Source organism: Bradyrhizobium sp. BRP20, from assembly GCF_020194215.1.
Lineage (GTDB): Bacteria > Pseudomonadota > Alphaproteobacteria > Rhizobiales > Xanthobacteraceae > Bradyrhizobium > Bradyrhizobium yuanmingense.
Map to the genome: position 1 here is coordinate 282,874 of NZ_JADYVY010000006.1, position 57,671 is coordinate 340,544.

Below are 57,671 nucleotides of genomic sequence, written 5' to 3' on the forward strand. Positions count from 1 at the left end.
CAGCCACGGTGGTTTGCGCTGCTGGCCCGTAGTTGACCCGAACGGTGATGCTCGCTGAGGGCCGTTTCTGGACCCTGAGCGGACTTTGCCGCTTCATTCAAAACTGAGCGTTCGCCGACCTCAAACGTAGGCATATTTGGCCTACGCTCATGCGAATAGCAAGTCTTGGGCCGCGATTCATTCGCCGCTTGATCGTTCCTGCGGCTGCGTCTGAGCGTGCTCGTCCTCGACGGCGCGGAGCAGGGCGGCAAGGCTAGAATATTCCACGCCATCGCGGGTGTAGCGGTTGAGGCGCTCGACATAGCGGGCCGATCCGTCGGGCCTGCCGCGCCAGCTGAACAGCAGCACGGCGCTATTGTGTTGGCGCAGAACGTGGCCGGCGCCATTACCGAAATACTTGCACATGGCGTGGCGCTTCATGGCCGCGCCTCCAGCTTCGCCCAACGCGTCCATTCCCGGATGAGCGTCCGAGAGGGGAACGTTGCTATTGTAGGCGAAGAGAGATCCGGCCAAGGTGAACAGCTTCACACTTCACGGTTTTCTGACGCTATTCGCCTAGCGCATTTCGAGTTCGCTGATTGCCTGCGCTGTCTTTGATCCCGCTTTGAGCGATTTTAATGATTGTCTTCGCCACCAATTCCGTGAGCGGATCGTCACGATCCTTAACGCAGAGTGTGCGTAAGGTTTGCTCGTAAGCCTTTGTAATGCAGGCAATCTGCTTCGGTGCCAAATCGTCGGTTTGCAAATGCAGGTAGATGGCCATGTCTCGCCCTCCAGCACGCCTGAGGTCGCACGATATCATGGAACCGGCGCTTAGCGGGAGCTGGCCGTTATTCGTTCTATACGCAAAGTGGTATGCCCTACGAGAAGCCTAATCCACTTTTTAGAAATCAGTGGGAGCTTCCATCATGCAGGATCGATCCCCCCAGCGCCGTCGCATTCTCAAGGCCGGGCAAATTGTGTTCGGCTCACCGGCCGTTGATTGCATCGTTCGCGATATCTCCGCGACGGGTGCCCGCATCCAAGCGCGGGGCCCGCTTTGGTTTCCTGACAGCTTCGTGCTCGCGATAACCTCGGATGGCACTTCGAGGCGTTGCCATATTGTTTGGCGAAAGGACGGCCAGATCGGCGTAGCTTTCGACGAGTAAGGCGCCCTTCTGCTAGAGGCCCCTTGCTTCCGAATGTGGCCGATTGGCCCATCGCCGCCGCATCACACAGCCGAGGATATGTCGGCTGTCAGGGGTAGACCGCACCTAACGTAAACCGGGCCAAAACGTCGCGACTGACCCGGAGCGGACATGGCGTGATGACCGACAGAATCGTCTCAGCGCCATGACCACATAAAAAAGACCGATAAGGTAGGAGAAATTCTGCGCATTCAACGCTTCGGGGTGCGCCCGCGAATATGGTCAAAGCCTTGCTTGATTCCGGCGAAGCGCGCTTCGACCACCGGCTCAAATTCGAGGTCGGTGAAGATATAGGGCCAGTCGTTTTCGATGCCTTCGCGGACGAGTTCGCCGACATAGAGGGGGTCGATACCTTGAGCGACGCGTTCCCGGATCTGGTCGATCCGTTCGGCAATCGGGCCCGAAGTCGGCGGGGCACGGATTGCCCCGACGAAGCGCTTGGGGAGGTTGCGGCCTGAGTTCATGATTTGAGTGCGGACGTACCCAGGACACAGCACCGATACGCCAATTCCGCGGGGCGCGAGCTCTTGCCGCAGCCCCTCGGACAGCGCGACAACGCCATACTTTGAAACGTTGTATGCAGTGCTCGCTCCTGAAATGAGGCCTGCGAGCGACGCTGTGGAGACGATATGTCCGCCCTCGCCATGCTGCTCGATCAACGGCCCGAAGATCTCGATCCCCCAAATGGTAGCCATCAAGTTGACGCCCAAGGTCCAATTCCACGACGCATCGGTCCAGGTGCCGTAGGGCCCACCGCCGGCGACGCCTGCGTTATTGACGAGAATATGGACCTTGCCGTAGCGGGCGGTCGTGGCTTCTGCCGCAGCCGCGAGTTCGGCTTTGAGTGAGACGTCTGCCTTCACGCCGTCGACATCGACGTTAGTGAGCCGCAGTTGCTCGAGCGCTGCGGACAGCGCCGCCTCTTCGATATCGCAAAGCATCACTTTCGCCCCAGCCTGGGCGAAAGCGGTCGCGATCCCCAATCCAATGCCCGACGCTGCACCGGTCACGAATGCTGTCTTTCCCGCCAGTTCCTTCACGCGCATTCTCCTCCCGGCGAGCGGACACGCTCCCCTTACAACGCTAAGTTTTAGCTGAAGCTCACCGCACTTTCAACGAATCGGAAGCATGCGGGATGTTCGTTTTTGGAACGTGGCTGATCCCAGCCCAGACCGCAGCGACGTGCGCTCCCAAGAGACGAACCGACTAAGGGCGTGCGGGCTCCCCGAGGGCAGCCGTTGACCCATACCGGAAGTCGAGACCCGCTCGGATGTGTGAATCTGGTCGTCAACTCCGGCCAACCGGTCCACGCCGGATTAGGGGATCATCCCGCTCCCGATACCTCGCGGATCGATATCTCGGTTCGAAACAACGTGATCGATCTCGCCGCGCGTAGTGCCGATGTCTATCAACTCCCTATCACTTAGGCCGGACAAGGCGGAGCGCAATTTCAGACAATCGCGCCGCTCCTGAAAGGCATCCCGGTATTTCCGAATGAGACGAGAGGTGTAACGTGTCGATGCGGACGTCCTTTCCAGCCAGGTCGTGCTGTAGGTCGTGCTCATTGCGATGTCTCCCTCGGACGGTGTTTTCCACCCGCGCAGGGTGCCAGGAGATCGGCAGGCGTGCTTGACGCGCAGCTTACATTTTCCTCACCGGCAGCTTATTCTTGCCGTTTCCACCGTGGCTAAAGCGCTGACTTGTGACCGCGACCTCTGATCTAGGGAATTTTATAGCTTGCGTTATTTCTTCGAGGACTACGCATTGGATCCCGACCGTCGCGAGCTATCTCGCGGCGCCAATGTTGTCCCCGTGGCACCGCAGGTCTTTGACCTGCTAGAGTACCTTATCCGCAACCGGGAGCGCGTCGTCAGTAAAGACGACCTCATTAGTGCCATTTGGAATCGGCGCAGCGTGTCGGATGCAGCGTTGACGACCCGCCTCAATGTCGCCCGGAGCGCGGTTGGTGACACAGGGGAGGAACAGCGCCTCATCAAGACGTTGCCGCGGAAGGGCTTCCGTTTCATCGGGCCAGTGCGAGAAGAAGGGGGTGATAGCCGGGCAGTCACTGACAACAGGGTAAAACCAGAGAAACTTACACTCGCGCTCCCCGATAAACCCTCTATTGCCGTACTGCCGTTTGAGAACATGAGCGGCGATCCCGAGCAGGACTACTTTGCAGACGGAATGGTGGAAGAGATCACTACTGCTCTTTCGCGGTTCAAATGGTTGTTCGTGATCGCGCGCAATTCGAGCTTCACATTCAAAGGCAAAGCTGTAGACCTCAAGGAGGTCGGACGCAGGCTTGGCGTGCGCTATGTCCTTCAAGGATCTGTGCGCAAGGCGGCGGGGAAAGTTCGCATCGCAGGGCAGTTGATTGACGCGATTACAGCGGCGCACATCTGGGCGGACAGGTTCGAGCGCGACCTGACGGATGTTTTCGCTCTGCAGGACGAAGTCACGGTCGCGGTTATCTCAGCCATTCAGCCAAAGTTGCTTCAAACGGAAATAGGATTGGCGGTGCGGAGGCGACCGGAGAATCTCACCGCCTATGACTTCTATCTCCGTGCTATGCAGCAGTATTACCTGACAACCCGCGAAGGTTTGGCCGAGGCGATCAGGCTGGCGCATAGAGCTTTAAAGCTAGACCCTTGGTTCGGCTTTGTCGCGGCACTCGCAGCTACCTGTCACTTGCGAAACATCCTGTGGGGCTATGCAGTCGATCCTCAGTTCGACAGGAAGGAAGCAATTCGGCTTCTTCGTTGGGCTTTGAATATTGACGATGATGATCCAGATACGCTGGCGCTGGCTGCGGCGACATCAGCCTTCATGGTCGGCGACTGCGAAAGTGAGATTGAATTGGTTGACCGGGCGGTTGCGCTCAACCCAAATTCCTTTGTGGTATGGAGTTGCAGAGGCCAAGTCTACAGAATAGCAGGACTGTACGAGGAAGCGATCCGCAGCTTTGAACGGGCCATTCGCATGAGCCCGGTAGATCCGCGGCTACACCTGCTGTTTGCTGGGATGGGGAGTGCCCTTGTTGAGCTTCGTCGATTTGATGCGGCCATCGCCGCAGGGAAGAAGGCCCTTCGTCAGAACCCCTCCGATCTGGTGGCTTACCGCTATCTAGCATCCGCTTTTGCTCATCTCGGACGTGAGGCCGAGGCCCGTCAGGCGGCGGCGAATGTGCTTGCGGTTGATCCTGCCTTTACAATCTCAGCATTCATCGCGCGGGGCGGGCAGTCAAACGCGAAGCTGTTGGTCGAAGGACTTCGCAAGGCCGGGTTGCCAGAGTAAGCTCATGATCGCCTGTGCAGACGAGGTGATCGAGCGCGAGACGCAATGTGCAATTGGCCCGGGCGGACTGAGCGCCTGAGTGCACGATGTCTGCTTCCCGAACAGCTCTAGCAAGCTGCCTAAGTCAGCCTATGACCCGAATGCGAAGTTCAGGCGGCGTCCTCAGTTGTCGGCTTATCGGGCTAGACCGAGCAACCGGCCGACCTTCCAAACGGAGCTCATGACCCAACTCAGACATCGGCTCGGTGCGGCGAAGCTGATGCTGGACTAAGGGGTCGGCTCCGACGTTTGCATACTCATTGCCACTTCGGAAGCTAGTTCGGCGATAAGCCGCGATAAGTTTGCTTCAGCTTTTGGACGAGCTTCGCGCAGCCGCTTGCGAATCCGGTCCGCATCTGGGTCATGCGCGGCTACATCTGCCTGTCCAACGCCCGCGCCCGTCAGCCGATGTTCCGCCACCCATCGTTGAAGAGCCTTGTCCGCCGACCATCGGCGCCCGGCTTGCAACTCCTCAAGTGCACGTCGAACTAAGTCTTCCGGTGCGTTCGGCGATTTCATCGGCTTGCAAAGTTCATTCTTTGTCGTCTCATCGTCGTAGGCGGCTTCAATATGAGCGATGACCGCTGCGCTCAAGCAGAAAGCGCCGGAGCGCAACATTTGAATCGTGATCCGGTCACCGTCGAACACACGTACAGAAGGTCGAGTATCAAATGCCCTTGCAGTGCAATCCACATAGAGGCTGCCTGAGCAGCCTTCGATCGTCCCATGTTCGAGGATTACTGTCTGATGTTCGATCCTCAGCACGCGCCCCTTGCGCACAACGTCTTTGATGGAGCGCAGGGCTTCTACCTCAAGGCCCGAGATAGTCGCACCACGATACATGGTCGGTGTCACCGTTGTATCGATGCGGAAGATCCCGCCGGTTCGTTCCAGCCGCTCAAAAAAATCGGCTATGCATGTCGCTTCTGCTGCCGCTTCAAGTTGATTTGCTTGGCCGCCTGCCGTCTGCTTAAAAAACGCTTCGCCCGGCTGAACCCTGTCTCGGTTAATGAGCCACGAATCACGTGGCACGATCCAACGTATGCTTTCCGGCGTCGCGCCCATCTGGAGCAACCATACACCGACATCCATTGCCGTCTTGCCGCCGCCCAGAATGACATAGCTTTTGAAGTCCGGCGCAAACTTCGGAAGCACATTCGGGGTAACGAGCCTTACGCCGTCACAAAGCTCGAAGGAGGGAACGTGGGTCGATGGGACCTGGGTGTTTAGGAAGGTAGCGTCAACGAGTTTTTTGCGAAGCGTTACCTGCTGAATATCGCCGGAGAGTCGGCAGACAAACCGATTATCGCCTTGATATTCACACAACGGAAAATATTGAACGCGGCCCGAAGGCAGAAACCGTTCGTTCATTAGCCGGTCGTAATAACTGATGATCTGAGCGCCGGAGGCGAGTTCATAATAGCCCCTGTTTAAACCTGCCACATCTAGTCGACTGCTGCCGAGTGCACGGGAACCAACCCCGTAATAAGCTGACGGTTGATGAAGACGGACAAAAGGATACGCGTCGTTCCAGTGGCCCCCGGGCATGTGATGGCGGTCCACGATCACCATGTCCGCTTCAGTTTCGGTCAAAAGTTGGTCGGCGAAAGCCATGCCCAACGCGCCGCTGCCGATGATGAGGTAGTCGGTTGAAAGCATTTGTGCACCTGATGTTCGGCAGAGCCCGTTTTGGCCGCTAGTGCAGGATGTCCAATGCCCCACCACCTTGTCAGGTTCTGTTCCGAAACACCATACGTGAGTCCGCCTGTGGCCCGAATGCGAAGGGCCGACGCGGTCTGCCGGTGTCCGCTCAGCGGAGTATACCAGACCAGGTTTGCTCAGTTCGAGATCTTCTCATTTTGACCCTGGCTGTGTGAAAAGCCGCGAGTCAGCTAGGATTCCTTCATTTTCTGATGGAGGACACAGATGGGACGCTTCGTTGAAGGCGCGGACAGATCCCAGCTGACGCTCTTGCCGGAATGTCTGGAGGATTGGGTAGGCGAGGACAACGCGGTCCATGTGATCGATGTGTTTGTCGAGGCGCTCGACCTGCATGGAATGGGGTTTGAGCGCGTGATTGCCAAGGAGACGGGCCGGCCATCCTATCATCCGGCGGTCCTTCTGAAGCTTTACATCTACGGTTATCTCAATCGGGTGCAGTCCAGTCGCCGCCTGGAACGTGAGGCGTGCCGAAATATCGAGGTGATGTGGCTGATGGGCCGCCGGGCTCCTGATCACAAGACGGTCGCCGACTTCCGGAAGGACAATGGTGCGGCGATCCGGAAGGTTTGTGCGAAGTTCATTGCACTTTGCCGGCAAATGGGCCTGTTGCAGACCCCAAGCGTCGCAATCGACGGCAGCAAGTTCAAGGCGGTGAACAACCGCGACCGCAACTTCACGCATGCCAAGATGGCGAGACGGATGGCGCAGATTGAGGAAAGCGTCGGTCGATATCTGCGTCAACTCGACAGCGCCGATCGGCAGGAGCCATCGGAAGCGATCAGCATCAAGACGACGAGGATCAAGGAAAAGATCGCTCGGCTAAAACAGGAGATGAGCCGCCTGGAAGTGCTTGATGCGCAGATGCGCAACACGGCGGATCAGCAGATATCGCTCACCGATCCGGATGCCCGTTCGATGGCCACCAGCGGACGCGGATCGGGTGTGGTCGGCTACAATGTCCAGGTCGCGGTGGACACCAAGCACCATCTGATTGTTGCGCACGAGGTCATAAACGTCGGCAATGACCGGGGGCAGCTTGCTCGGATGTCGAAGCAAGCCAAAGAAGTGCTCGAAGTGGACAAACTCGAGGCGGTCGCCGACCGTGGCTACTTCGACGGAGAGGAGATATTAGCCTGCGAAGAGGCTGGCGTTGCAGTCACCTTGCCCAAGCCCATGACGTCGAATGCCAAGGCGGAGGGCCGGTTCGGCAAACAGGACTTCGCCTACCTGCCTGATGAGGACGTCTACCGCTGCCCATCCGGTCAGCTGCTGCCCTATCACTTCACCAACATCGAGCATGGAATGACGCTGCGCCGTTACTGGTCGACGGCGGCATGCCAAGGCTGCGCGATCAAGAGCCAATGTACGCCGTCCAAGGAGCGCCGGATCACGCGCTGGGAGCATGAGCATGTGGTCGAGGAGGTCCAGAGACGGCTAGATTCCAATCCAGACGCCATGCGGACGCGACGTGAGACAGTCGAGCATCCCTTCGGCACGATCAAGGCCCGCATGGGCGCGACCCACTTCCTGATGAAGCGCTTAGGGAATGTCGCCGCTGAGATGGCGCTGCATGTTCTCGCCTATAACCTCACACGGGTGATGAACATCGTCGGCAAATCAAGCCTGATTGACGCCATCCGCGCCGCCTGAAGGCCGGAAGTGCGTCCAAAAGCGCAATGCCGCGTCGCGATATCAATTTTGGCCGGTCATGGGCGATCCGACGCGAGAACATCAACCGACGACCGCGGACCCTCTTATCCGTTTGCACACAACCAAGACCCATAGCGGACAATCAACCTTCCGGCACCCCGGCTAGGCGCAGACCCCTGTAAAATCGCTCGCGGCCGGCAAGGAAGGTCGGATTGTTACTGGGCGCGGTGTCGCGCAAGCGGCGGATGGTGAAGGTCGGATCAAGTGCTAGGGCTGCCTGCGCGGTTGCCTTCGCTTCATCCAGTTCGCCAATCCGCGTCAACGCGTCGGCGAGCCAGAAGTGCGAAAGCGGATTGTTTCGATTGGCCTCGATGCTTCGCCTTAACCAAACCACGGCTTCCTCGCCGGCACCCAAGTGCAATTTGGCTCCGCCAATGACGATCAGCCAACGGAAGGCTCTTATGTCACGAGGAGATAGCCGGAGCGCTTCAAGGATGTGCGCCTCGGCTTCCTCCGCCCGGCCGACGTATATTTTCGCCAGACCGATCCACGCGTGAGCCTCGGCCAGATTGCGGTCCAGTGCCAACGCTCGCTCGCATGCAGCAATGCCATGCGAGGCGCGATTTGTGTTGATCTCAACGAGACCGAGCTGCAGGTGCGCCATTGCGTGTTGTGGTGCCAACGACAAGGCCCTGCCCAACAGCGTTTCTGCCGCTGCGAGACGAGGGGCCGCGTCGTCCGTCATGAAATTCGCTGATAAAATCACGTCGACCTCCGCTCTGCCGACCAGGGCTTCCAAGCAGGCCGGATCGAGCGCCAGGGCACGTTCAAAGAAGCGCTGTGCTTGCGTGAGGTGCTCAGGGGTATGCCCCCGGTTGAAGATGGCTCTGCCTCGGAAATACAGATCTATCGCGTCCGGGTTTGCGGTGCTCTCGGCTCGCCGCGCCTCGGCTGCAATCAGTTCGGCATTCAGCGCGTTGGCCAGCCGAGATACGATTTCGTCCTGCAGGTCCAAAAGGTCGACGAAAAGCTTGTCGAACCGCTCTGCCCAAAGTTGGTTACCCGTTTCGGCGCTGACCAGCTGTACGTTGACGCGAAGCCGGCGACCGGCCCGCTGAACCGACCCCAGCAAGATATAGCGGACGTTCAATTCGCGTCCGATCTGTTTGAGATCGATCGGCTTGCCTTTGTAGGCAAATGCGGTGTGTCGGCCTATCACGAACGAACCGCTGATGCGCGACAGGTCCGTGTTCAGGCTCTCCGTCACGCCGTCGGCGAAATAGTCCTGCTCGCTGTCACCCCCAATGTTTGCGAAGGGCAGCACCACAATGGAAAGACGAGGTGCAGGGGCGAGGCGGGACGTGTCGGTACTGCCATGTGTAGCGGCAACCGCACGCCACTGATCTTCATGGACCGTGCCGACGAAGCGAAAACCCTTGCGCGGCAGTGTCTTGATCAAGTGCTGCTTTTCCCCGCTGTCGCCGATGGCGGTCCGGGCGGCATTGAGGCGGGTCGTCAACGCGGCATCCGAGACAATGCGGCCGTTCCAGATTGCGCTGATGATCTCGTCCTTGCTGACCACGCGTTCCCTGTTGCGGATCAGGTAATGGAGCAGGTCGAACACCTGCGGCGAGACGGGGATCAAGTCGGCGCCTCGACGCAGCTCGCGCCGCTCAGTGTTCGTTGCGCGGTGCAGTTCGCGCCGGTCGGTGTCCAGTGCGTAATCCTGAAAGAGATAACGCAAGCTGCCATTCCTTCTGGGGGGCTCTGAAGCCCTTGAGCACGAAGAATAAGCTGCCGGTAAGGAAAATGTAAGCCATCAGTTGAGCGCGCAGGCGCATCTTGCGGCAAGCAGTTCGGGGCGGACCCGAAGTGACGCTGCGGGACCGCCAGGACCGATTTTGACAAAAGGCCGACGCGGCAGACTTGCCCTGTTATTGTCACGAAGGCCCGCTCATTCTTGCCGCCAATCAAGTGAACCCTGATCCGAACCTAAACTGAATGTAAATTTGAGGGAGCCAATGGCAAAGGAGTTCGCGTACGGCGACGCGGCCGCGGTTGGGTATGATCGCGCGTTTGCACATGTGTCACGCCACTTTTTGCCGTTCCTTCTGAGTGCCGCACGTGTTGCGTCTGGCATGAAGGTACTCGACATCGCAACGGGCACTGGACTGGCAGCGGCAGAATCCTTGCTCGTAGTTGGACCAACAGGGCACGTCGTTGCGGCCGACGTATCGGAAGCCATGGTTGGACAGGCGCGGCAGCGCCTGAGCGCGGCGGCAAATATCACCTTCGCGGTGGAGGACGGCCAATCTCTCTCGTTCGCCGATAGCAGCTTCGATGCTTTGATTTGCAGTCTCGGGCTAATGTTCTTCCCTCATCCCTCGCGCGGATTGTCGGAGTTCTTGCGTGTCCTTCGGCCGGGCGGACGCGCAGCAGTTTCCGTTGCAACCGTGCCGGAACGAACCTACAACGGCAGCGTCAACACAGCTATCGCCAAGCACTCGCCAGCGATCCGCGAGGCAACGGCGAGGATGTTTTCATTGGGTGACCCGGCGCGTCTGCGACAGTTGTTCGAGAAGGCCGGATTCCAAAACATCGAATTGACGAGGCAGGCGCACCGGTTCAGTATGCCATCTTTCGACGCCTACTTTGGTCCGTATGAACGCGGCGACGGTCCGACTGGACAAGCCTATCTGACACTCCCTCAATCGGTGCGCGATATTGTTCGCCAGGAAACGCAACGCAGCCTCGGAGATAGAGGCGGGCCCGTAGAAATCGAGGTTCAATATCAGTTCGCAAGCGGCCAACGCCGCTGATGAAAGTGGTCGGCCGCTGCTGCCGTGCACATTCCGCGTGATGTCCGCACTTGGCCCTTGGCGGTCAACTCCTACAAGACCTCTCATGTCCGGTTATGAGGTACAATCCGACATTGTGATCTTTGCCGCTGGGCCATTAACTCTTGTGAATCCCAAGCCGCTCAGTGACGACTATATTTCAGAACGGCGTGGGTATTTGAATTGGTTGGGGGAGTGCTGCTGACCCTCTATGGCGGGAAAGTGGTCGCCTCCGTGAACAGTTTTGTTCGTGGAGTCAGTCATGTTGCTTTCAGAACGATTCAGTGAACGAACCATTTCCAATATGGATGTCGCATTGGAGCGAGCGTGTAGATTGATGCCGCTGGCGTTCGAAGGTCATCCAGCCCGAAAGTTCGTGGCGGAAAAGATCGTCGAGTGCGCCAACAAGCACACGCAGACGCTCGGCGGTTTGACCGAGGCGGGCAGGCGGGCGGTCGCTGAACTCGCCGCCGAAATCGTCGAAACGAATTGAGCTACTGCAAGACCTTCGGCAGCACGAGCACAATCTCGATTTCCTGCTTGAGGACGCGGCTGGCTATGTCTGCGATGAGCAGAGAGAAATCGTCCTCTATCGTAGCGGCGGCAGGTTCGTCCTTGGCGTAGACGTACCGCAGAGGACCTTCAACCTCGGCAAAACGAACACCGGCAAAAACGCGGTCAAACTCGTTTGCTCCAAGGATCGCAGCTACGCGAGCCTGAATGGCGAAATCCTGAATGTCAGTTAAGTTCATGCGAGCCAGATAGATACTATCGGTCGGGAAACAAGAGCGCTTCCAGTCACTTGGCACGACCATCTGTCCAGATGGAAAGCTGGTTTGGACGTCTTGGCAGAGCCACACACCCCAGTGCACTTCAGGAGGAATGGACGGCCGGGCCGCGTCAGCCAACCAGAACTTCCGTTTTGGCGGAGAGGGTGTTCGCGGTAGGGAACGCTCCCGGCTTGGTGTTCCCGAGCCGTTCGGCGGGCGTTCTCGTTGACGTTGAAAATACAACCGGGAATCGAGATCTCGGTTGCATGTGAGAACACGGTCGGAACGCCGCCTCAGCCCCGCGGTTGGAAAGTCGTGAGTAAGGTAGGTAAACTGCCCGCCGTTGGCCCCAACTTAACGGCGGGCTTTTTGTGAGTTGCGTAAGTGGTGAAGCGTACCAGGACGGCACCGGCAAAAAGGCCGCGTGCCGCTATTCCGGGCTTTATTAGCCCCCAGCTTGCGACCCTGAAGATGAAAGCACCTTCGGGGGCTCAATGGATTCACGAAGTCAAATACGACGGTTACCGTATCCAGCTCCACATCGACGGAGATATCCGAAAGGTCTTCACCCGCAACGGTCTCGACTGGACACATAAGTTCTCCGTCATTGCCGGTGCCTTCGAGATCGAAGGGCAGGCCATCGTTGACGGTGAGGTGGTCGTCATCCACGAGGACCGCACCAACTTCTCCGAGCTACAGGCAGACCTCGCCAGAGGCGAACAGGACCGCTTGCTGTTCTTCGCGTTCGACCTCCTGTGGCTCGATGAACAGGACTTGCGGAAGCTTTCGCAGCTTGCCCGCAAGGAGCTGCTGAAGGATCTGATCGAAAGCAATCAGCTCGAGGAGCCCATCCTCTACAGCGAGCACCATGGGGGTGACGGGCAGGCACTGTTCGAAGCCGCAAGGAAACTTAATTACGAAGGTATCGTCTCCAAGCGAGTTGACGCCCCATATCGGTCGGAGCGTGTGGAAGCTTGGCAGAAGGTCAAAGTCGTTCAGAAGGGAAAATTCCCCGTCGTCGGGTTCATCAAGGATCCAACCGGCGTCGCCGCTCTCTATCTCGGTAAGAAGGAAGGCAAAGAGCTTGTCTATATGGGCAAGGTCGGCACGGGCTGGAGCCGGACGACATCGCGCAAGATCAGAGATGTCCTCGATACTGTGGTGAGCCCGAAGCAGAAGCTCACCAAGCACATCAAAAAGCCGAAAGCCACCTGGGTCGAGCCGAAGTTCTACGCGGACATCGAATACAGAGACATCACGTCGGAGGGATTGCTACGCGCGAGTTCCTTCAAGGGATTGTCTCGAAAATAACTTATGTTCCTGAGCCTTCCGGTTGTGGACGTACAATCGTTCACGCAGCAGAAGGAAGGCCCGATGGGATTAAAGCACAGGCGATTTAAGCAGACGGATTCCTTGGAAAGCAGACTGGCACAGATTGCGGAGGATATGCGTGAACGAGCCGAGAAGGCACCCGGAGAGGAGCGGACTGACTTGCTCAAGCGCGCTTATAACGCAGATCAAGCAATTGAGCTGGAGCGGCGGCTTCGTGCGCATTTTAGGAACGCGGCCCAACGGGCAATGTTGGCCAAGTAGATCCTCCCTAACCTAAACTAGGCCTCCGCTGTCTCGGAGGCCTTTCCTTTGGGAGGACCTGGACAGAAAGTTCACTTTTGCACCAACCGAGCTCTTCAGGGAATTTGGCACAATCCCTCCTAGCGGTGCTGTTGTCGCGTCCGCTGGCCGGAACACACCGACGCCAAGATCGTTCTTCGCGTATGGCTACTTACGTCTTGGTTCTGATCGGAGCTTTTGCGATTGTGGCAGTAGCGAGCTATGCCGCGCTGAACTGGCCGACTTCTTGATTGCGGTGAACCCTCCGACCAGAGTGCATCTAAGCCGCTTCAGCCTCAAGCCTCTCCTGGCTACGCTTTTGATTGATCAGATTCAACAGATGCGCCGAGGCTCTGGCATCGCAGAGGGCCCGATGATGATTCTCGAGCTCGATCCCATAAATCTCGCAGAGCTTGCCCAGTCCGTAGGACTTGTGTCCCGGATAGCGGCGCCTCATTCCCGCGCAGGTGCAGAGCTTCGGAAACCTGAAGCGTCGCCCGATCCGCTCGAATTCGTAGGAGATGAAACCGTAATCGAAGCTGACGTTGTGGGCGACGAAGATGCCGTCCCCCATGAACTCCATGAAGCGGTCCGCCACTTCAGCGAACAGAGGTGCGTCCCGAACCATTTCGTTCGTGATGCCCGTCAGTTGAACGATCTTCGCCGGAATGGAACGTTGCGGGTTTAGGAGAGAGTGCCACTCGTCCACGACACGGTGGTTGCGGACCTTCACAGCGCCGATCTCAGTGATGCGGTCGCCGTTCGACCATGAGCCGGTCGTCTCGATGTCGACCACCACGTAATCCTGCTCAGGGTCAAATCGATAATCGACCCGGCCAATCTCCGCCTCGATGCCGGCTGCGCCGAGCTGGCGGAGGCGGGTCAGTTGGTTGCGGCGGATCACATCGCCCTCTGCCTTGACCTCCATGAAGGATGCCTTGCCGTCGCGCACAAGCATCAGGTCCGGGAAGCCGTCTCGCATCCCGCGGAAATCGTCGCACATGTTGCCCACGATGCTGGCGAGGCCGGCAGGATCGGATCCTTCGAGCAGCGCGCGCAGCGCCTCCACTTGCACGTGATCCCAGCTGAAGATCCCGTTGGGGCGGCCCCATCTCGCTGCCACGGTGCGGAGGATCAGCGGAAGGCCGGACCCGCACGCGATAGCTGCTAGTTTCTCGTCGATTATCGCCGCGAAAAGCCGACTGAAGCTGCGGTCCTTCAGGCAGTGCGGTAGCCAATCAAACCCGCTGGGCATGCGGGTGCTCTCGAACAGCTCGTCCCAGAAGAGCAGGCCGAACAGGGTGTGCCACAGCACGTTCTCGGTGAAGAAAACCTCGGTGCCGTCGCGCCGCAGCACGCCCGCGACGCCTGCTTCGGGATTGCCGCGATAGGTGTCGTCCACGGTGATCGTGCGGCCGGACCGCAAAAGTGCGGTGTAAAGGCCCGTACGCCTGCCGCCGAACTTACGGGCGTAGAAGTCGGTGGCGAAGAGATGTTCGCCATCGCTGGCGGGATCATCGATCATCCGCTGCAGCAGCGCTTCAGCCCCCGCCTTGTCGCCCGTGTTGTAGAGCAGGCGAACCAAGCGCTCGTTGCAGTCCGGCGACGGACCGGCACGGTAGAGCTGCCGGGCGAGATCGTTCTCGCCCGCCTTCTCGAAGAAAAGCGCGGTCTGATGCGCGGCTCGACAGCGGAGATCGGCGGCGAACTGGGTCGGGCAGGGGGGACCGGCGAGCACGTCGATGGCGGCCCCTCTGTGGGCAGCCTCCGATCCATCCTCCAAGTTGGCCAGAACCTGGCTGTAATGGAACGAGGCCAGCGCCTCCTCGGCATCGGTGAAGCGCGCGCTGAACGAGGTCTCGCGGTTGGTGCGGAGGATTCCCAGGTCTCGCAGCGCGAAGTTCTTCAGATCGACCTCGGTCTTACCGAAGTAAAGGTAAAGGAGGAACTCGATCGGCCGCGTCCCGTCGAGCGCGATGAAGTTGCGGGCGCCGCAGTGCTGCGCGGCGACGGAAAAGGGTATGCGCTCCAGATAGTAGTCGATGAACTTCGGCTTCGACCAAGATTTCCGGACATCTCCTCGCCCGGCCGCCTGCGCGCCAGTAACGAGGATGTCCTTTGGCAGGCATGAGACGAAGGCCGCATAGTCGGCCTCGCCGAGCTCGCGAGCGTGACCGGCCGCAGTCAGGTCGGATGCCGCCCGCTCCACGTCATCGATCTCGGAATAGTTGAACAGCGAGCGATTGAATATGGCACCGCGCCTGTTAATCATGCGGACCAGCAGACATTGTGCATCTCTCGATAGGCCTTCGAACCGCGCTATGAAGGCGTGATGCTCCGGACCAAGCACGGGGGCGTACGTCCGCTGCACGAACCCCAGCATTTCGGCGAAGTGGTCGAGGTAATAGTAGACGGGCAGTTGGGGCAGTTTGGCCAAGCGGACCTTCGCGGCAGAATCGTTTGTTCTATTTCTGTTCTGACGCCGCCCTCAGAGTCAAGCGTCTCGACCGGCTAAGGATGACCAGAGCCGCCGACATCTGCCGTCGCCGGCCCCGCGTCTTCCTTCACGCCGCGCGCGACGATCTGCAGCGCGCCGTCTGGAAGCGGCCGTTGCAGTTCCAAGGCTTCATCCGCCGGAGCCGTCATCCAGATCTCGACCTCTTCGGGCGTCGTCAGGATCACTGGCATGGCCTTTGGGTGGACGGCGAAGACTTCGGCATTCGCCTCCGTTGTGAGGAACGCATAGAGGTCGTTGGTGGTCTCGCCTTCCTTGACCTTTCTGACCGAGGTCCAGTTTGTCCAGATGCCTGCGAAGCAGGCGAGGGGACGGCTCTCGTCGAGCGCAAACCAGATGTCGCCGCCCTCGGCCTTGTTGAACTCGCTGAATGAGTTGAAGGGCACCACGCAGCGGTTCTCCACGCCCAGCCAACGCGTCCAGTGCTTGCTCTTCACGTTGCGGATGTTCGTCGTGCCGCTGTCGGGCTCCATTCGGAGCAATTCCTTGAAATTGACGGTCTTGCGTTTGGCTTGCAGCTTCTCGGCACGCTTCTTGGTTGCGTCCATCAATGCTTTCGAAGATGACGGCATACCCCAGCGCGCGGTCGCGAGTTCGCGTCCGCTGGCGCCGGTGCGGATGATCGGCGCGTTGTAGTCAGGAAACACGCCCGGCATCGGCGCGAGGTTGCCGACGTACTGGTTGACCACGCGGAACAGCGCGCTGATGGCGGCCTGGTTCGTGGTGATCGAGTAGAGGTTGCACATCGTCAGGAAGCCTTTTTTCGTTCGCCGTGAGGGTGCTGCAGGTTGCGGATCGCCGGCCGGGCGCAGACCCACCAAGTCGGGCCGTCGCTTCTTGCCGAGAGTGCGCTGGCAGGGGCTGCAGTAGAGGTAGCTGCGCATCAGTGCGACCTGCCGATCGCGCGGCTGCACTACTAATGCGAGGTCGATCATCTCGGTGTGCTTGCAGTATTCGCAGCGTACCTCGAGCAACGGGAACCCGCCGGCGAGCGCCGCAGCAATCGTGGGGGAGGCGTGGTCGAGCTCACCAATGAAGAGGGCCGTGTTCCAGGCGGCGCAGTCGAGCGCGTAAGCTTTGGCACGGGCAGCATCGGCGGCCGCGTGGGCGGTCGCCGATTGCTCGAGCAGATGCGCGAAAGTGACCTCCGCCTTGTGAATCTCGCGGGCGTAGTGTTTGCGATCGCCTCCCGACATCGGCGGCGGCTTAATTATGCGGGCGGCAGACATGAGAAACACCATACGGTCGAGTCGATTGGACGGCCAGCCGCTGCAGCTTGGGGGGCCTATCACCGGAAACGCAACGGATAGGTCAATCTCGACATAAGATATTTTGATTTACCGAAATTGTCTTGTGGCGTCGGGCAAAACAGTGGTTCATAGGGTGCTGGTTCAATGCGGAAGCCAGCCCATGTCGAATGATCTTGATACGTCTGAGCTATCGAAGATTGCCAAGCTGAATGGCGATTTTCGAAGGAATTACGGCACACTGCTCGGAGCTTATTTATACCTGCGATCAATCAGCGCCGCCCGCGGCCGTTCCTAGCTTTGGGGTGGCCTTTTTTCGCTGGCGTGTTCTGCCGCGCTGACATGGCTGGCACGTCATGGTTGGCCGTCAATGTGGCCATGATCGCTTTGATCAAATCGCTCATACCCGCGCAGTAGACCCCGCGATGCCGAGCGAGGGCACCGGTTGAAAGCCAGACGTATCGGCCTGCCCGCAATTTGGGGGGCAACAAGACGTAATCTTCGATGGTCTTGTTGGTTACGTCTAGCCTCATCACTGCAAGCAGGCCCGAGGAGATGTGCCTGCGGTAGGCTTTCCACTGCGGTGCGTGATCTTGTCCTCGCGTGCGGAGCTGTCTTGCAACGAGAAATGAAACCAGGCGAGCGCCGTTGACATCGAGGGCTATGCCGTCCTGAGCAAGCTCGGGCTGAAGACCGGCATCGGCTCTGAGGACTTCGGCAAGTTCGTTCGCGTGCCTTGCTTGCTCGCTGGCCCAGTACTTCCGGGTATCCAGCCAGTCGCAATCTCGTGGTGAGACGTAGCCGATCTGCGAATAAGCGTTGCGTAGCGATCCAAAGTGCTTGACGTAAGACGAAACATGGTTGAGCCCGAGCGTCGTGTTGATGATGCGGGAGTTGAGTTTCCCTCGTCGGCGAAGCACGACGCGGAGGCGCATCAGCATTTCGTCTTCCGGAATCTCGACGCGTCGCTCAGCGAGCAGTTTCTGAGCACGTGTGAAAATGTCTGGATCGATGATGGGCTCAATCGCAGCGGCCCCGCGGACCCAGGCATGAGAAGGGTTTTTGACGAGCTTTTGCCCTAGGCGGCGCGAGGTTCGATTATAGATGGTATTTCCGATGTAGTTTTCATTGCTGAGAATTGTCGGGATCATCCGATCGGTCCAAGGTCGATCATTATGGCTGCCGATGTTCGCGTCGTTGAGATCGCGCCGTATCTCGCTGTACGATCTCCTAGCATGGACGAATTGATCGAAGATGCACCGGATGACGGCGGCCTCCTCGGCCGAGCCTCGTCGCAGCCGAACACGATCTGATTGCAAAGCCTTATACTGGCCCTTGTTGAGCTCTGCCTTTGGGTGTTCGTTTTCGTCAACCATTATTCGGCGTAGGCCGTAGCCGACGGGAGCGCCGACGCGGTAGCCGAGGCCTGCGACCCGGCAAAGTCCGGTGTGCACCTTGACCCCGAGTTCTCGGCTCCATTCAGCGGCCATACCTCGCTTCATGTACTTGGCCATACCTGAAAGGAAGCTGCCGTCATTCTTGAAGATCTCCGCACAGTACTCGACGCGGACACCGTTCATCTTGCACAGGAACTCGTAATAGGCACTTTCGTCGGTGTCCTGGAAGCGTCCCCACCGGCTGACGTCATAGACGAGGATCTGATCGAAGTCGGCCTGACCTGATTCGACATCTTCGATGAGTTCGATGAGACCAGGCCGCCCTTTGATGCGCAGGCCGCTCCGCCCTTCATCGACATAGGTCCTTACAATTGTGAGGCCGTTAGCTTGTGCATAAGCGGCTATCGCGGCGAGCTGGTTCTTGATGGAATAACGTTGGAGGTCTCTCGACATCCGAACATATTGCGCGGCGCGCTTCGCCCGCACGCGCCGTGCCAGGTCGGTTCCTTTGCGCAGGACCAGCGAGTTGGCCATGGGTTCTCCCGAGTTAGGGAGTGCCGCGTCAAATAAACTACACTACTCGGCATGAAGGATTTCAAGACGAATTTGCCCGACGTTAGTCGGCGAAGATGCTATCGAGCAGGGCTGCCAGCCGGACTCCCGCCTTCTGAAGCTGTTCTTTCACGATGGGTTCGTTCGCAGAGAGGTATTCGGTGCTGATGGTCACGCTGCCCTCGGGCTGATCGCAGGAGGAGCCATGCATCACGCAATAGCCCGTCTTCGCGGCTTTCGAGATTGCAAACGACTCGTTGGCCCAATCACTGGGATCTGACGAAATCCACCTGGTTTTCATCGCAGGAGTAATGGCATCAATCAGGTCAGAAGCCGCGTCATCGACATCGGGCCCGACCGCGTGTGTCACAAGACAACTATCCCAGGTGCCGTGCAGATTGCCCGAGCACTCGCCGTTCACCCTTATATCGTTTCCTCCGCGGTCGTCCTCAAACGACACGTGGAGAGGCTGATGGATGTCGCCGACCCAGTGTCCAAGCGACTTTAGCGCAATAAGCCTGTCGGCCCGCTTGGCGTGCTTCGAGTTCACAACCTTGGAGTCGTTGAGGATGGCCGTGAGCACACATTCTGGAGCGTTCGGGCAGTTGTCTCCTGTGACCCCGTGCGCGTCGCGGGGCAGATTGATAAAGTGCTCTGTTCGGCGAATGCGCGGATGGTCGGGGAATACGCAGGAGGCGGAAAAGGTGTCGAACACCTTGTCCGCCTGGATCAGTTTCCGTATCGCTGCGCGCGTATCGGGCTGGGCGAGCCGGTAGGCAATCTCGCAAACGATCTTGTGGGCTTCGTCACCCCATGCCGAGGCGTGGGTGCAAAACGCGAGAAGGAAAACAGCAGCTAATGAAAATCGGCGCATGCCGATACCTCATGCCTGAGACAATATGGTCGGAGGTTATCACTTGAGGTTGTCGAGGAGAAGCGCGTCGCCCGGACAAAACCAGATGCCTCCGCGCCAACGTAAATTGAACGCCAGTTCAATTTAGTACTTCGCCAAATTCCTGAGGCTATAGGAGTTTGACGGTCACCTTCGCTTTACCTCCGTTGTTCGGGTAAAACGTGTCGCTGAGCCATGGCAGGCCGATCACTGCGTCGTTGACGTAGAGAAAAAGCTCACCGCTGCGTGCAGCCTTGAACGTTGCCTTGTACGTCTGCGGTGTGGTGTTCGGAAGCGGGAGGGGATCAAGGAAATACTCGTCCACGCCGGTCTCGCCCACCCGCGCGATGATGCGGTACCAGGGCCTGAACAGGATCCGGCGAAGGAAAATGGCGCTGCGAAACTTCCACCGGTTGGCAAGCTCGACCGTGGAGGTCCGAAAGCCAGCGGGTGTGGTCGGCCGCTCCGCATCGTTCCAAGGCTCGGTGACCGCGATCCTGATCTCATACGAGCGACCGGAAAAGACCTTCAGGCCTGTTGGCGCACAAATCGCAGATGTTGCGAAGTCCGCGCCGTCCTGGTCGATGCCCTTGTTGACCGGGATAAGCGTAGCCTCCGCCGTGCCCTTGCAGAATGCTCCCATCGAATCCGCGACGTTGAACAGGAAATGGCTCGCGACAGTCGCACCGAGCCAGACCATCACCACGACCAAAAATAGCGGCAGGATGTGCCGCTTCCCGACACGGAGAATAAACTGATAGAGCGGGTGGGTCCTGAACGCGTAAATGGCGTCGTGCATCAGGCCAGAGAGCGGCACCGGCGCCGCCCGATCCCGCCAGAGCAGGCGCATCCGGTCCTTGATTTTGGCGCTAAGGCTGCTGCCAAGAACCATAAGCAGGATCACGGCGGCGATGCCGCCGGCGAACCATTCAGGGTTCGCGGCGTACCAGTCCGTCCACCAATGGAGTGATTTCGGCAGGAAGGATTCGATGAACCGCACCAATTCGGAGACCATCCGGATTGGCGACTCGAACTCATGCTCCTTGATGCGGTCGTGGAACAGCCAGAACGCCGCAAGATGCAGCGTGGCGGCCAGGGTCGCGAAATACGCCAGCCGACGCATCCAGACGAAATTCCAGAGCTTTTCCTGAGCCACAAAGCGCGCGGTCGCGCCCGCTGGCGTCTCGAATGTCATCGGCCCGAGCGGCGTGAGCTTGCCGTTGCGGGAAACCACGAGGTACTCCGGCGGCAAGCCGATCGGAGCATAGGCATTGCAACCGCTGTCGATGCGGTCGAACACACTTTCGTGGATCTTCGGCAACTTGACGCTGACGCCTACATCCGGGTCATTGCAGAGATCAGAGACTTTCCGTGGGCCATAGCGATAGTAGGAGCCGAGGCCGGACCGCGAGTCATAAAGGCGGCCATCCTTGTCTTGCGCTGAATTGATCAGCTTGATGGAGTCGGGGTCTGCGAAGGGAGCCTCCTTGAACACGAGACCACGCTTGATGGACTCGTCGACAAGCCAGGACAGCGGCACGAACGATACGGCATCGTCGGGATAACCTCCGCCCACGTTGGCGTGCATACCGACGAACCAGACCTGGACCAGGCGCTCGTCGTCAATGGTGATGGGGACCGCGGGCTTGGATTCGCCTTCCTCGGTCCAGAGCACGGGGTGGAAGGTCGTCCGCTCATCGTCGAGTGCAAGTGCGTGCCTTGCGCATTTGACGCGTGGGTTCAAGATCCGATTCGGAAGTTCAAGGGGCCAGATCCAGTTGCTGACGCCACGCGTCATCTCATCCATAGGCAGGCCGTAGGCAGCGACCGTGTCCCACACGCCGATGAATTCTATGGAAGGGACGTCCTTGCGGTCGATTTCGGCGTAGGGTTTGTTGCCTCGCACAAGGTCGAGCACCGGCACCAGGACGTAGTCGCGCAAGGCGCGGAAGACCACCTCGATCTGCAAGATCGAATGGTAGCCCTTGGCCCGGTACGCCCTGTAAGCCTTGACTGCGCCGTTGTGCAGCTCCGCTTCGGTATCCGCCACAACCAGGCCCTGCTGAAGAATGAGCGCGCCGAGGACGCGTACGGTGAACGCGCCACGGCTGAAGCCGAAGAGATAGATCTTCGAGTGGTTCTGGTGATCGTAGTTGCGGCAGATGAACTTGTAGGCCTCGAGGATGTTGCGCTTGAGGCCATATCCGAATGCGCCGCCCAGCACCGCGAGCGGTACGAAGGACGAGGTACCTACGCCGTCGTCGTATTTCGCGGCCTGGCTGTTGCCTTGCAGGTCAAGCGCCTGAAACATCCGCCAGACGTTCGTGCGCCAAACGCTTGAGGCGGCGTTACCGGTGCCGTCAGACAGGATAATAACCTTGGGGCTGGCCATGCGAGCGCCCTCCCTGAAAAGATATAGTGAATACAGTAAGAGTAACAGGTGCCGGGAAGATTTCAACCTTGGATAGCGATCGGCGGCGAGCCGACACGGGAGCCGTTCGGCCGAGTCACGGGCTGCATGATCCGCGCGCGCGATACTTCAAATACGACACCTGCGCCTTCAACGGTTGCGAGTGGCGCGCCGTGCGCGATGATCCCGGACCGCTGCCTGGTGAAGGCTGGGTGTTGAGCGCGAAGGGCATGCACGGCAAGCCTGGTGAACCTGGCCGCGATGGCGTGCACGTTCGTTCGCTTGATGTCGTCGGCTATGAGCTCGTGGCGAGGCTGTCTGATGGCACTACCCTGCGGGCGAACCTCTTGCCAGTGATGGAGCGGTTCGAAAGGGAACGGAAGTAAAACGTGGAGATGACAGTGGGTCGGCTCCCTGTTTCAGAGCAAAAGACGGTCGCGTTGTCAGGGTGCTGGAGGCAAGCGGGGTATCATCAGCGGGCGCTCCATGTGGCCGGTGCGCTGCGCTCAAAAGATGTTTATTTCGTAAGCTTGCCAACGGGTGGCGTAAGCGTCGTCGTCTTTATCGCGGTAGGTAGTGAGCTTGCTCCTCCGTCACCTGCGCTAATCGACCTCGGCTTGCGCCAGATGCTCTTGTACTCAGGTGTTAAGGTGGACTCGAAACGCCGAACCTCGGCATCAATGCTGTCTTTAATCTCTTTCCAATGCGTTTGATCGAGCTGCCCCTCGCCGATAATTCGCTTGGCGGTCAGGTGCGCCATCTGCTGATTGATCTTTTTGACCAATTCATCATTCATGAAGCCTTTGTTGACTTCGAACCCTGTCGCAAACCAGCGGGGGTCAATTTTGCAGTTGCTGTTGAGTGTGAAGAACTCGTGCACGTTGCGAGCATGAAGGTGGAACGACTCAACGTGGGCATTGTGAAGATGTTGAGGGTATTTGCCCGAATTCAGTTCTCCGTAAAGAGCGTCGAGCATCCAAAGCTCGTAACCAAGATGATGCGAGAATAGTTCGTCTACGATTGCCCTCTCCGGGCGCTTTTTGCCTTTTGCCATGTTTACTCCCATGGATTCGAGCCTGTTGAAGGCGGCAGTTGAACCGTCGATGGGACGGCTTTGCTAACCGCAATCACATCTCCCAGTATTTTTTGAGGGCGGCAGTAAAGGTCTGGAAATTGGCGGACGGCCAACAAACATTCTCATTATCTCTGACCAGCCAGTGCATACCGCTCCCGGTCGTCAGGTTGGATGGGTCGTTGCTGTTAACCCAATTAAAGCACGCAGCCCACATTTCACGATAATTGCCGAAGAACCTATCGTTCGGCACGTTCCAAAGCATACCTTCAATGAAATAGGATGGAGCGATTCCCTCAGCGAGCAGCTTCTTTTCTATCATCGAATTTCGCATGTTCTTGAATACCCGAACCATACGTTTGAAGTTGTTGTTAGTTGCCTGATGCTTGGCAGTAAGATTGTCCGAGTGCTGTTTCGGAAAATTTTCGATGCGCTTGCCGCCGCTGAAGAAGGCAACGCCGTTGTGATACGAGTCGTAAGTCGAATTGTACCGACGAAAACTTTCGCAGACGAGGATATCTGCATTTCGCCGACCGTTATTACCCGGCACAAATACAGCTTTCTGTCCCAATCGGGTGTCGTTGTATAGTCGCGTTATCCATGCTTCAGCATGCTGCTTGAATTGGGGATAACCATAGTCGGCATCCTTCGGATATATCGTCTTGAAGGCCTCCAGGTCCTTCGGGGTCAACCGTGAGCTGTCATAATAGAATGCGCCCGTGTGCTGCAATACGATGTCAACATCACTATCGCCGTACACGTTCGTGTCGTTACCGTAGGAGCCTTGAAGGAACACTTGTACGTTTTTAACAGGGTACGGTGCTGCGGGGTCCAATAGGTTGGCCCGGATGGATTGATATGTATCAGTGAACTGCTTGGATGATGGGTGGTTGGCCCAAGTCTCGAGCTGTCGTTCTTCGATCGCCACCTGAAACCCCTAAAGTAGTAATTGTCTAAGATCTGCTTCAGCGTCCCGCGCCGAATCTCTCCCGCGCTGCCAAAGTAAATTGAGCTTCTGCAAATCCACTTCCAGCATGTCAGTAGCCAGGTCTGGCTGCGTGTATCGTTCGTGAATCCGCACCGTTTCGACGTCACGGAAAAGCACTTTTCGGAATTGATCCATTGATTGAGTGCTGATCTCCATTGTTTTCTGAAGGAAAATCATTGGAGGTAATTTGCTTACCCACTTGCGTAGGCTCCATGCAGGAAGCTTGGGCGGCGGATATTCTCCCACTCCGATGCTGACTACACGCACGTTTTGTCTGGAATGACCAAGGGACTCCGTCGCATCCACAATCGCGTATAGTGTCGGATTGTTTGCAACAAACCCCCCGTCGCGAACCTCGATCCGCTCGCCGCGACCGGTTACGACCATCTTCTTCCTGAAAAAAGGATACGCGGAGCAGGACCCGACGACCGCCTCACCTATGGTGCAGCCGAAGCCCGGCTCAAACGTGGCTTTTCCTAAGAACGCTTGTTTCCCACCGGTTTTGAAGATGATTGGCCGTTCTTCGACCCACCTCGTTCCAACAATGCCCATCTCTGTTTTGAACGCATCGAACTTCAACTCGCCAAAAACGTCTGTCGCAAGTGCTTCCAAGGCCGCTGTTTTTTTGCTTGGTAGCCAGCGAGCCATGATGGACACGACGTGTTTACGGTAGAGTGCTTCCACTTCATCGACTGATCGACCAAGCCCAAGCAAGGCTGCAATGATGGCCCCGGTGGATGTCCCATAGATCAGGTCAAACCTTTCGTAAATCCGACATCCAAGCATGCCCTCGATTTCTTTGAGAGCGCCAAGTGTATAGAATCCTTTGGCCCCTCCGCCATCAAGGCAGAGCACTCGGAATAGCGACGCGGGCTCGGCAAGAACGTCGTTCAAGATTGGCTGCCAAAATCAAATAGCCCAAAATACTGCCTCGACCTCCGGTTACGCAAGTGGAGTAGCTCGCCATTTAGTCGTAGAGTGCCGGCTTGCTCCGGATAGAGGCTATATAGGTATGATACTGAAAACGTACGAACTCATTGCCGAAGGTTCAAACCGAGTTGCTGTCGCCGTGGCCGAGAGCCGGGACGATGTAGAAAGGTTGGCGCAACGCTGGTCTCCAAACCGAAAATGGACTTCCATTGAGGAGGTCCGTTGGCGAGCAGAATACCATTCCCAATTTTTCGGAGGTCGAAGGCCCACGGAAGAAGCCTATTGCGAGATGAACCATCCAGGTGATTCGAAACCAACCCTGATTGAACGTCGACCAGCCGCCCGCATAGGGGTGGCGAGAGGGCCGCCGGACGCGCAGCGATCCCATCCAACTAAGTTTCAGCCAGTTGAATGGGCTCACTGATTAATGTCAGCCCTTGTAGATCACACCAATGTCGAGCCACTTCCAACATTTGATCACAATTGCGAAAAGGCGCGGGGTTCGAGGGCGTTCTCGCGGGTGATCGGGGTTTTCCGGAGTTGACGGTTTGGGCGCAGGGGTGCAGGGTCTCATGGCGATAGTTTCTCCATCATCTGTGCAAGGGTGATTGACACTGTCGTAGTCGGAGGCCCTCCCGGTTCAAACGGGAGGGTTTTTCCGTTTCGGGCTCACGTCCGAAGCGACATCACCTTATCGACTTCGGGATATGTACGGCATCACGAAGTGGCGACCTCAAACACCGGTCGATTACGGGGTGATAGTTTGCAGCGCGAGAGCACGACGAACATTGACCCGTAGACCGTGGCCACGCAACGAGCAACGTAGGCGCTCGTTCAGTTACGAACAGCCACAGCCTCGTTTCTGTGCGTTTGCGCGAATAAACCCGTGGCTCTCTCTGCGCTCGAGTGTTGCGCCAGCGCAGAGACCGACAAGCTGGATGAGCGGAGCCCAAATGCCTCGTGACGCGAGCGCGGCAAGTCGCCTGTTGAGTTCGCGGCAGTCCTCACGGCGCGACCGTCAGGCGCGCCATGGTTTGCGTCGACGGCCCGTGCGTGCCGGCGCCCATCCGGCGATAGTCGCGGTTTTCGAACGGCGGCGGCGCGTGGAGGTACTTTTCCGGGTGCTCGGCGATCAGCTGCTCGACGCGCGGCAAGGTCACGTAGACCGGCCGGACCCCGCCATAAGTGGTGGCCTGGATGGTGCGGATGACCATGTTTGCCTGCTGCATGGCTAGGGACGGTGGTCTTGATGGGGCTCAATCGCAAGGGGCTTGGACCAGCCCGACATGCAATGAAAACCCTGTAGCACCAGCACCGTCAGCACTTTTCGACACCGGCTGTACACCGCCGCGCTTACGCATTGATATAGGCGCGCCGACGATCCGCCGCAACTCGGCTGCCACGCCATCCAACACCGCGCGTTTTTCCTTCATCCGCTTGGAGTGATTGTAGACCTTGCCCGTGACGGTCGGCACGACGACGTCAGCCTTCTTGTTGGCGGCATGGTCGAGGCACTTAGCAATCCACGCGTCGTCAAAGCCGAGATCGCCAGCCAGGGTCGCTGCCGTCCGGCGGAGGTCGTGTGGTGTGAACGGCTTGAGGCCGAGCAGCTCGCACAGGCCGGCGGTCTTGGTCTTGTCCTTGTTCGTCTCGTGCTTGGTGCCGCGCAGGGCGTCGGCCATTGCCTTGCGGTGGATCGGCTGGCCCTTGTAGATCGGGCTCTCGAACACGAACTGCTGATCATCTGAGGTCAGCGCTTCCTTGATGATCTCGACTGCCAGATCAGACAACGGCTGCTGAATTACCCGCCGCTTCTTGACCCGCTTGAGGGGGACGTCCATGCGCGGATTATCGCCGTCGAGGTCAAACAGCTCATCCCGCCGCGCGCCGAGCAGCTCACGCGACCGCAGCATGGTGACGAGCTCGAACTTGAGAGCTAAGCGCGTCCGGCGGTCATAGGGCAGGTCGTTGCGGTCCAGCCCATGCCAGAAAATCCTGATCTCGTCCTCCGAGAGGACGCGGGTGCGGGGATGCTCGGGGTCGAGTTTGGGCAGGTTGACGCATGGGCTGGCCGTCACGTAGTCGCGGCCCGCTTCGGCTGCCCAGTTGAAAAGGCCAGAGGCTGCCTTGCGCATATGGCGCGCATTGCTGACCGATGGCTTGCCGAACTTGCCGGCGACAATGTCGTTCGAGAGCGTGGCGATGTCGTGCTTGGTGACCTCCATGGCCAACTTCTTGCCAAGCCGGGGTCGGACGAAGCGGTCGAGGTGACTTGCCGTGTTCTCCCAGCTTTCCAACCGGGGCCGCATCTCGGCGTCCGGCTTTTTGACCGGCGTCTTCATCCACTTGATGCGCTCGTCGATGATCTCGGCGACGGTCTTGCCGCGCTTGGCCTTCGCGGTCTTCTGGTCGCGGAAGGTCTTGGTCAGTGCCTCGCCGCCCATACCCTTGAGCCCGTAGACCTTGCTGCGGGCGTCCTCGACCGTGAAGGTCTCGGGATTATATACGCCCAGCCAGCCCGTGCGCTGCTTGCCGGTCTGCCGATCCGTGAACTTGAAGGAGAAGGTCGCAACCCCAGCGGTGGTGATGCTGACGTATAGGCCGGGGCACTTGCGGTCGTAGAACTTGGTGCGCTTGGCGACGCGCTTCTCGCACAGGCGATCGGTCAGAATGACGCTGCTATTGCGGCCGCGCTTGCCGGCGGGGGAGGGGATAGTGCTAGTATCCATATGGTTTCGGCTCCTGAGGCTTGGGACCAAAGTGCTCGGCTTCGGGGCTTTCAGTTTGTCGTGCGGTCGCTGAAAGCCTTTAGGGCCGGGCCCTTATTTTGGTGAAGCCCGCTGAAACAGCCCGGATCAGGGTAACCGAAAGCGGCTTATTTTAAAGGGTTTTCGTAGTTTCGGCGTGTTTCACCGAGTGCCAAAATATAGACGTGTGGTCCTGGCCGTCGTTGCTACGGTCAAGCTCTGGCGAATGCGGCATTGGCGTCAACCGGCGCGGTGCCGGTGATTTTCGCGGGAGCGAGGGAGGCCAGAAGGAACTCGGCTCCGAGGAGAGCGCGGCATAAGCCGTCCGACCATCGCGCAGGGAAGGCCGTGTGTTGGGCTTCACCTGTATGCTGCTGTGCGGTTCTTCCTGCGTGTGCTCTAGCGCAGCGGACCGCGGGTGCCGCCGGCACCCGGCCTTCCCTGCGCCCTCTTGGCTATGAGGGCGGCGAGATCAAGCAAAGCTCGGGCGAAATGCGCTGCGGGGCCGAATACGCACGTCTGCGTCCACACATTCGGTGTCATCGCCCGGCTTGACCGGGCGATCCAGTACTCCGAGACGCCAGTGATTGAATCGAGAGGCCGCGGCGTACTGGATTCCCCGCCTTCGCGGGGAATGACAAGTGTTACTTGGAGAACGCAGCGTCGCCTCACACTCCGTCATTGCGAGCGCAGCGACTTGTCCGCGGAAGCCTTTGGCGAAGGCGGAAGCAATCCAGAATCTTTCCGCGGCGGGATTCTGGATTGCTTCGTCGCAAGGGCTCCTCGCAATGACGAGGAGGAGAGAGCGAGCGCTACACTCTCTCGTGCCCCGGACGCAGCGCAGCGTCCCCCCGGCGATGCGAAGCATCGTCCGGTTCGACGATGCGCTGCCGAGCCGGGGCCCATCCATCTGCGCCGTACCATGTCGCCCCTGGGTCCCGGCTCTGCGCCGCAACGCCCCGCGCGTTGCAACTTGTCCGGGACACGAGCGAACCGCATCGCTTCGCGTGGGGCTGCCGCCGACTCACTTCGGGAATGCCCCGCCTGTCGTCCAGAGTGGATGTTCTGTGCCTTCCGAAAGATCTCAGGTTGTGGATCGTCACTTTAGCGAGGTATCGCCGTAAGCAAACCCGTGTCTTCCCGGTAACGATTGTGCTGTCTGTGCAACACCCACATCGGATTTAACCCTTATCACCGGCGGTTCGCATCGCCGCCGCTTTTTGGCCACACCCGAACATGAATAAAATCGCTCTAATGTTTTAAGGGCAGTGGCGGTCTTCGAAGGCGACGAGAAAATCCCAAGGTCGATTCAAATCTTGGCTCTGATTTTTCGGGTCTGAAAGGGTTGGCCGGAGAAGCTGGTTGCGATGGGCGCGAAGATCAACAAGCAAAGGCTGCCGAGCCGTCACGTGACGGAAGGCCCTGCGCGCGCGCCGCACCGGTCCTATTTCTACGCCATGGGTCTGACCACCGAGCAGATCCACCAGCCCTTCGTCGGCGTCGCCTCGTGCTGGAACGAAGCTGCTCCCTGCAACATCGCGCTGATGCGTCAGGCGCAGGCGGTGAAGAAAGGCGTCGCGTCCGCCGGCGGCACGCCGCGCGAATTCTGCACCATCACCGTGACCGACGGCATCGCCATGGGCCATGACGGCATGCGCTCCTCGCTGCCGTCGCGCGAATGCATCGCCGATTCGGTCGAGCTGACCGTGCGCGGCCATGCCTATGACGCGCTCGTCGGGCTCGCCGGCTGCGACAAGTCGCTGCCGGGCATGATGATGGCGATGGTCCGCCTCAACGTGCCCTCGATCTTCATCTATGGCGGCTCGATCCTGCCCGGCAATTTCCGCGGGCAGCAGGTCACCGTGCAGGACATGTTCGAGGCGGTCGGCAAGCATTCGGTCGGCGCCATGTCGGACGAGGACCTCGACGAGATCGAGCGCGTCGCCTGTCCCTCGGCCGGCGCCTGCGGCGCGCAGTTCACCGCCAACACCATGGCGACCGTGTCTGAGGCGATCGGCCTCGCGCTGCCTTACTCGGCCGGTGCCCCCGCACCGTATGAAATCCGTGACGCCTTCTGCATGACCGCGGGCGAGAAGGTGATGGACCTGATCGCCCAGAACATCCGGCCGCGCGACATCGTTACCCGCAAGGCGCTGGAGAATGCGGCCGCCGTGGTCGCTGCATCCGGCGGCTCGACCAATGCTGCGCTGCACCTGCCTGCGATCGCGCACGAGGTCGGCATCAAGTTCGACCTGTTCGACGTCGCTGAAATCTTCAAAAAGACACCATATGTCGCGGATTTGAAGCCGGGTGGCCGTTATGTCGCCAAAGACATGTTTGAAGTAGGTGGCATACCGCTTCTGATGAAGACGCTGCTCGACAACGGCTTCCTGCACGGTGATTGCCTTACCGTCACGGGCCGCACGATCGCCGAAAACCTCAAGAGCGTGAAATGGAATCCGCACCAGGACGTGGTGCACCCGGCAGACAAACCCATCACCGTGACAGGCGGTGTGGTCGGCCTGAAGGGCAATTTGGCGCCAGAAGGTGCGATCGTGAAAGTCGCGGGAATGTCCAACCTCAGGTTTACCGGTCCGGCCAGGTGCTTCGACCGTGAGGAGGACGCGTTCGAGGCGGTCCAGAACCGCACCTACCGTGAAGGCGAAGTCATCGTGATCCGCTACGAGGGGCCGAAGGGCGGTCCCGGCATGCGGGAAATGCTCCAGACCACGGCAGCGCTGACCGGCCAGGGCATGGGCGGCAAGATCGCGCTCATCACCGACGGCCGCTTCTCCGGCGCCACCCGCGGCTTCTGCATCGGCCATGTCGGGCCGGAGGCGGCGGTCGGCGGCCCGATCGGGCTGCTCGAGGACGGCGACGTCATCGAGATCGACGCGGTGGCCGGTACTCTTAACGTAAAATTGAGCGACGCCGAGCTCGCCCAGCGCAGAACCAAATGGAGCGCCCGCGCGACTAACCACACGTCGGGTGCGCTCTGGAAATATGCTCAGCAGGTTGGACCGGCGGTCGGGGGGGCAGTGACCCATCCGGGCGGCGCGCACGAGAAACAGTGCTATGCGGACATTTAGGCGTGCCACAGTTGCGTTTGTGTTGGGGGCGGCTGCGCTGGCCGCGCCGGCGTTCGCCTTCGACGGTGCGCCGGTCAACCCGAAGGATGCCACCATCCCGGTCGTGACGACCTTGCCCGGCGCTGCGGGTGCGGTGCGCACCAAGGTTCCGCCGCAGGTCGCGACCCAGGAAACCTCGCTCACCGCTTTGCAATATGCCGCCGAGGGCGGCCACCCCATCGCGCAATGGAAGCTCGGCCGCATGTACGCCAACGGCGACGGCGTCGCCCAGGACGATTTGCGTGCCTTCGAATATTTCAGCCGGATCGCCAACGCGCATGCCGAGGACAGCCCGTCGGCGCCGCAGGCGCAGATCGTGGCCAACGCCTTCGTCGCCCTCGGCCGCTACTATCTGGCCGGCATCCCGAATTCGAAGGTCAAGGCCGACCCGGACCGCGCCCGCGAGATGTTCTCCTATGCCGCATCCTATTTCGGCAACGCGGACGCGCAGTACGACCTCGCCCGTCTGTACCTGAAGACCCCGGACGCCTCGCGCGAGGACTACCGCTATGGCGCGCGCTGGCTTGGCCTCGCCGCGCAGAAGGGCCAGCATCAGGCCCAGGCCTTGCTCGGTCAGATGCTGTTCAACGGCGACCGCCTGCCGCGGCAGGCCGCACGCGGCCTGATGTGGCTGACGCTGGCGCGCGACAGCGCCGGTGCCGACGAGGTCTGGATCAAGGAAAGCTACAACCGCGCCTTCGCCAAGGCCTCCGACGACGACCGCGCCATGGCCCTGCAAATGCTGGAGCAATGGGTGCAGGGGCGTCGGGAGTGATCGGCTGAGGCGGCCTTAAGCCGCCTCGAGATCCAGATCCGCCCACACCGGCACGTGATCCGACGGCTTCTCCCAGCCGCGCACATAGCTGTCGATGCCGACATTGGCGAGCTTGTCGCTGGCCTGCGGCGACAGCAGCAGGTGGTCGATCCGCAGCCCCTGGTTCTTCTGCCAGGCCCCGGCCTGGTAGTCCCAGAACGTGTAGAGCCCGCCCTCGTCGGTGACGGCGCGCAAGGCGTCGCTGAGGCCGAGGCCGAGCAGGGACTGGAAGCTCTCGCGCGTCTCGGTCTTGAACAGCGCGTCCTCGGTCCAGGCGGCCGGATTGTGCACGTCGCGGGCATGCGGGATGACGTTGAAGTCGCCGGCCAGGATCAGCGGGACCTCCTCCTTGAGTCGCTCCTTCGAATAATCAAGAAGCCGCGACATCCATTTGAGCTTGTAGGGATATTTATCGGTCCCGACCGGATTGCCATTGGGCAGATAGAGGCAGGCGATGCGCAGCACCCCTCGCTTCAGCGTCACCACGCCTTCGAGGAAGCGGGCATGGCTATCCTCGTCGTCGCCGGCGAGGCCCGACTTGGTCTCGTCGAACCTGAGCTTGGAGAGCAGGGCGACGCCGTTGAACGTCTTCTGCCCGTGCGTCACCACGTTGTAGCCGAGCGCCTCGATCTCCAGCCGCGGAAAGGCCTCGTCGACGCACTTGATCTCCTGCAGGCAGACGATGTCCGGCTGGCACTCTTTCAGCCAGGTCAGGAGCAGATCGATCCGCTGCCGGACCGAGTTCACGTTCCAGGTGGCTACTCTGATGGGCATTGGCAGGGCTCCGGGCGGGGGTCTTGGTTAGAACAAAATGCAAACGCACCCGTCAAGCCGGCCGCAAAATCTCCCACAAAATTAACCCGGCTTAAGCAGGCCGCAGGCCATTGATCGTCAAGAGGTTCCTCGGATGGATGGCCGGACAAGGCGATGAATCGAACTCAGCCGCGTGACGGCCTGATCGGCGCGTTCCTGTATTGGCTCGGCGGCTTCGAGATCGAGGACGGTCTGACCGCCGATCTCAGCGAGCGCGAGATCCGCCGCATCCGCGCCAAGCAGATCGACGCGGTGACCCAGCTGATCCCTGTGACGATGGCCGTGACGATGCTGAACGTCGCCATCGTGCTGATCCTGTTCTGGGGCAGGGGCTGGAACGACTTCCTCGCGATCTGGGGCCTGACGCTCGCCGCCACCGCTTCGCTCGCGGTGCGCGCGTGGCACAAGTCGCATCAGAACCCGCCGCAGGAGACATCGCCGCACGCGGCGCGGCAGATGCTGCGGCAGGCGTTTTTTCTCGCCGCGATCTGGGGCGCGCTGCCGCTCGCTCTGTTCAGCCGCATCGAGCCGACCAGTCAATTGCTCCTGGCCTGCCTGATGGTCGGCATGATGTCCGGCGGCGCTTTCACGCTCTCGACCTTCCCGCGCGCGGGCCTCGTCTATCTCGCGACCATGACGATCGCCTGCGCCGGCGCGCTCCTCCTGTGCGGCACCGGCCCATATCTGGTGACCGCCGTGTTCCTGCTGCTGTTCGCATTTTTCATGGCGCGTAACATCGTCTCCCAGGGCAACCTCTTCCTCGGCAATCTCAAGGCCCAGCTCGAGCTCGAGCGCCAGACCGAGATCATCTCGCTGCTGCTGAAGGATTTTCAGGAGAACGCCAGCGACTGGCTCTGGCAGACCGATGCAGAGGGACGTCTCGTCGACGTGCCGCAACGCTTCGCGGACGTCGCGCAGCTGCCGCTTCCGCTGCTGAAAGGCGCGCAGTTCGCCGACGTGCTCGACATGCTCTGCCCCGAGGACAAGTCAGCGGCCTACAACATCGTCGGCCTGATGGAGCAGGCCGAGCCGCTGCATGAGATGAATCTCAAGGTCGTCGCCGGCGGCGAGGCCCGGCTGTGGTCGCTGACGGCGAAGCCGGCCCACGATCGTGACGGTCATTTCCTCGGCTATCGCGGCTTCGGACGCGACGTCACCGAGCGCTGGCGCGCGGAAAAGGCCGAGGCCGAAAGCCGCGCCAAGTCAGACTTCCTGGCGGTGATGAGCCACGAGATCCGCACGCCCATGAACGGCGTGCTCGGTCTTGCCAGCATGCTCCTCGAAACCAGGCTCGATCCGGAGCAGCGCGAGGCCGTCACCACGATCCGCGAGTCCGGCGACAACCTCCAGCGCATCCTCAACGACATTCTCGATCTCTCCAAGCTGGAAGCAGGCCGCTTCCAGTTCGAGGCGATCGACTTCGCGCCGCAGGCGCTGGTCGAGACGGTTGCGACCGTGGTGCGCGCCAGCGCCAAGAGCAAGGGGCTCACGGTCAAGGTCGAGCTCGATCCGAACCTGCCGCCGACGCTCCGCGGCGACGTCGCGCGCATCCGCCAGGTGCTGCTCAATCTCGCCTCCAACGCTGTGAAGTTCACCGACGAAGGCGAGGTGACCATATCGGCGACCTGCCAGGCGCGGCGCGACCTGCTGGCGACCGTCGAATGGACGGTGACCGACAGCGGCATCGGTATCGCGCCCGACAAGCTCGACCTGCTGTTCAGCGACTTCGCCCAGGCTGATGCCTCGATCAGCCGCCGCTTCGGCGGCACTGGCCTCGGCCTTGCCATCAGCAGGCGGATCATCGAGCAGATGGGCGGCACGATCGGCGTCATCTCGACGCCGGGAGAGGGCTCGACCTTCCGCTTCACGCTGGTCCTGCCCTGGAGCCAGGCGCAGGCGTCCGATCAGGCTGGCGGCCGCGACGAAGCCGACGAGCTCCAGGCCCGGATCTCCGGTCTCGACCGGCCGCTGAAGGTGCTGGTCGCGGAGGACGATGCGGTCAACCGCATGGTCGTGAGCAAGATGCTGGGGGCATTCGACATCGAGCTGCGTGCCGTCACCGACGGGACCGAAGCCGTCGCGGCAGCCTGCGAGGGCAATTACGACGTCGTGCTGATGGACGTGCGCATGCCCGACATGGACGGGCTCGCCGCCACCCGCGCGATCCGCGCGCAAGGCGAGCGCTTCGAAGCCTTGCCGATTGTCGCGCTGACCGCCAACGCCTTCCCCGAGGACATCAAGATCTGCCGCGAAGCCGGCATGTCGGACTTCCTGGCCAAGCCGCTGCGCAAGCCGACACTGGTCGGAGCGCTCCTGCGGGCGCTGGACGGTCACGTCATGTCGGAGGACGCACCGCTCCAGCCGACGTTGATGCCGGCCGAGGTGGCTTGGACGGACGAGGAAAGGCAGATAACGGGCGCGTAGGCGCGCTAGACCGAGAAGCTCGTCCCGCAGCCGCAGGACGCGGTGGCGTTGGGATTGTTGACGCGGAACGAGGCGCCGATCAGGTCGTCGACGAAATCGACCTGCGATCCCGCCAGAAACGGCTGCGAGGCGGAATCGACCAGCACCACGGCATTGTCCTGCTCGATCACGAGATCGTCGTCGGTGCGGGCACGGTCGATGTCGAACTTGTACTGGAAGCCGGAGCAGCCGCCGCCCTCGACGGAGATGCGCAGCATCGCGCCAGAGCCTTCACCCTTGAGGATCTCGCCAATCCGGCGTGCGGCCCGGTCACTGATGGTCACGGCAGTCGTCATTGCTGGTCTCCGATAGTCCCGCGGTCACACGAGGGTCTTGCCCAATTCATTTGGTATCCCGCGCCCGACATAGTTAAGTGCCACCATACGCAGAATCAAATGGATAGGGACTAAATTCGCCGTGTCCGTCGGAATGGCAGCCCCCCGCGCGCCCTATGCCTGCGACCCCGATCGCAGCCGCGGCCGGCTGGTCGCCGAGCCTCCGAGCCGGACCCGCAGCCCGTTCCGGCGCGATTGCGATCGGGTGATCCATTCCACCGCGTTCCGCCGCCTCAAGTACAAGACCCAGGTGTTCGTGTTCCACGAGGGCGACCACTACCGCACCCGGCTGACCCATTCGCTGGAGGTGGCCCAGATCGCCCGCGCGCTGGCCCGCCAGCTCGGGCTCGACGAGGACCTCACCGAAACTCTGGCGCTCGCGCACGATCTCGGTCATCCGCCGTTCGGGCATGCCGGCGAGCGGGCCCTGGACGCCTGTCTGAAGGCGTTCGGGGGCTTCGACCACAATGCCCAGACGCTGCGCGTCGTGGCTTCGCTCGAGCACCGCTATCCCGAGTTCGACGGGCTCAACCTGACCTGGGAATCGCTGGAAGGCATCGTCAAGCATAACGGTCCGCTGACCGACCGCAGCGGCGCCCCGGTCGGGGGCTACCGCGAGCATGGCGTTCCCGTCGGGATCGCCGACTACGTCAAGACCTACGATCTCGAATTGTGGAGCTTCGCCTCGCTGGAGGCGCAGGTCGCCGCGATCGCCGACGACATCGCCTATGATGCCCACGACATCGATGACGGTCTGCGCGCCGGCCTGTTCCAGCTCGACGATCTCAAGGTGATGCCGCTGACGGCGGAGATCATCGCCGAGACTGCGGCGCATTATCCCGATCTTGAAGACGTCCGGCGCGGTGCTGAGCTGGTGCGCGAGCTGATCTCGCACCTGATCGGAGCGGTGTTTGCGGAGACAGGGAAGAACCTCGCGGCCGTGAAGCCGCAATCGGCCCAGGATGTCCGCCGGCAGAGCCGGGCGCTGGTCGCGTTCCCCGCCGAAGTGGCCGAGGAAGAGGCCGCCATCAAACGCTTCCTGTACCAGCACATGTACCGCCACGAGCGGGTGATGCGGGTGATGGGCGAGGCCGAGCAGATCCTGTTTGACCTGTTCGCAAAATACCTGAAATCCCCCAGCGAGCTGCCGCCGGAATGGCTGCTGGGGTCGGAGGCGGACGATGAGGGCGACCGGGCCCGTCGGATCGGCAATTTCATCGCCGGAATGACCGACCGTTTCGCCCTGACCGAGCACCAGCGGCTCTTTGACTCGACCCCGGATTTGCGTTAGGCGGCGGCCATGCCCCAGACATCCTCATCGCTGCATCTGTTCGCTGACGTGCTCGCACGCGTGCACGGCGCCTGCCGCGCGCTTGCGGCGGAGTCCAGCTGGCCCGAGGGCATCGATTTCTCCCGCGTGGTGGTCGAGCCGCCGCGCGATGCCTCCCATGGCGACATGGCGACCAACGCCGCCATGGTGCTTGCGAAAGAGGCAAAGGCAAAGCCGCGCGATCTCGCCGAGCAGATCGCCGAACGGCTGCGCACGGATGCGCTGATCGCCAAGGTCGATGTCGCAGGCCCCGGCTTCATCAATCTGACGCTGAAGCCGGCCGCCTGGGCCGAGGCGCTGCGCACCGTGCTGCGCGAGGGTGCCGAATACGGCCGCATCCGGGGCGGCTCCAAGGTCAATGTCGAATACGTCTCCGCCAATCCGACCGGGCCGATGCATGTCGGCCATTGCCGCGGCGCCGTGTTCGGCGACGCGCTGGCGAGCCTGCTCCAGTTCGCCGGCCACGACGTCACGCGCGAATATTACATCAATGACGCCGGCGCTCAGGTCGACGTGCTCGCGCGCTCAGCCTTCCTGAGGTATCGCGAAGCGCTCGGCGAGGACATTGGCGCGATCCCGGAAGGGCTCTATCCCGGCGACTACCTCAAGCCGGTCGGGCAGGCGCTGGCGACGGAGCATGGCGACAAGCTGCTCGCGATGAGCGAGGCCCAGTGGCTGCCGACCGTGCGCGCCAAGGCCATCGCGATGATGATGGACGAGATCAAGGACGATCTCGCCGCCCTCAACATCCGCCACGACGTGTTCTTCTCCGAGCGCTCCCTGATCGAGACCGGCAACAACAAGGTTGCGGAGACCATCGACTTCCTGAAGGCCAAGGGCGACATTTACGAAGGCCGCCTGCCGCCGCCGAAGGGCGCGCCGGTCGAGGATTGGGAAGATCGCGAGCAGCTGCTGTTCAGGGCGACCGCCTACGGCGACGACGTCGATCGTCCGCTGATCAAGTCGGACAATTCCTACACCTACTTCGCCTCCGACATCGCCTATCACAAGGACAAGTTCGACCGCGGCTTTGCCGAGATGATCGACGTCTGGGGCGCCGATCACGGCGGCTACATCAAGCGCATGCAGGCGGCGGTGAAGGCGACGACGTCGGCTAAGGGATCGCTGGACGTCAAGATCGTCCAGCTCGTGAAGCTGCTGCGCAACGGCGAGCCGGTGAAGATGTCCAAGCGGAGCGGGGACTTCGTCACCTTGCGTGACGTGGTGGATGAAGTCGGCCAGGACGCCGTCCGCTTCATGATGCTGTACCGCAAGAACGACGCGGTGCTTGATTTCGACCTCGCCAAGGTCATGGAAGAGTCGCGGGACAACCCGGTGTTCTACGTCCAGTACGGCCATGCCCGCGGTCACTCGATCTTCCGCAATGCCCGCGCCGAGGTGTTCCCGGAACTCCCCGAGGATGCCGGCGCGCGGATCGCATGGCTCGCTGAGTCGGCGATGGAACGGCTGTCGGACCCCGTCGAGCTCGATCTTCTTAAGCGCCTCGCAATTTATCCGCGCATGCTGGAAGCTGCCGCCGCGGCCCATGAGCCGCACCGAATTGCCTTTTATCTCTATGATTTAGCCAGCGAATTTCATGCACTTTGGACGAAAGGGCGCGATTTGCCCTATTTACGCTTCATTATCAATAATGATGCAGATCTTACAAAGGCGCGATTGGCAATGGTCCAGGGCGTCGTCTCGGTCCTGGCATCGGGCCTCGCCATCCTCGGCGTCCATGCCCCGGACGAGATGCGGTAGTTTGGGGCGAACTACTTAAGGGGAATTCGGGGGTAACCGGCAGAAGCCGGATCGCTTAGACTTGGTTGAAAGCCTTGTGGGTCGAAAGCCGTGCCTTGGTCGAGGGGCGCGCGGCTTTCCCGAAGGGACGCATCATCACGATGGCCGAACGATATCAGGACAGACCGTTTCCTTCCGATGACTATGGTCGCGGCGGCGACCAGCATGGGAAGGCGGATAGCGATCCGTTGGCCGAGCTCGCCCGTCTGATCGGGCAGACCGATCCGTTTGCGGCGCAGTCGCGTCCGCCCGCGGCGCCCGCCCAGAGCTATCAGGACCACGATTACCGCCAGCTCGATGATCAGCAGGACTACGCGGAGCAGGCACCGTCGCCGCCCTCATGGATGCGGCGTGCCAACGTGCAACCGCAGCCGGCACCCGCGCCGGAGCCTGACTATCCGGTCACCGTAAGCCCGGTCCACCCGCTGCATCGCTACGCCGCCAAGCCTGCCGCGCCCGAGCCTGTCGTTCATCAGCCCCAGGCCTATCAGGACACCTATCAAGATCAGGCTCATCAGGAGCAGGCCTATCAGCAGCATGGTCAGGCCTACCAGGAGCAGTCCTATCAGGAGCCGTATGCGCAGCCCGATCCGTCGCGCTACGACGATGCGCTCTATGGTCGGCTGGAGACAGGCGAGCAGGACTATCAGCGCGAGCCGGCCTATCCCGACGACCCTTACGCCGACCAGAGCGACTATCCGGAGGACGAGGTCGAGGAGCCGAAGAAGCAGCGCGGCGGCATGATGACGGTCGCGGCGATCCTGGCGCTTGCCGTGCTCGGCACCGCTGCTGCATTCGCCTACAAGACCTATATCGGCTCGCCTCGTAGCGGCGAGCCGCCGATCATCAAGGCCGACAACACCCCGACCAAGATCGTGCCGGCGCCGACGGACTCCGCGGTCAAGGTACCGGACCGAATGGTCAGCGGTGACGGCACCGAAAAGATCGTGCCGCGCGAGGAGGCGCCCGTCGACGTCAACGCCAAGGCGGGCGGGCCGCGCGTGGTGTTCCCGCCGCTGAACCAGAATGCGAACCCGCCCTCGGTGGCGAGCGTGTCACCATCCACCGTGCCGCCGCCGAGCGCGGGTCCGAGCCCGAGCAACGGCACGCTGCCGAACAATTCGCCGCGCGCGATCAGGACCGTTGCGGTGAAGGGCGATCAGACCGATAGCGCCGTGCCGCAATCGGCCGCCGCCAAGCCGGCGCCCGCGGCGCCGAAGCCCGTTGCCGCGCCGGTTGCGCCCGCCGCGCCGCGCAATCCGCCGACCTCGGCCAATGCCAGCGCCAACCAGCCGATGTCGCTGGCGCCGCAATCGTCCCCGTCGGCCGAGCCGCCGCAGCGGATAGCTGCGACCAACCCGACGCAGATCGCGCCCACCAGCAGCGGTGGCGGCTACATCGTGCAAGTCTCCTCGCAGCAGAGCGAGGATAGCGCCGCCGCATCCTACCGGGTGCTTCAGAGCAAATACGGCAGCGTGCTCGGCTCCCGTTCGCCCGTCATCAAGCGTGTCGACCTCACCGACAAGGGCAAGGGAGTCGTCTACCGCGCCTTCGCCGGCCCCTATGGTTCGGCCGAGGAAGCGACGCAAGCCTGCAACAATCTGAAGTCCGCAGGCCTGTCTGCCTGCTTCGTCCAGAGGAATTAACGGTCGTTTCCTTGACCCCCTCGCGGGGCAGAGTTAATCGGCCGTTATGAGCACGCGGGCCTTCATTACCGGCGTATCCGGAACGGAACTGACCGCCGCCGAGCGGGAGTTTATCCGTGCCGAACGCCCATGGGGCTTCATCCTGTTCAAGCGTAATGTCGCAACATCAGCACAAGTTGCTGCGTTGGTTGCAGAATTGCGTTCGGTCGCGAAGGCCCCCGACGCGCCGATCCTGATCGACCAGGAGGGGGGACGGGTGCAGCGGCTGGGGCCGCCACACTGGCCGGTCTATCCGCCGGGGGCCGTATTCGCGAATTTGTACGACACTGATTCGGCCCTCGGGCTCACTGCGGCGCGCCTCAGTGCCCGCCTGATCGCAGCCGATCTCGCCGATCTCGGCATCACCGTGGATTGCCTGCCGCTGGCCGACGTGCCGGTGCCGGGCGCCGATGCGGTCATTGGTAACCGGGCCTACGGCACGGAGCCGGGCAAGGTCGCGGCGATCGCCCGTGCAGTCACCGAGGGCCTGGAGCAGGGCGGCGTGCTGCCGGTGCTCAAGCATATTCCCGGGCATGGCCGCGCCACCGCCGACACCCATTTCAAGCTGCCGACCGTCGACACGCCGCGGGACGAGCTGGAGCGGACCGATTTCGCCGCATTCAAGCCGCTGGCTGATCTGCCGATGGCCATGACTGCACATGTTGTGTTTAGCGCCTTCGACCCCGCCCATCCGGCGACGACATCTGCGACAATGATTGCTGACGTGATTCGCGGCGCAATCGGGTTCCAGGGTTTGTTAATGAGTGATGACGTGTCGATGAACGCGCTGTCGGGAAATATCGCCGAGCGGACTCGCGCGATCTTCGCGGCCGGCTGCGACGTGGCCCTGCATTGCAACGGCAACATCGAGGAGATGCGCGACGTCGCCGGCGAGACACCTGAACTGGCCGGTGGGGCGCTGGAGCGGGCGAACGCCGCGCTCGCCGCACGCAAGCCGCCGCAGCCGTTCGACCGCGTGGCCGCACGCGCCGAACTGGATGCATTGATCGCACGGGCAAACACGGCATCGGCATGACTGCAGAAATCCTATCGTTCGAAACCGGGCGGCCCGCAGAGCTCGCCGAGGGTGAGCCGGCGTTGGTGGTGGACGTCGAAGGCTATGAGGGCCCGCTCGATTTGTTGCTTGCGCTGGCGCGGCAGCAGAAGGTCGATCTCGCCAAGATTTCGATTCTCGCGCTCGCCGACCAGTACCTCCATTTCATCGAAGCCGCGCGAAAGATCCGGCTGGAGCTCGCCGCGGACTATCTGGTGATGGCCGCATGGCTTGCCTTCCTGAAGTCGCGCCTGCTGCTGCCGGAGCCGCCGAGCGCGGAAGGCCCGAGCGCCGAGCAGATGGCGACGGCGCTCGCCAACCGGCTGCGCCGCCTGGAAGCCATTCGCGAAGCCGCCAACCGGCTGATGAACAGGCCACAATTGCAGCGCGACATCTTCGCGCGTGGCGAGCCCGAGCACATCGCCGAGATCAAGCACCCGAAATACACGGCCACGCTCTATGATTTGCTCACCGCCTATGCCGCGCAACGCCAGTCGCGCGTGCTGGCGAGCGTGCATCTGGCCAAGCGCACGGTGTGGTCGCTCGCCGAAGCACGTGCCACGCTGGAGCGGCTGGTCGGCAGCATCACCGAGCAGGACGATTGGGGTGTTCTCGACGACTTCCTGATCCGGCATGTCGCCGACCCGACGCAGCGCGCGACGGTGTTCGCCTCGAGCTTTGCCGCCGCGCTCGAACTGGTGCGCGAAGGTCAGCTCGAGCTGAATCAGAAGGAAGCGTTTGCGCCGATCTATTTCCGGAAGGGGCGCCCAAAACCGGTCCCGGACGCAGCTCCTGCGCCTGATGCGCCGGTCGCTTAAGTGCAAGAAGGAGAATCTGCCATGGCAAGCCTGGCTGAAGTGCGGGTAGAAGAGGCCGAGCCGATGGAGAACGAATCCCAGGCGCGTCCCGAGGAGTTGCGGCTGCTGGAGGCGCTGCTGTTCGCCTCGAATGAACCGCTGGACACCGCGACGCTGGCCAAGCGCATGCCCGAGGGAGTCGACGTCAAGGCTGCGCTCGAGCAGTTGCAGGCCGATTATGCCTCGCGCGGCGTCAATCTCGTTCGCGTCGCCAACAAATGGACGTTCCGCACCGCGGGCGATCTGGCCTGGCTGATGACGCGGGAGAGCACCGAGACCCGCCGCCTGTCGCGGGCCGCAATCGAGGTGCTCGCGATCATCGCCTATCACCAGCCGGTGACGCGGGCCGAGATCGAGGAGATCCGCGGCGTCGTCACGTCGAAGGGCACGCTCGACGTGCTGCTGGAGACCGGCTGGATCAAGCCGCGCGGCCGGCGCAAGACGCCGGGCCGGCCCTTAACCTTCGGAACCACCGAGGAGTTCCTGTCGCAGTTCACCCTGGAACAGCTCGGCGACCTGCCGGGCCTGGAAGAGCTGAAGGGAACGGGACTGTTGGATTCGCGTCTGCCCACCGGGTTCAGCGTGCCGACGCCGTCGGATGATCCGGCCCTGCGGGAGGACGAGGATCCGCTGGAACCGGGCGATGACCTCGATCTCGCCCTTGCGCCTGCGGTCGAGCCTGAGAGCCCGCCAGAAGGCGGCAATGAGGGTGGCAGCGAAGGCGGCGCCGAGGACTGACGTACCGGCGAAATACGGGCCCCTGCGACCAGTTAACACTAGCAAGATTGCGTAGCGCCGACAGCGAATTGGCGCTGCCTTGGTCCTTGTTTTTGAGGTCTGCCAAGCCTAGGTTTCGGTGAGATCGGCCGGGTCCCCGGCCATGCGCGTTTGGAGGGTTGCAGGATGGGTTCACTCAGCATTTGGCACTGGATCTTGGTGATCGCAGTGGTCCTGCTGCTGTTCGGCCGCGGCAAGATTTCGGATCTGATGGGCGACGTGGCTCAGGGCATCAAGGCGTTCAAGAAGGGCATGCAGGACGACGACAAGGCTGCCGAGAAGCCCGAGCCGGCGAAGTCGATCGAGCACAATGCTGCGCCGACCGCGACACGGTCCGACGTCGGCAGCAAGGCCGTCTGAGCCGGAAGAAGCACGCGAGACGCGGGTAGCGGCCCGATCCTGCGCGCAAGGGATTGGGCCGGCTCCGGCTTCGCGTGAACGGAAGACCTCATGTTCGACATCGGGTGGAGTGAACTGGTCCTCATCGGGGTCGTGGCCCTGATCGCCATCGGCCCGAAAGAGCTGCCGGGCGTGCTGCGCATGGTCGGGCAGTGGATGGGCAAGGCGCGCAAGATGGCGGCCGAATTCCAGGGCCAGTTCCAGGAGGCGATGCGTGAGGCCGAGATGGCCGACCTCAAGAAAAGCTTCGACGAGGTCAAGGAAGCCGCCACGGGTTTCAATCCGATGAGCTCGCTCCAGAAGGACGTGAGCGACGCGCTTCGCATCGATGCGCTGGACAAGCCGGCCGAGACGCCGGCCGCTACTGCCGTCGATCCGCCCGTCACGCCCACGACACCGGAGACCCCGACGCCGTCGACCTTCATGGAAGCCGAAGCGCATGCGGCCGCGAACGAGCCGCTCGCGATTACCCGTGAGGTCGAACAGGCAAAGGTTGCGCAGGACACCGCGCCATCCGAAGCGATCAAGGACGCCAAAGCGTCATGACCGACGCCGATATCGAGGCCAGCAAAGCCCCGCTGATGGACCATTTGATCGAGCTGCGCTCGCGGCTGATCAAGGCGCTGCTCGGCTTTGGCCTGGCCTTCATCTTCTGCTTCTTCTTCGCCAAGCAGATCTACAACGTGCTTGTCTGGCCGTTCGTGTGGATTGCGGGGCCGGAGAACTCGAAATTCATCTACACGGCGCTGCTCGAATATTTCATCACCCAGCTCAAGCTGGCGCTGTTCGGCGCCGGCTTCATCTCGTTCCCGATCGTGGCGACGCAGATCTACAAGTTCGTCGCGCCCGGGCTCTACAAGCACGAGAAGCAGGCGTTCCTGCCGTATCTTGTCGCGACACCGTTCTTCTTCGTGCTGGGCGCGGCGCTGGTCTATTTCGTCGTGCTGCCGATGCTGGTGCGCTTCTCGCTCGGCATGCAGCAGACCGGCGGCGACGAGACCGCGCAGATCCAGCTGCTGCCCAAGGTCGGCGAATATCTGTCGCTGATGATGTCGCTGATCTTCGCCTTCGGCATCGCCTTCCAGCTGCCGGTGATCCTGACGCTGCTCGGGCGAATCGGCATCGTCAGCTCGACAATGTTGCGCGAGAAGCGCCGCTATTTCATCGTCTTGGCCTTCGTGATCGCAGCCGTGCTGACGCCGCCCGACGTGCTCAGCCAGTGCTCCCTCGCGTTTCCGCTGATGGCGCTCTACGAGGGCTCGATCCTCGCGGTGGCGATGGTGGAGAGGAAAGCGGCCGCCGCACAGGCTGCCACCGGCACTGACGTGTCGACCCCGGCCAATCCGGCGGAGTAGGGCGACCAAGCCCACCGGTGTCATTCCCCGCCTTGTGCGCAATTGCGCACTGGAGCGGGGAATCCAGTACGCCGCGGCCCCTCGGGGAAACACTGACGTCTCTGGAATACTGGATCGCCCGCTTTCACGGGCGATGACAGAATGCTAGGGGAAAGCGCGCCAACGTAAGTTGTCGGCATAAACGTTGACTATTTACGCGCTGATCCAGGACCACAGCCATGCACGACATCAAAGCGATCCGCGACAATCCGCAAGCCTTCGACGCCGGCCTCGCACGGCGCGGTTTGAAGCCGATGTCGGCCTCGCTGCTCGCGATCGACGAGAAGCGGCGTGCGGCGATCCTCGCCTCCGAGCAGGCGCAGGCGCGGCGCAATGCAGCTTCGAAGGAAATCGGCGATGCCAAGAAGGCCAAGGACGAGCCGCGTGCGTCGAAGCTGATGGCCGAGGTCGCCGAGCTCAAGACCACGATGCCCGAGCTCGAAGCGGCGGCAAAAGCCGCTGACGATGAGCTGACCAAAGAGCTGGCCGCGATCCCGAACATTCCGTTCGAGGACGTGCCCGACGGTCTCGACGAGCACGGCAACGTGCAGCATCACGTGTTCGGCAACAAGCGCAACTATGGCTTTGCGCCGAAGCTGCATGACGATCTCGGCACCGCGCTCGGCTACATGGATTTCGAAGCGGCGGCAAAACTCTCCGGCGCGCGTTTCGTCGTGCTGAAAAAGGGGCTGGCGCGGCTCGAGCGTGCCATCGGCCAGTTCATGCTCGATCTGCACACCACCGAGCACGGCTACACCGAGATCAATCCGCCGCTCTTGGTGCGCAACGAGGTGATGTTCGGCACCGGGCAATTGCCGAAATTCGAGGACGATCAGTTCTGGGCGATCAAGGGCGAGCTGCTCGCCTCGCCGGACCATGAGCGGCTGAAGACCGAGCGCCTCGGTCTGATCCCCACCGCCGAAGTGTCGCTCAGCAATCTCGCCCGCGAATCCATCCTCGATGAGAAGCAATTGCCGATGCGGCTGACCGCGCTGACGCCATGCTTCCGCGCCGAGGCGGGTGCGGCGGGGCGCGACACTCGCGGCATGATCCGCCAGCACCAGTTCACCAAGGTCGAACTGGTCTCGATCACGACGCCGGAAGTGAGCAAGGACGAGCTGGAGCGGATGCTGTCCTGCGCCGAACAGGTGCTGCAGAAGCTCGACCTGCATTACCGTGTGATGACGCTCTGCGCAGGAGATATGGGCTTCTCGGCGCAAAAAACCTATGACATCGAGGTCTGGATGCCCGGGCAGGGCGAGGGCGGGGCGTTCCGCGAGATCTCGAGCTGCTCGGTCTGCGGCGACTTCCAGGCACGGCGCATGGATGCGCGCTCGCGCGGGCCCGACGGCAAGCCGCGCTTCGTGCACACGCTGAACGGCTCCGGCACCGCAGTCGGCCGCGCGCTGATCGCCGTGATGGAAACCTATCAGCAGGAGGACGGCTCGATCGCGGTCCCGGACGTGCTCCAGCCCTATATGGGCGGGCTGAAGGTGATCGCGCGCGACTAAAGCGTTTTCCCGCCAAGTGGGCACCGGTTCGCGTCCGAAAACGCGGCATGACGAGAATCGCGTTGCGAAGATCGGGCGGCCGGCTATCCTGCCGGCCCGTCCACGCGAACCCTCCCTTCATGGCCTTGCACCGCGACATCTTCTGGGTCGGAAGACAATGGGCGGTGACGGGGGCCGGGATCCAGGCCATCGATCAGCGCCTGCGCGGCGTTCTCGACATCGGGATCGCGCGGCTCTGGGACGATGATCTCGTGCAGAGCCGGCGGGCCAAGCCCGGCGTCAATGCTGCGGATTTCGACAAGGCACTGAGCGTGGCACGCGAACGCTTTCCGCAGGAGCCGACGTCCGACCCGTTCGTGGCGCAGCTGAAGGCGCTCGGCGTCATCGAGACTTCCGTCGTGAACCCGGTCGTGCCGGCGATGCAATTGCGTGCAGAAGGCCGGCTTGCGCGCTTCCTGCCGCAATGGCGCGTTCGCCGCTAGAGCATGATCCGGAAAAGTGTGAAGCGGTTTTCCGAAAAGATCATGCTCAAACAATAACCTAAAGCGCGATGACGATTCATCCAAATCTCATCGCGCTTTAGCCGGACCAACCAAGGGAACCGGCCGCCGGACCGCAATCGTCCGGTTTGCCTGATCGGCGCTGGCCGGATAAGACGGCTCAGACCCGCTTTCAGGAATCGAACCTTCCGCATGCGCATTCTCTGCACCAATGACGACGGCATCCACGCTCCCGGCCTCAAGGTCGTGGAGGAGATTGCGCGCGCTTTGACCGATGATGTCTGGGTGGTGGCGCCCGAGCTCGACCAGTCCGGCGTGTCGCACTCGCTGTCGCTGAACGATCCCTTGCGTCTGCGCGAGGTCGGCCCACGGCACTTCGCCGTGCGCGGCACGCCGACCGACTGCGTCATCATGGGAGCGCGCCATATCCTAGGAGCCAAGCTGCCCGATGTCGTGCTGTCCGGCGTCAATAAGGGCCGCAACGTCGCCGAGGACGTGGTCTATTCCGGCACCATTGCCGGCGCATTGGAAGGCACCATCCTGGGGTTGCCGTCATTCGCATTGTCGCAGGAGTTCAGCGTCGAGACCCGCGAACGGCCGCCGTGGGACACGGCCCGCAAATTCGGGCCCGATATCCTGCGCAAGGTGATCGCCGCCGGCGTTCCGAAGGACACCGTCATCAACATCAACTTCCCATCCTGCGCGCCGGAGGATGTGCTTGGCATCCGCGTCACGCGGCAAGGCAAGCGCAATCTCGGCTTCCTCAGGATCGACGAGCGCCGGGACGGCCGCGGTAATCCTTATTTCTGGATCGGCTTCGAGCGGACCGCGATGCTCGACACGCCCGCCGACGGCACCGATCTCGCGGCGCTGCGCGAGCGCTACGTCTCGGTCACCCCGCTCAGGCTCGACCGTACCGACGAGGCGTTTTCGGAGCAGCTTGGCCTCACCCTGAAATAAAGGTTAGCTGCCGCGAAGCGCAGCCTCGATGGTCTTGCCGAGCGCGTCGAGCTGAAACGGCTTCTGGAGCGCCGGCCGGTCGCGATATTGCTCGGGCAGGCCGGAGGAGCCGTAGCCGGTGGCGAAGATGAACGGGCAGCCCTTGGCCATGATGACATCGGCGACCGGCGAGATGACCTTGCCGTTGACGTTGACGTCGAGAATGGCGAGATCGAACTCGGTGGATTGCGCAAGCCGCATGGCCTCATTGATGTCGCCCGCTTCGGCGGCAACCTTGTAGCCAAGCTCCTCCAGCATGTCTGCGACCATCATTCTGATCATGACCTCGTCCTCGACGAGGAAAACAGAGCGGCCCGAAAGCCCTGTCGCAGTCATGGTTGAGTCCTTGCCCATTCTCGTAAACGTTCGCAGATAACGATAGGCGACGCAATGCGCGTTTCGGCGAACGCAAACCTCGCAAATGGCTTAGCGCTTTGAAGGCCTTGTTGTGGTCAAATGCTGTGCCGAAAGGATATCATGAGTTCCTGAGCCGGAACAAGATTCTCGTCTCGGGTTCTTGCGGTGCAGTACGGCGATCCGCCAGACGAGACGAGCGATAGCAGCAATGACGTCCCACCAGCACCCGCCGGAAAAGATGATGTTTCAGCTCACGCTGAGGCGTCGGGGCATCAGCGATCAGGCCGTGCTGCGGACCATGGAAGAGGTGCCGCGCGAGCTTTTCGTCGACGAGGCCGATCGCGAGGGCGCCTATCGTGACAGCGCGCTGCCGATCGCCTGCGGGCAGACCATCAGCCAGCCCTTCGTCGTCGCCTACATGACCGAGCAGCTCCAGCTCCAGAAGCAGCACCGGGTGCTCGAAATCGGCACCGGCTCCGGCTACCAGGCCGCCGTGCTATCGCGGCTCGCCGGCCAGGTCCTGACCGTCGAGCGCTATCGTAAGCTCGCCGACACGGCACGCGCCCGGCTTGAGAAGCTCGATTGTCACAATGTCGAGGTGATGCTCGGTGACGGTCTCAATCTGCCTCCCAACATCGGCCCGTTCGATCGCATCATCGTCACCGCGGCGATGGAGCAGATACCGGAGAACCTGGTCGAGCGGCTTGAGGTCGGGGGCATCCTGATTGCCCCGGTCGGCCCGCATCAGGGCGTGCAGACGCTGACCCGCCTGGCCCGCAGCGAAACCGGAATCGAGCGCAAGGAACTCGTCGAGGTCCGCTTCGTGCCGGCACTGCCCGGGGTGGCGCGGGAGCTGTAGAATCCCGGATCGGCAGTGCCGCCAACATCTTATTGTGAGGGTTAAGCCGTTATTTACTCGCCGCGTGTTTACTTAAAACACCAGTTCTGTTGCGTACGAGTGAGTAACCATGTCCGCTGTCGCCGAGTTGCTTTACTCGCGCCGCGTGCCGCAGGTCGCGGTGCTGGCGCTGATCTCCTTCAGCTTTGCAGGGTGCAGCGCCGACATGTCGTCGCGGCTGTCCCAGACCAACTTCTCCAATCCTTTCGCCTCCGAGCAGACCGGTTCGGTGCAGCAGCCGCCGCCGCCGCAGCGTGAGTTGCCGCAATATGCGCGGCCGCAGACGCAGCCCGGTTACTACCAGTCGCAGGCTTTGCCTCCGCCCGCGGTATCTGCCCCGCAGTCCTATCCCGTTGCCTCCGGGGGCGGGGTGTCCGGCGGCGGACGCGGCGTCAGCTCATATGCGCCTCCGGCGCAACCGCATCTGGAGACCACGGCCACTGTCCCGCCGCGGTCGGTCGCGGCCGCCCAGCCGGCCGGCGGAACCAAGATCATCGTCGGGACCAGCGACACGCTCGACGTGCTCGCCAAGCGCTATCGCGTCACGCCGCAGGCGATCCTTGCCGCCAACGGCTACAAGGGTCCGCGGGCGCTCTCGCCCGGCCAGCAGTTGATCATTCCGTCTCCTGCGACCGCAGCTGCACCGGCGCCCGCGATGGCCCCGGTCGCGGCAGCGCCTGCGGCGAAGCCGGTTGCTGCCGTCGCGGCACCGCCGAGCACGCACTTCGTCAACCGTGGCGACACGCTCGCCAGCATCGCGCGCAAGAACCGCATCTCGGCGGCAGAGCTCGCCCGTGCCAACGGCATCGATCCGTCGGCAAAGCTGAAGCTCGGCACCAAGCTGACCGTGCCTGGCGCCAAGACCGCCGCCGTCGCGGCGCCGGTTGCTGCGGCTCCGGTCGCGGCTGCACCGGTGGCCGGAACGCTCCAGCCTGTTGCGGCAGCTCCGGCACCCGCGACCAAGATGGCCACTGCCGCCGCGCCCGTGCAGAGCGCGCGGCTGGCCCAGGCCACGAGCAATGTGGAAGAGAAGGCTGCCGAGACGCCGGCGAAGGCTGCGGAGGCCACCGGCGCGCTGCCGACCTTCCGCTGGCCCGTCCGCGGCAAGGTGGTCACGAGCTACGGTGCCAAGACCAATGGCAAGTCCAATGACGGCATCAATCTGGCGGTGCCCGAGGGGACGCCGGTCAAGGCGGCCGAAGATGGCGTCGTCGCCTATTCCGGCAACGAGCTGAAGGGTTACGGCAATCTGGTTCTGGTTCGGCACTCCAACGGCTACGTCACCGCATATGCCCATGCGAGTGAGCTGTTGGTGAAGCGCGGCGATACCATCAAGCGCGGCCAGGTCATTGCCAAGTCGGGTCAATCCGGGGAGGTGGCGTCGCCGCAGCTCCACTTCGAAATCCGCAAGGGATCGAGCCCGGTTGACCCGCTTCAATTCCTCAATGGGGCGTGAGGCTTACGTAGCTTCCGCGCGAACGGTGTCGTCGCCCGGCTCGACCGGGCGACCCAGTACGCCGCGGCCTCTCGATTGACAACAACCGTCTCTGGAATACTGCATCGCCCGCTCCAGTGCGCAAGTGCGCACAAGGCGGGCGATGACAGTTGAATTCGGGGTAACAGCTCGCGCTACTACGCCGTCAGCTTCACACCCAGCCGTCCCGCCAGCTCCTGCACGAACTGCCAGGCGACGCGGCCCGAGCGCGAGCCGCGCGTCGTCGACCATTCCAGCGCCTCGCGCTCGAGCGTCTCGTCGTCGACCCTGATCCCGAAATGGCTGCAATAGCCGCGCACCATGGCGAGATATTCGTCCTGGCTGCAGCGGTGGAAGCCGAGCCAGAGGCCGAAGCGATCCGACAGCGAGACCTTCTCCTCCACCGCTTCGCCCGGATTGATCGCGGTCGAGCGCTCGTTCTCGATCATCTCGCGCGCCAGCAGATGGCGCCGGTTGGAGGTGGCGTAGAGGATGACGTTCTCGGGCCGGCCCTCGATGCCGCCTTCGAGGACCGCCTTGAGTGACTTGTAGGAGGCATCATTGCCGTCGAAGGAGAGGTCGTCGCAGAACACGATGAAACGGAAGGAGGAGGCCCGCAGCTGCTCCATCAGGGCCGGCAGGCTCTCGATGTCCTCACGGTGGATCTCGATCAGCTTGAGCTTGTCGGCCGGTTTGCGCTCCGCGTTGATGCTGGCATGCGCCGCCTTCACCAGTGACGACTTGCCCATGCCGCGTGCGCCCCAGAGCAGGGCGTTGTTGGCGGGCAGGCCGTTGGCGAAGCGCTCGGTGTTCTCCATCAGGATGTCGCGCATCCGGTCGACGCCCTTGAGCAGGAACAGCTCGACGCGGCTCACGCGCGGCACCGCCGAGAGGCGTCCGTCGGGATGCCAGACGTAGGCGTCCGCCCGCTTGAACGACTCGGCCTCGACCGCCGGCTTGCCCTGCGCGGAGAGGTGCGCCGCAATGGTCTCCAGGGCGCGGACGATGCGCTCCTGCGGGAGGTCCGGGCCTGCCTTGGTGACCGCCGCCGTGGGGCGTTTTGCCGCGAGGCGGGTGGGCTTGTTGGCAGGGGTGCGGGGGCCTTTGCCGGCCGGGCTTTTGCTATGGTTTTTGGGCATGTCCGAAGTTCCTGAGAACGCAGCCTTATCGGGCCTGACGGGCCGCCGCAAGGTGGCCCAAAAGGGCAGTCTGGCAGCGTTGCAATTGGGGCAATGGCCGCTATAGTCCGCGCGAATTTGACCGAACCGGTCGCCTTTGAGGGCCTGACCGGCTTTCCCCCGTTCTCGCGAGGATCGTCCGAATGCTGATTACCCCTGCGTATGCCCAGGCCGCGGCCGCTGGCGACACCAACAGCATGTTGATGTCGCTGCTGCCGTTCGCCCTGATCTTCGTGATCATGTACTTCCTGATTCTGCGCCCGCAGCAGAAGAAGGTCCGCGACCACGCCGAGCTCGTGAAGAATATCCGCCGCGGCGACACCATCGTGACCTCGGGAGGCCTCGTCGGCAAGGTCACCAAGGTGGTCGACGACGACCAGATCGAGTTCGAGATTTCCGACGGCGTGCGCGTGCGGCAGATGCGCCAGATGATCTCGGGCGTGCGCGCCAAGGGCGAGCCGGCCAAGGAAAGCGCAAAAGAGAGCGCCAAGGACGACACCGCGGCGAAGTGAGAGCTTCACCGCGAGTCTCAAGTCTCCTGATCTGACAGGTCCAGTCGATGTTGTATTTCACGCGGTGGAAGGCGCTGGGTATTATCCTGACGGCGCTGATCGTGTGCCTCTGCGCGGTCCCCAACTTCTTCCCCGAGGCGCAAGTCAAGAGCTGGCCCGCCTGGGCGCAGCGCCGCATCGTGCTCGGCCTCGACCTCCAGGGCGGCTCCTATCTGCTGCTCGAGGTCGACGCTGCCTATGTGAAGAAGGAGCGGCTCGACCAGGTCCGCGACGACGTTCGCCGGACCCTGCGCGACGCCAAGATCGGATTCACCGGCGGCGTCACCGTGCGCAACGATGCCGTCGAGGTTCGCATCACCAAGGAGACCGATGCGCAGCCGGCGCTTGCCAAGTTGCGCGAGCTGTCCCAGCCGCTGGGCGGCCTGATGGGATCCAGCGGTCAGCGCGACCTCGAGGTGACTGATGCTGGCGGCGGGGTGATCCGCCTGAGCGTCCCGCAGGCTGCGGTGCTCGATCGCCTGCGCAAGACCATCGAGCAGTCGATCCAGATCGTCGAACGCCGCGTCAACGAGCTCGGCACCGTCGAGCCCGTCATCCAGCGCCAGGGCAACGACCGCATCCTGGTGCAGGTCCCCGGTCTTCAGGACCCGACCCGCCTGAAGGAACTGCTGGGCAGGACCGCGAAGATGGAATTCCGCATGGTCGACACCTCCGTGCCGCCGGATCAGGCGCAAGCGGGCAGGGTGCCGCCGGAATCCGAACTGCTGATGAGCGCCTCGCCTCCGCCGACGCCCTACGTGGTCAAGAAGCAGGTGCTGGTCGCCGGCGGCGACCTGACCGATGCGCAGGCGACCTTTGACCAGCGCACGGGTGAGCCGGTCGTCAGCTTCAAGTTCAACACCTCGGGCGCGCGCAAATTCTCGCAGGCCACGCAGGAGAACGTGGGGCTGCCGTTCGCGATCGTCCTGGACAATAAGGTGATCTCGGCGCCCGTCATCCGCGAGCCCATTACCGGCGGCCAAGGCCAGATCTCCGGCAACTTCACCGTGCAATCGGCCAACGATCTGGCCATCCTGTTGCGCGCCGGCGCATTGCCGGCACCGCTCACGGTGGTCGAGGAGCGCACCGTGGGTCCAGGACTCGGCCAGGACTCGATCGAGAAGGGCCAGCTGGCGGCCTATGTCGGCTCGATCCTTGTCATCATCTTCATGCTGCTGACCTACCGGCTGTTCGGCGTGTTCGCCAACATAGCGGTGGCCATCAACGTCGCCATGATCTTCGGCTTATTGTCGCTGCTCAACGCCACGCTGACGCTGCCCGGCATCGCCGGCATCGTGCTCACCGTCGGCATCGCGGTCGACTCCAACGTGCTGATCTACGAACGCATCCGCGAGGAATTGCGCGGCGGCCGCAATGCGATCTCGGCGATCGACGCCGGATTCAAGCGGGCGCTCGCCACCATCCTCGATTCCAACATCACCACCTTCATTGCTGCCGCGGTGCTGTTCTACATCGGCACCGGTCCGGTGCGCGGCTTTGCCGTGACGCTCGGCATCGGCATCATCACCACGGTGTTCACCGCCTTCACCCTGACCCGGCTGATCGTCGCCTGGTGGGTGCGGTGGAAGCGGCCGCAGAGCGTGCCGATCTAGGAGCCTGATCGTGACTCACACCGTTCTCATCGGGCTCGGCGTCCTCATTGCCATCCTCACCGTGGTCTCGGCCCTCGGCCTGCTGCCGTCGCTGCGCATCGTCCCCGACGATACGCATTTCGACTTCACGCGTTTCCGTCGCATCAGCTTTCCGATCTCGGCGGCGCTGTCGATCGTCGCGATCGTGCTGTTCTTCACCCATGGCCTGAACCTCGGTATCGACTTCAAGGGCGGCACGCTGCTGGAGGTGAAGGCGAAGTCCGGCACCGCCGACATCGCGGCAATGCGTACCTCGCTCGACGGCCTGGGCCTCGGCGAGGTCCAGCTGCAGCAGTTCGGCGGTCCGGAGAACGTCCTGATCCGCGTTGCGGAGCAGCCGGGTGGCGACGCGGCCCAGCAGGCAGCCCTGCAGAAGCTTCGTGGCGCGCTTGGCGACAGTGTCGACATTCAGCGCACCGAGGTGCTGGGTCCGCGCGTCGCGGGCGAGCTCCTGGCCTACGGCATGCTCGGCCTGATGCTCGCGATCGTTGGGATCCTGATTTATCTCTGGTTCCGGTTCGAATGGCAGTTCGCGCTGGGCGCCATGATCGCCAACGTGCACGACATCGTGCTGACGATCGGCTTCATGTCGATCAGCCAGGTCGATTTCGACCTGACCAGCATCGCGGCGTTGCTAACCATTCTCGGCTATTCGCTCAACGATACCGTCGTCATCTACGACCGCATCCGGGAAATGCTGCGTCGCTACAAGAAGATGCCGATGCCCCAGCTGCTCAATGAATCCATCAACTCGACGCTGTCGCGCTCGATCATCACCCACGTCACGGTGACGCTCGCGCTGCTCGCGCTGCTCTTGTTCGGCGGCCATGCTATCCACAGCTTCACCGCGGTAATGATGTTCGGCGTGGTGCTGGTCGGCACCTACACCTCGATCTTCATTGCAGCACCGATCCTGATCTATCTCGGCGTCGGCGAGCACCGCGAAGACGCGCCCGATACGGCGACGCCGGCGAAGAAAAGCAAGGCATGATCCGAACCTCATGCCCTTGCAGGCGTTTGCGAGGGCAGTAAGCCCATTCGGACGAAGCTCATGGCCGGCGATCCCAACGCTCCGCATTTTCCGCGCTCGGCGCCGATCGATGCCTATGGCAAGGGCGGCTTCGCCTTTGCCAGCATGTCGCATCGGGGCTCGCTGCTCTGTCTGCCCGACGCGATCTGGGCTTGGGACGTGACCGACCCCGCGAAGATCGACCGCTACTCGCTGGATCGGGTGTTCACGGCGGCCAACAGCATCGACACGCTCCTGGTCGGCACTGGAACGGGGCTGTGGCTGCCGCCGCCGGAGCTGCGTCAGGCGCTCAAGGCGGTGAGGGTTGTACTGGACACGATGCAGACCGGCCCGGCCGTGCGCACCTACAACATCATGATCGGCGAACGGCGGCGGGTTGCCGCCGCGCTGATCGCCGTGCCATGAGCAACCCGGCGCCGCCTCCCGACTCCTTTGCTTTTTGCGCCGATCTCGTGCGCAGTCATGACTTTCCGCGCTACGCCGCGACCCTGTTTGCACCGGCCGCCGAGCGCCGCGCGTTACTGGCGATCTATGCCTTCAACGTCGAGATCGTTCGTGTCCGCGACCAGGTGAGCCAGCCCTTGCCCGGCGAGATCCGCCTGCAATGGTGGACCGACATGCTGTCGGGCCACGTCCATGGCAGCGCCGAGGGCAATCCGGTGGCGGCCGAGCTGCTTCGCGCGATTCGCGATTTCGACCTGCCGGTCGAGTCGCTGTCGCTGCTTGCCGAGGAGCATCAGTTCGATCTCTACAACGACCCGATGCCGACGATGGCCGCACTGGAAGGTTACCTCGCGGCGACCTCATCGGCGCTGTTCGCCCTGGCAGCGCAGGTGTTGGGACCGCCTTCGGAGGCGGCCGAGCATGTCGCCCGCCATGCCGGGCTGGCGCAGGGTATCGTGCAGGTCATAGCCAATCTGCCGCGCGATGCCGCGCACCGGCAATTGTTCGTGCCGCAGCAGGTGCTGGAGCAGCACGATTGCAGCATGGAGGACGTCTTCGCCGGCAAGGAAACACCCAATCTCCATGCGGTGCTTGAGCAACTGGCGGGTGAAGCCCGGCAGCATATGACCGCGGCTTCATCGCTGCTGGCGCAGCTGGCGCCGCCGTTGCGGCCGGCGTTTCTGCCGCTGCGCCAGGCGCAGGCCGATCTCGAGCGCCTGTCGCGCCCGGGACGCAATCCGTTTAGGTTGCAGCCGACCTCGCGGTTGCGCACGCTCTGGACGCTGTGGCGCGCCTCGCGATCGCGTGAATTTACCAAATAGACGCCGGCTTATCGCCTGGCCCGCCCAAATGCTCTATGCTGTCCTATGGCTGACATGTCCCAAAGCTCGTTCGATCTCAGCGGCCTTCCGGTCGCCCCTGAAGACATTCGCGCCGCCGCCACGACCATCCAAGGCGCCGTTGTCGAGACGCCCTGTAGCCACAGCCGGACGCTGAGCAGCATCTGCGGCTGCGACATCTGGCTCAAATTCGAGAACCTGCAGTTCACCTCCTCGTTCAAGGAGCGCGGCGCGCTCAACCGGCTTACCGCGCTGACGGCGGAGGAGCGCGCGCGGGGCGTGATCGCGATGTCCGCGGGCAACCACGCGCAAGGCGTTGCCTACCATGCCAAGCGGCTCGGCATTCCCGCCACCATCGTGATGCCGATCGGCACGCCCATGGTGAAGATCGAGAACACCCGGCATCACGGCGCCGAGGTGGTGGTCACGGGCGCGACGCTGGAGGAGGCGGCCGCCTTTGCGCGCAGCCACGGTGAAGCGCACGGCATGGTCTTCGTCCATCCTTACGACGATCCGCTCGTCATCGCCGGGCAGGGCACGATCGGGCTGGAAATGCTGAAGGCGGTCCCGGAGCTCGACACGCTGGTCGTCCCGATCGGCGGCGGCGGTTTGATCAGCGGGATTGCCATTGCCGCGAAGTCGATCAAGCCGTCGCTCAGGATACTGGGCGTCGAGGCCTGGCTCTATCCCTCGATGTACAACGCCATTCACGACGGCAATCTGCCGGCGCGCGGCGATACGCTCGCCGAGGGCATCGCGGTGAAATCACCGGGCAAGATCACCACCGAAATCGTTCGGCGCCTCGTCGACGATATTGCGCTCGTCAACGAAGCCGAGCTCGAGCGTGCAGTCGCGACCCTGATCTCGATCGAGAAGACCGTCGTCGAGGGCGCCGGCGCCGCCGGCCTCGCCGCGCTGATGTCCGATCCGTCCCGCTTTGCCGGCGAGAAGGTCGGCCTCGTGCTGAGCGGAGGCAATATCGACACGCGGCTGATCGCCTCCGTGCTCACCCGCGAGCTCGCGCGCGAGGGGCGGCTGACGCAATTGTCGCTCGATATCCCCGACAGGCCGGGGCAGCTCGCCGCGGTAGCGGCACTGCTGGCCGAAGCGGGTGCGAATATCATCGAGGTCTCACACCAGCGGACCTTCTCCGACCTGCCGGCCAAGGCGACGCTGCTGCAGCTTGTCATCGAGACCCGCGATGCCGCCCATCTCAACGAGGTGATGGCCAGGCTCAGCGCATCCGGACTGAGCGCGCGCTGCACCTGAGCACGCGCTAACGTGACGCCAAATCCGCGACGTGGTCGATCAGCCGGTCGATCTCGGCTTGGGTGTTGTAGTAGTGGGGGGAAGCTCGGACGAGCGGCGGCAGCTCGCGGTTCTCGGCATCGATGCGGGTACTCGACGGGTCTGAAGCGCCGATTGTGATGCCCGCCGCCGCGGCGCTGCTGACAATGGCCTCCGCTTCATATCCATCCAAAGTGAAGCTGACGATGGCGCCAGGCTTGCGGCCAAGGTCGTGAATA

52 protein-coding genes (1 of these 52 running past the window's edge) are annotated in these 57,671 nt (G+C 61.9%); 30 read left to right on the plus strand and 22 right to left on the minus strand.

Annotated features, from left to right (window positions below; genetic code table 11):
* Positions 1–177: 177 nt before the first annotated feature.
* Together I6F33_RS17050 and I6F33_RS17055 are read right to left on the minus strand one after the other, a co-directional pair.
* Positions 178–420: a hypothetical protein gene (locus tag I6F33_RS17050; RefSeq protein ID WP_225143425.1), complete on the minus strand. Its 243-nt coding sequence runs from the start codon at positions 418–420 to the stop codon at positions 178–180.
* A gap of 127 nt (positions 421–547) precedes the next feature.
* Positions 548–763, minus strand: a complete 216-nt coding sequence (locus I6F33_RS17055) for a hypothetical protein (RefSeq protein ID WP_225143426.1) — start codon at positions 761–763, stop codon at positions 548–550.
* A gap of 145 nt (positions 764–908) precedes the next feature.
* Between I6F33_RS17055 and I6F33_RS17060 the strand changes: the two genes are divergently transcribed.
* Positions 909–1,148 carry a PilZ domain-containing protein gene (locus I6F33_RS17060; protein ID WP_225143427.1) on the plus strand — a complete coding sequence of 80 codons (240 nt, stop codon included), beginning with the start codon at positions 909–911 and terminating at the stop codon, positions 1,146–1,148.
* Positions 1,149–1,378: 230 nt separating this feature from the next.
* Here I6F33_RS17060 and I6F33_RS17065 read toward each other — a convergent pair whose 3' ends face one another.
* Positions 1,379–2,227 (minus strand): SDR family NAD(P)-dependent oxidoreductase, encoded by an 849-nt coding sequence (locus tag I6F33_RS17065; protein WP_225143430.1) that lies wholly within the window; start codon positions 2,225–2,227, stop codon positions 1,379–1,381.
* A gap of 276 nt (positions 2,228–2,503) precedes the next feature.
* Positions 2,504–2,752, minus strand: coding sequence for a DUF1127 domain-containing protein (locus I6F33_RS17070; RefSeq protein WP_225143432.1), 249 nt, complete (start codon positions 2,750–2,752; stop codon positions 2,504–2,506).
* Positions 2,753–2,924: 172 nt separating this feature from the next.
* Here I6F33_RS17070 and I6F33_RS17075 point away from each other — a divergent pair, with 172 nt between their 5' ends.
* A complete protein-coding gene (locus tag I6F33_RS17075; RefSeq protein WP_225143434.1) occupies positions 2,925–4,484 on the plus strand; it encodes a winged helix-turn-helix domain-containing tetratricopeptide repeat protein in 1,560 nt (519 codons plus the stop codon).
* A gap of 267 nt (positions 4,485–4,751) precedes the next feature.
* Here the strand turns inward: I6F33_RS17075 and I6F33_RS17080 are convergent, their stop codons facing one another.
* Positions 4,752–6,182 carry a hypothetical protein gene (locus tag I6F33_RS17080; RefSeq protein ID WP_225143435.1) on the minus strand — a complete coding sequence of 477 codons (1,431 nt, stop codon included), beginning with the start codon at positions 6,180–6,182 and terminating at the stop codon, positions 4,752–4,754.
* 267 nt (positions 6,183–6,449) lie between these two features.
* Between I6F33_RS17080 and I6F33_RS17085 the strand changes: the two genes are divergently transcribed.
* On the plus strand, positions 6,450–7,895 hold the full coding sequence (locus I6F33_RS17085; RefSeq protein WP_225143436.1) for an IS1182 family transposase: 1,446 nt from the start codon (positions 6,450–6,452) through the stop codon (positions 7,893–7,895).
* A gap of 142 nt (positions 7,896–8,037) precedes the next feature.
* Here the strand turns inward: I6F33_RS17085 and I6F33_RS17090 are convergent, their stop codons facing one another.
* Positions 8,038–9,639, minus strand: a complete 1,602-nt coding sequence (locus I6F33_RS17090) for a winged helix-turn-helix domain-containing tetratricopeptide repeat protein (RefSeq protein ID WP_225143437.1) — start codon at positions 9,637–9,639, stop codon at positions 8,038–8,040.
* 277 nt (positions 9,640–9,916) lie between these two features.
* On the opposite strand from I6F33_RS17090, the gene I6F33_RS17095 reads away from it, so the two are divergent.
* Both I6F33_RS17095 and I6F33_RS17100 read left to right on the plus strand, forming a co-directional pair.
* Complete coding sequence (locus I6F33_RS17095; protein ID WP_225143438.1) at positions 9,917–10,714, plus strand: class I SAM-dependent methyltransferase; 798 nt, start codon at positions 9,917–9,919, stop codon at positions 10,712–10,714.
* A gap of 280 nt (positions 10,715–10,994) precedes the next feature.
* Positions 10,995–11,225 (plus strand): hypothetical protein, encoded by a 231-nt coding sequence (locus I6F33_RS17100; protein ID WP_225143439.1) that lies wholly within the window; start codon positions 10,995–10,997, stop codon positions 11,223–11,225.
* A 1-nt stretch (position 11,226) separates the two neighbouring features.
* Here the strand turns inward: I6F33_RS17100 and I6F33_RS17105 are convergent, their stop codons facing one another.
* Positions 11,227–11,640: a hypothetical protein gene (locus I6F33_RS17105; protein WP_225143440.1), complete on the minus strand. Its 414-nt coding sequence runs from the start codon at positions 11,638–11,640 to the stop codon at positions 11,227–11,229.
* A gap of 246 nt (positions 11,641–11,886) precedes the next feature.
* On the opposite strand from I6F33_RS17105, the gene ligD reads away from it, so the two are divergent.
* A complete protein-coding gene (gene ligD / locus I6F33_RS17110) occupies positions 11,887–12,813 on the plus strand; it encodes a non-homologous end-joining DNA ligase (RefSeq protein ID WP_225143441.1) in 927 nt (308 codons plus the stop codon).
* Positions 12,814–13,393: 580 nt separating this feature from the next.
* Here ligD and I6F33_RS17115 read toward each other — a convergent pair.
* The 5 genes from I6F33_RS17115 to I6F33_RS17135 form a co-directional block, all read right to left on the minus strand.
* Complete coding sequence (locus tag I6F33_RS17115; protein ID WP_225143442.1) at positions 13,394–15,550, minus strand: exonuclease domain-containing protein; 2,157 nt, start codon at positions 15,548–15,550, stop codon at positions 13,394–13,396.
* A gap of 74 nt (positions 15,551–15,624) precedes the next feature.
* A complete protein-coding gene (locus I6F33_RS17120) occupies positions 15,625–16,374 on the minus strand; it encodes an SOS response-associated peptidase (protein WP_225143521.1) in 750 nt (249 codons plus the stop codon).
* 773 nt (positions 16,375–17,147) lie between these two features.
* Positions 17,148–18,806: a recombinase family protein gene (locus I6F33_RS17125; protein ID WP_225143443.1), complete on the minus strand. Its 1,659-nt coding sequence runs from the start codon at positions 18,804–18,806 to the stop codon at positions 17,148–17,150.
* An 82-nt stretch (positions 18,807–18,888) separates the two neighbouring features.
* Positions 18,889–19,698, minus strand: a complete 810-nt coding sequence (locus tag I6F33_RS17130) for a S1/P1 nuclease (RefSeq protein ID WP_225143444.1) — start codon at positions 19,696–19,698, stop codon at positions 18,889–18,891.
* Between the two features lie 148 nt (positions 19,699–19,846).
* Positions 19,847–22,108, minus strand: a complete 2,262-nt coding sequence (locus tag I6F33_RS17135; protein WP_225143446.1) for a DUF2235 domain-containing protein — start codon at positions 22,106–22,108, stop codon at positions 19,847–19,849.
* Positions 22,109–22,176: 68 nt separating this feature from the next.
* Here I6F33_RS17135 and I6F33_RS17140 point away from each other — a divergent pair, with 68 nt between their 5' ends.
* Positions 22,177–22,512, plus strand: a complete 336-nt coding sequence (locus tag I6F33_RS17140; protein ID WP_225143447.1) for a hypothetical protein — start codon at positions 22,177–22,179, stop codon at positions 22,510–22,512.
* Positions 22,513–22,643: 131 nt separating this feature from the next.
* Here I6F33_RS17140 and I6F33_RS17145 read toward each other — a convergent pair whose 3' ends face one another.
* The 5 genes from I6F33_RS17145 to I6F33_RS17165 form a co-directional block, all read right to left on the minus strand.
* Positions 22,644–23,180 carry a hypothetical protein gene (locus I6F33_RS17145; RefSeq protein ID WP_225143448.1) on the minus strand — a complete coding sequence of 179 codons (537 nt, stop codon included), beginning with the start codon at positions 23,178–23,180 and terminating at the stop codon, positions 22,644–22,646.
* Positions 23,181–23,253: 73 nt separating this feature from the next.
* The gene (locus I6F33_RS17150; RefSeq protein WP_225143449.1) at positions 23,254–24,126 is read right to left on the minus strand and encodes a nucleotidyltransferase; all 873 of its coding nucleotides are present in this window, start codon (positions 24,124–24,126) and stop codon (positions 23,254–23,256) included.
* A 9-nt stretch (positions 24,127–24,135) separates the two neighbouring features.
* Positions 24,136–25,080, minus strand: coding sequence for a patatin-like phospholipase family protein (locus tag I6F33_RS17155; protein ID WP_225143450.1), 945 nt, complete (start codon positions 25,078–25,080; stop codon positions 24,136–24,138).
* Between the two features lie 1,040 nt (positions 25,081–26,120).
* Positions 26,121–26,330 carry a hypothetical protein gene (locus tag I6F33_RS17160; RefSeq protein ID WP_225143451.1) on the minus strand — a complete coding sequence of 70 codons (210 nt, stop codon included), beginning with the start codon at positions 26,328–26,330 and terminating at the stop codon, positions 26,121–26,123.
* 42 nt (positions 26,331–26,372) lie between these two features.
* Positions 26,373–27,845 carry a site-specific integrase gene (locus I6F33_RS17165; RefSeq protein ID WP_225143452.1) on the minus strand — a complete coding sequence of 491 codons (1,473 nt, stop codon included), beginning with the start codon at positions 27,843–27,845 and terminating at the stop codon, positions 26,373–26,375.
* A gap of 1,385 nt (positions 27,846–29,230) precedes the next feature.
* On the opposite strand from I6F33_RS17165, the gene ilvD reads away from it, so the two are divergent.
* Together ilvD and I6F33_RS17175 are read left to right on the plus strand one after the other, a co-directional pair.
* The gene (ilvD, locus tag I6F33_RS17170) at positions 29,231–30,952 is read left to right on the plus strand and encodes a dihydroxy-acid dehydratase (protein WP_036012786.1); all 1,722 of its coding nucleotides are present in this window, start codon (positions 29,231–29,233) and stop codon (positions 30,950–30,952) included.
* Positions 30,939–31,766, plus strand: coding sequence for a tetratricopeptide repeat protein (locus I6F33_RS17175; RefSeq protein ID WP_225112491.1), 828 nt, complete (start codon positions 30,939–30,941; stop codon positions 31,764–31,766). The genes ilvD and I6F33_RS17175 overlap by 14 nt, the downstream gene beginning before the upstream one ends.
* Positions 31,767–31,781: 15 nt before the next feature.
* Here the strand turns inward: I6F33_RS17175 and xth are convergent, their stop codons facing one another.
* Positions 31,782–32,579 (minus strand): exodeoxyribonuclease III, encoded by a 798-nt coding sequence (xth, locus tag I6F33_RS17180; RefSeq protein ID WP_036028256.1) that lies wholly within the window; start codon positions 32,577–32,579, stop codon positions 31,782–31,784.
* Positions 32,580–32,732: 153 nt separating this feature from the next.
* Between xth and I6F33_RS17185 the strand changes: the two genes are divergently transcribed.
* Positions 32,733–35,042, plus strand: a complete 2,310-nt coding sequence (locus tag I6F33_RS17185; protein ID WP_225143453.1) for an ATP-binding protein — start codon at positions 32,733–32,735, stop codon at positions 35,040–35,042.
* Between the two features lie 5 nt (positions 35,043–35,047).
* Here I6F33_RS17185 and erpA read toward each other — a convergent pair whose 3' ends face one another.
* Entirely contained in the window at positions 35,048–35,377 is a 330-nt protein-coding gene (gene erpA, locus I6F33_RS17190) for an iron-sulfur cluster insertion protein ErpA (protein WP_024342679.1), read from the minus strand.
* A gap of 121 nt (positions 35,378–35,498) precedes the next feature.
* On the opposite strand from erpA, the gene I6F33_RS17195 reads away from it, so the two are divergent.
* From I6F33_RS17195 to surE, 12 genes are all read left to right on the plus strand, one after another.
* Positions 35,499–36,707 (plus strand): deoxyguanosinetriphosphate triphosphohydrolase, encoded by a 1,209-nt coding sequence (locus tag I6F33_RS17195; protein WP_225143454.1) that lies wholly within the window; start codon positions 35,499–35,501, stop codon positions 36,705–36,707.
* Between the two features lie 9 nt (positions 36,708–36,716).
* Positions 36,717–38,507 (plus strand): arginine--tRNA ligase, encoded by a 1,791-nt coding sequence (gene argS / locus I6F33_RS17200; RefSeq protein WP_225143455.1) that lies wholly within the window; start codon positions 36,717–36,719, stop codon positions 38,505–38,507.
* Between the two features lie 140 nt (positions 38,508–38,647).
* Complete coding sequence (locus tag I6F33_RS17205; RefSeq protein WP_225143456.1) at positions 38,648–40,192, plus strand: SPOR domain-containing protein; 1,545 nt, start codon at positions 38,648–38,650, stop codon at positions 40,190–40,192.
* Positions 40,193–40,238: 46 nt separating this feature from the next.
* The gene (gene nagZ / locus I6F33_RS17210; RefSeq protein ID WP_225143457.1) at positions 40,239–41,267 is read left to right on the plus strand and encodes a beta-N-acetylhexosaminidase; all 1,029 of its coding nucleotides are present in this window, start codon (positions 40,239–40,241) and stop codon (positions 41,265–41,267) included.
* The gene (locus I6F33_RS17215; protein ID WP_036012765.1) at positions 41,264–42,103 is read left to right on the plus strand and encodes a ScpA family protein; all 840 of its coding nucleotides are present in this window, start codon (positions 41,264–41,266) and stop codon (positions 42,101–42,103) included. The genes nagZ and I6F33_RS17215 overlap by 4 nt, the downstream gene beginning before the upstream one ends.
* 21 nt (positions 42,104–42,124) lie before the next feature.
* On the plus strand, positions 42,125–42,880 hold the full coding sequence (gene scpB, locus I6F33_RS17220) for an SMC-Scp complex subunit ScpB (RefSeq protein WP_036012763.1): 756 nt from the start codon (positions 42,125–42,127) through the stop codon (positions 42,878–42,880).
* A gap of 165 nt (positions 42,881–43,045) precedes the next feature.
* A complete protein-coding gene (locus tag I6F33_RS17225; protein ID WP_036012762.1) occupies positions 43,046–43,279 on the plus strand; it encodes a twin-arginine translocase TatA/TatE family subunit in 234 nt (77 codons plus the stop codon).
* A 90-nt stretch (positions 43,280–43,369) separates the two neighbouring features.
* Entirely contained in the window at positions 43,370–43,864 is a 495-nt protein-coding gene (gene tatB, locus I6F33_RS17230; protein ID WP_225125278.1) for a Sec-independent protein translocase protein TatB, read from the plus strand.
* Complete coding sequence (gene tatC / locus I6F33_RS17235; protein WP_036044242.1) at positions 43,861–44,673, plus strand: twin-arginine translocase subunit TatC; 813 nt, start codon at positions 43,861–43,863, stop codon at positions 44,671–44,673. Before tatB ends, tatC begins: the two co-directional genes overlap by 4 nt.
* A 218-nt stretch (positions 44,674–44,891) precedes the next feature.
* Complete coding sequence (gene serS / locus I6F33_RS17240; protein ID WP_225143459.1) at positions 44,892–46,223, plus strand: serine--tRNA ligase; 1,332 nt, start codon at positions 44,892–44,894, stop codon at positions 46,221–46,223.
* 119 nt (positions 46,224–46,342) lie between these two features.
* The gene (locus I6F33_RS17245; RefSeq protein ID WP_109143663.1) at positions 46,343–46,705 is read left to right on the plus strand and encodes a hypothetical protein; all 363 of its coding nucleotides are present in this window, start codon (positions 46,343–46,345) and stop codon (positions 46,703–46,705) included.
* 210 nt (positions 46,706–46,915) lie between these two features.
* Positions 46,916–47,683 carry a 5'/3'-nucleotidase SurE gene (surE, locus tag I6F33_RS17250; RefSeq protein ID WP_192893197.1) on the plus strand — a complete coding sequence of 256 codons (768 nt, stop codon included), beginning with the start codon at positions 46,916–46,918 and terminating at the stop codon, positions 47,681–47,683.
* Positions 47,684–47,686: 3 nt separating this feature from the next.
* Here surE and I6F33_RS17255 read toward each other — a convergent pair whose 3' ends face one another.
* Complete coding sequence (locus tag I6F33_RS17255; RefSeq protein WP_036044248.1) at positions 47,687–48,058, minus strand: response regulator; 372 nt, start codon at positions 48,056–48,058, stop codon at positions 47,687–47,689.
* A 229-nt stretch (positions 48,059–48,287) separates the two neighbouring features.
* Here I6F33_RS17255 and I6F33_RS17260 point away from each other — a divergent pair, with 229 nt between their 5' ends.
* On the plus strand, positions 48,288–48,938 hold the full coding sequence (locus tag I6F33_RS17260; protein WP_085969151.1) for a protein-L-isoaspartate(D-aspartate) O-methyltransferase: 651 nt from the start codon (positions 48,288–48,290) through the stop codon (positions 48,936–48,938).
* Positions 48,939–49,047: 109 nt separating this feature from the next.
* Entirely contained in the window at positions 49,048–50,433 is a 1,386-nt protein-coding gene (locus I6F33_RS17265) for a LysM peptidoglycan-binding domain-containing M23 family metallopeptidase (RefSeq protein WP_225143460.1), read from the plus strand.
* A 176-nt stretch (positions 50,434–50,609) separates the two neighbouring features.
* Here the strand turns inward: I6F33_RS17265 and I6F33_RS17270 are convergent, their stop codons facing one another.
* On the minus strand, positions 50,610–51,590 hold the full coding sequence (locus tag I6F33_RS17270) for an ATP-binding protein (RefSeq protein ID WP_036028226.1): 981 nt from the start codon (positions 51,588–51,590) through the stop codon (positions 50,610–50,612).
* Positions 51,591–51,772: 182 nt separating this feature from the next.
* Between I6F33_RS17270 and yajC the strand changes: the two genes are divergently transcribed.
* From yajC to I6F33_RS17300, 6 genes are read left to right on the plus strand one after another with little or no spacing between them, the layout of a single operon-like run.
* Positions 51,773–52,141, plus strand: coding sequence for a preprotein translocase subunit YajC (gene yajC / locus I6F33_RS17275; RefSeq protein ID WP_036012751.1), 369 nt, complete (start codon positions 51,773–51,775; stop codon positions 52,139–52,141).
* 47 nt (positions 52,142–52,188) lie between these two features.
* Positions 52,189–53,793 carry a protein translocase subunit SecD gene (secD, locus tag I6F33_RS17280; RefSeq protein WP_036012748.1) on the plus strand — a complete coding sequence of 535 codons (1,605 nt, stop codon included), beginning with the start codon at positions 52,189–52,191 and terminating at the stop codon, positions 53,791–53,793.
* 10 nt (positions 53,794–53,803) lie between these two features.
* Positions 53,804–54,823, plus strand: coding sequence for a protein translocase subunit SecF (gene secF / locus I6F33_RS17285; RefSeq protein WP_036012746.1), 1,020 nt, complete (start codon positions 53,804–53,806; stop codon positions 54,821–54,823).
* A gap of 60 nt (positions 54,824–54,883) precedes the next feature.
* Positions 54,884–55,267 carry an Mth938-like domain-containing protein gene (locus tag I6F33_RS17290; RefSeq protein ID WP_225139988.1) on the plus strand — a complete coding sequence of 128 codons (384 nt, stop codon included), beginning with the start codon at positions 54,884–54,886 and terminating at the stop codon, positions 55,265–55,267.
* A complete protein-coding gene (locus I6F33_RS17295; protein WP_225139987.1) occupies positions 55,264–56,127 on the plus strand; it encodes a phytoene/squalene synthase family protein in 864 nt (287 codons plus the stop codon). The genes I6F33_RS17290 and I6F33_RS17295 overlap by 4 nt, the downstream gene beginning before the upstream one ends.
* A 45-nt stretch (positions 56,128–56,172) precedes the next feature.
* On the plus strand, positions 56,173–57,414 hold the full coding sequence (locus I6F33_RS17300) for a threonine ammonia-lyase (RefSeq protein ID WP_225143462.1): 1,242 nt from the start codon (positions 56,173–56,175) through the stop codon (positions 57,412–57,414).
* Between the two features lie 7 nt (positions 57,415–57,421).
* Here the strand turns inward: I6F33_RS17300 and I6F33_RS17305 are convergent, their stop codons facing one another.
* Positions 57,422–57,671, minus strand: the final stretch of a protein-coding gene (locus tag I6F33_RS17305; RefSeq protein WP_036028214.1) for an aminotransferase class V-fold PLP-dependent enzyme. Its footprint extends 929 nt past the window's final position; only the last 250 of its 1,179 coding nucleotides appear in the window; its start codon lies off the right edge, out of view; the stop codon is at positions 57,422–57,424.

Coding starts and splice junctions, on each gene's coding strand:
- I6F33_RS17125 (WP_225143443.1), bottom strand. CDS start 18,806: ATGGCCAACTCGCTGGTCCTGCGCAAAGGAACCGACCTGGCACGGCGC.
- I6F33_RS17135 (WP_225143446.1), bottom strand. CDS start 22,108: ATGGCCAGCCCCAAGGTTATTATCCTGTCTGACGGCACCGGTAACGCC.
- secD (WP_036012748.1), top strand. CDS start 52,189: ATGTTGTATTTCACGCGGTGGAAGGCGCTGGGTATTATCCTGACGGCG.
- I6F33_RS17070 (WP_225143432.1), bottom strand. CDS start 2,752: ATGAGCACGACCTACAGCACGACCTGGCTGGAAAGGACGTCCGCATCG.
- I6F33_RS17120 (WP_225143521.1), bottom strand. CDS start 16,374: ATGTGCAACCTCTACTCGATCACCACGAACCAGGCCGCCATCAGCGCG.
- I6F33_RS17055 (WP_225143426.1), bottom strand. CDS start 763: ATGGCCATCTACCTGCATTTGCAAACCGACGATTTGGCACCGAAGCAG.
- I6F33_RS17095 (WP_225143438.1), top strand. CDS start 9,917: ATGGCAAAGGAGTTCGCGTACGGCGACGCGGCCGCGGTTGGGTATGAT.
- I6F33_RS17260 (WP_085969151.1), top strand. CDS start 48,288: ATGACGTCCCACCAGCACCCGCCGGAAAAGATGATGTTTCAGCTCACG.
- I6F33_RS17255 (WP_036044248.1), bottom strand. CDS start 48,058: ATGACTGCGACAGGGCTTTCGGGCCGCTCTGTTTTCCTCGTCGAGGAC.
- I6F33_RS17050 (WP_225143425.1), bottom strand. CDS start 420: ATGAAGCGCCACGCCATGTGCAAGTATTTCGGTAATGGCGCCGGCCAC.
- I6F33_RS17080 (WP_225143435.1), bottom strand. CDS start 6,182: ATGCTTTCAACCGACTACCTCATCATCGGCAGCGGCGCGTTGGGCATG.
- I6F33_RS17145 (WP_225143448.1), bottom strand. CDS start 23,180: ATGGCAAAAGGCAAAAAGCGCCCGGAGAGGGCAATCGTAGACGAACTA.
- I6F33_RS17085 (WP_225143436.1), top strand. CDS start 6,450: ATGGGACGCTTCGTTGAAGGCGCGGACAGATCCCAGCTGACGCTCTTG.
- serS (WP_225143459.1), top strand. CDS start 44,892: ATGCACGACATCAAAGCGATCCGCGACAATCCGCAAGCCTTCGACGCC.
- I6F33_RS17265 (WP_225143460.1), top strand. CDS start 49,048: ATGTCCGCTGTCGCCGAGTTGCTTTACTCGCGCCGCGTGCCGCAGGTC.
- argS (WP_225143455.1), top strand. CDS start 36,717: ATGCCCCAGACATCCTCATCGCTGCATCTGTTCGCTGACGTGCTCGCA.
- surE (WP_192893197.1), top strand. CDS start 46,916: ATGCGCATTCTCTGCACCAATGACGACGGCATCCACGCTCCCGGCCTC.
- scpB (WP_036012763.1), top strand. CDS start 42,125: ATGGCAAGCCTGGCTGAAGTGCGGGTAGAAGAGGCCGAGCCGATGGAG.
- I6F33_RS17060 (WP_225143427.1), top strand. CDS start 909: ATGCAGGATCGATCCCCCCAGCGCCGTCGCATTCTCAAGGCCGGGCAA.
- tatB (WP_225125278.1), top strand. CDS start 43,370: ATGTTCGACATCGGGTGGAGTGAACTGGTCCTCATCGGGGTCGTGGCC.
- I6F33_RS17175 (WP_225112491.1), top strand. CDS start 30,939: ATGCGGACATTTAGGCGTGCCACAGTTGCGTTTGTGTTGGGGGCGGCT.
- I6F33_RS17245 (WP_109143663.1), top strand. CDS start 46,343: ATGGCCTTGCACCGCGACATCTTCTGGGTCGGAAGACAATGGGCGGTG.
- I6F33_RS17225 (WP_036012762.1), top strand. CDS start 43,046: ATGGGTTCACTCAGCATTTGGCACTGGATCTTGGTGATCGCAGTGGTC.
- erpA (WP_024342679.1), bottom strand. CDS start 35,377: ATGACGACTGCCGTGACCATCAGTGACCGGGCCGCACGCCGGATTGGC.
- I6F33_RS17270 (WP_036028226.1), bottom strand. CDS start 51,590: ATGCCCAAAAACCATAGCAAAAGCCCGGCCGGCAAAGGCCCCCGCACC.
- xth (WP_036028256.1), bottom strand. CDS start 32,579: ATGCCCATCAGAGTAGCCACCTGGAACGTGAACTCGGTCCGGCAGCGG.
- I6F33_RS17185 (WP_225143453.1), top strand. CDS start 32,733: ATGAATCGAACTCAGCCGCGTGACGGCCTGATCGGCGCGTTCCTGTAT.
- I6F33_RS17160 (WP_225143451.1), bottom strand. CDS start 26,330: ATGGTCATCCGCACCATCCAGGCCACCACTTATGGCGGGGTCCGGCCG.
- nagZ (WP_225143457.1), top strand. CDS start 40,239: ATGAGCACGCGGGCCTTCATTACCGGCGTATCCGGAACGGAACTGACC.
- I6F33_RS17295 (WP_225139987.1), top strand. CDS start 55,264: ATGAGCAACCCGGCGCCGCCTCCCGACTCCTTTGCTTTTTGCGCCGAT.
- I6F33_RS17215 (WP_036012765.1), top strand. CDS start 41,264: ATGACTGCAGAAATCCTATCGTTCGAAACCGGGCGGCCCGCAGAGCTC.
- tatC (WP_036044242.1), top strand. CDS start 43,861: ATGACCGACGCCGATATCGAGGCCAGCAAAGCCCCGCTGATGGACCAT.
- I6F33_RS17100 (WP_225143439.1), top strand. CDS start 10,995: ATGTTGCTTTCAGAACGATTCAGTGAACGAACCATTTCCAATATGGAT.
- I6F33_RS17165 (WP_225143452.1), bottom strand. CDS start 27,845: ATGGATACTAGCACTATCCCCTCCCCCGCCGGCAAGCGCGGCCGCAAT.
- I6F33_RS17205 (WP_225143456.1), top strand. CDS start 38,648: ATGGCCGAACGATATCAGGACAGACCGTTTCCTTCCGATGACTATGGT.
- ilvD (WP_036012786.1), top strand. CDS start 29,231: ATGGGCGCGAAGATCAACAAGCAAAGGCTGCCGAGCCGTCACGTGACG.
- I6F33_RS17300 (WP_225143462.1), top strand. CDS start 56,173: ATGGCTGACATGTCCCAAAGCTCGTTCGATCTCAGCGGCCTTCCGGTC.
- yajC (WP_036012751.1), top strand. CDS start 51,773: ATGCTGATTACCCCTGCGTATGCCCAGGCCGCGGCCGCTGGCGACACC.
- I6F33_RS17290 (WP_225139988.1), top strand. CDS start 54,884: ATGGCCGGCGATCCCAACGCTCCGCATTTTCCGCGCTCGGCGCCGATC.
- I6F33_RS17130 (WP_225143444.1), bottom strand. CDS start 19,698: ATGCGCCGATTTTCATTAGCTGCTGTTTTCCTTCTCGCGTTTTGCACC.